The organism is Sporomusa acidovorans (assembly GCF_900101845.1).
In the GTDB taxonomy this organism is placed as follows: Bacteria; Bacillota; Negativicutes; order Sporomusales; family Sporomusaceae; genus Sporomusa; species Sporomusa acidovorans.
In genome coordinates this window covers 288357-346027 of sequence record NZ_FNAM01000001.1, presented here as the reverse complement: position 1 = coordinate 346027, position 57671 = coordinate 288357, and the positions used below count along the sequence as shown (strand labels likewise).

The 57671-nt window shown below is 40.8% G+C and carries 64 protein-coding genes and 1 riboswitch (2 of these 65 cut by a window edge); of the genes, 58 read left to right on the top strand and 6 right to left on the bottom strand.

The window, feature by feature from the left end; translation table 11 throughout:
• From rnc to BLR65_RS01765, 19 genes are all read left to right on the top strand, one after another.
• Positions 1–217, top strand: partial view of a ribonuclease III gene (gene rnc / locus BLR65_RS01855; RefSeq protein WP_093791852.1) — the 3' portion only. The gene continues 518 nt to the left of window position 1, outside the view; only the last 217 of its 735 coding nucleotides appear in the window; the start codon falls outside the window, past its left edge; it ends in the stop codon at positions 215–217.
• Between the two features lie 47 nt (positions 218–264).
• Entirely contained in the window at positions 265–1323 is a 1059-nt protein-coding gene (locus BLR65_RS01850; protein ID WP_093791850.1) for an elongator complex protein 3, read from the top strand.
• An 85-nt stretch (positions 1324–1408) separates the two neighbouring features.
• Positions 1409–1669: a stage V sporulation protein S gene (locus BLR65_RS01845; protein WP_093791848.1), complete on the top strand. Its 261-nt coding sequence runs from the start codon at positions 1409–1411 to the stop codon at positions 1667–1669.
• A gap of 140 nt (positions 1670–1809) precedes the next feature.
• On the top strand, positions 1810–5367 hold the full coding sequence (gene smc / locus BLR65_RS01840; RefSeq protein ID WP_093791846.1) for a chromosome segregation protein SMC: 3558 nt from the start codon (positions 1810–1812) through the stop codon (positions 5365–5367).
• 29 nt (positions 5368–5396) lie between these two features.
• Positions 5397–6314, top strand: a complete 918-nt coding sequence (gene ftsY / locus BLR65_RS01835; protein WP_093791844.1) for a signal recognition particle-docking protein FtsY — start codon at positions 5397–5399, stop codon at positions 6312–6314.
• Between the two features lie 80 nt (positions 6315–6394).
• Complete coding sequence (gene ylxM, locus BLR65_RS01830; protein ID WP_245692297.1) at positions 6395–6763, top strand: YlxM family DNA-binding protein; 369 nt, start codon at positions 6395–6397, stop codon at positions 6761–6763.
• Between the two features lie 7 nt (positions 6764–6770).
• Positions 6771–8111, top strand: a complete 1341-nt coding sequence (gene ffh / locus BLR65_RS01825) for a signal recognition particle protein (RefSeq protein WP_093791842.1) — start codon at positions 6771–6773, stop codon at positions 8109–8111.
• Positions 8112–8162: 51 nt separating this feature from the next.
• Complete coding sequence (rpsP, locus tag BLR65_RS01820) at positions 8163–8444, top strand: 30S ribosomal protein S16 (protein WP_093791840.1); 282 nt, start codon at positions 8163–8165, stop codon at positions 8442–8444.
• 20 nt (positions 8445–8464) lie between these two features.
• Positions 8465–8692 (top strand): KH domain-containing protein, encoded by a 228-nt coding sequence (locus BLR65_RS01815; protein WP_093791838.1) that lies wholly within the window; start codon positions 8465–8467, stop codon positions 8690–8692.
• Positions 8693–8728: 36 nt separating this feature from the next.
• Positions 8729–9145, top strand: coding sequence for a YlqD family protein (locus tag BLR65_RS01810; RefSeq protein ID WP_245692295.1), 417 nt, complete (start codon positions 8729–8731; stop codon positions 9143–9145).
• A 1-nt stretch (position 9146) separates the two neighbouring features.
• Entirely contained in the window at positions 9147–9650 is a 504-nt protein-coding gene (gene rimM / locus BLR65_RS01805; protein ID WP_093792043.1) for a ribosome maturation factor RimM, read from the top strand.
• A gap of 13 nt (positions 9651–9663) precedes the next feature.
• Complete coding sequence (gene trmD / locus BLR65_RS01800) at positions 9664–10410, top strand: tRNA (guanosine(37)-N1)-methyltransferase TrmD (protein ID WP_093791836.1); 747 nt, start codon at positions 9664–9666, stop codon at positions 10408–10410.
• 2 nt (positions 10411–10412) lie between these two features.
• Positions 10413–10994 carry an RNA methyltransferase gene (locus tag BLR65_RS01795; RefSeq protein WP_093791834.1) on the top strand — a complete coding sequence of 194 codons (582 nt, stop codon included), beginning with the start codon at positions 10413–10415 and terminating at the stop codon, positions 10992–10994.
• A 111-nt stretch (positions 10995–11105) separates the two neighbouring features.
• Positions 11106–11447: a 50S ribosomal protein L19 gene (gene rplS / locus BLR65_RS01790; RefSeq protein WP_093791832.1), complete on the top strand. Its 342-nt coding sequence runs from the start codon at positions 11106–11108 to the stop codon at positions 11445–11447.
• Between the two features lie 91 nt (positions 11448–11538).
• Positions 11539–12066: a signal peptidase I gene (gene lepB, locus BLR65_RS01785; RefSeq protein WP_093791830.1), complete on the top strand. Its 528-nt coding sequence runs from the start codon at positions 11539–11541 to the stop codon at positions 12064–12066.
• 48 nt (positions 12067–12114) lie between these two features.
• Complete coding sequence (gene ylqF / locus BLR65_RS01780; RefSeq protein WP_093791828.1) at positions 12115–12969, top strand: ribosome biogenesis GTPase YlqF; 855 nt, start codon at positions 12115–12117, stop codon at positions 12967–12969.
• Between the two features lie 157 nt (positions 12970–13126).
• Positions 13127–13939, top strand: a complete 813-nt coding sequence (locus BLR65_RS01775; protein WP_093791826.1) for a ribonuclease HII — start codon at positions 13127–13129, stop codon at positions 13937–13939.
• 4 nt (positions 13940–13943) lie between these two features.
• Entirely contained in the window at positions 13944–14228 is a 285-nt protein-coding gene (locus BLR65_RS01770) for an EscU/YscU/HrcU family type III secretion system export apparatus switch protein (RefSeq protein WP_093791824.1), read from the top strand.
• A gap of 20 nt (positions 14229–14248) precedes the next feature.
• Entirely contained in the window at positions 14249–14605 is a 357-nt protein-coding gene (locus BLR65_RS01765) for a YraN family protein (RefSeq protein WP_093791822.1), read from the top strand.
• 4 nt (positions 14606–14609) lie between these two features.
• Here BLR65_RS01765 and BLR65_RS01760 read toward each other — a convergent pair whose 3' ends face one another.
• Together BLR65_RS01760 and BLR65_RS01755 are read right to left on the bottom strand one after the other, a co-directional pair.
• Positions 14610–15149: a hypothetical protein gene (locus BLR65_RS01760; RefSeq protein ID WP_093791820.1), complete on the bottom strand. Its 540-nt coding sequence runs from the start codon at positions 15147–15149 to the stop codon at positions 14610–14612.
• Positions 15150–15984: 835 nt separating this feature from the next.
• Positions 15985–16743, bottom strand: a complete 759-nt coding sequence (locus BLR65_RS01755) for an IclR family transcriptional regulator (protein ID WP_093791818.1) — start codon at positions 16741–16743, stop codon at positions 15985–15987.
• Between the two features lie 519 nt (positions 16744–17262).
• On the opposite strand from BLR65_RS01755, the gene BLR65_RS01750 reads away from it, so the two are divergent.
• The 4 genes from BLR65_RS01750 to BLR65_RS01735 all read left to right on the top strand — a co-directional run bounded on the left by BLR65_RS01750 (position 17263) and on the right by BLR65_RS01735 (position 19932).
• Positions 17263–17604 carry a hypothetical protein gene (locus BLR65_RS01750; protein WP_093791816.1) on the top strand — a complete coding sequence of 114 codons (342 nt, stop codon included), beginning with the start codon at positions 17263–17265 and terminating at the stop codon, positions 17602–17604.
• 265 nt (positions 17605–17869) lie between these two features.
• Positions 17870–18277 (top strand): molybdenum cofactor biosynthesis protein MoaE, encoded by a 408-nt coding sequence (locus BLR65_RS01745; RefSeq protein ID WP_093791814.1) that lies wholly within the window; start codon positions 17870–17872, stop codon positions 18275–18277.
• Positions 18278–18483: 206 nt separating this feature from the next.
• The gene (locus BLR65_RS01740; protein WP_093791812.1) at positions 18484–19425 is read left to right on the top strand and encodes an AEC family transporter; all 942 of its coding nucleotides are present in this window, start codon (positions 18484–18486) and stop codon (positions 19423–19425) included.
• A 156-nt stretch (positions 19426–19581) separates the two neighbouring features.
• On the top strand, positions 19582–19932 hold the full coding sequence (locus BLR65_RS01735) for a hypothetical protein (protein ID WP_093791810.1): 351 nt from the start codon (positions 19582–19584) through the stop codon (positions 19930–19932).
• A gap of 140 nt (positions 19933–20072) precedes the next feature.
• Here BLR65_RS01735 and BLR65_RS01730 read toward each other — a convergent pair whose 3' ends face one another.
• Complete coding sequence (locus BLR65_RS01730) at positions 20073–21008, bottom strand: LCP family protein (RefSeq protein ID WP_169716857.1); 936 nt, start codon at positions 21006–21008, stop codon at positions 20073–20075.
• Between the two features lie 340 nt (positions 21009–21348).
• Positions 21349–21433: riboswitch (cyclic di-GMP riboswitch) on the top strand.
• Positions 21434–21611: 178 nt separating this feature from the next.
• Here BLR65_RS01730 and BLR65_RS01725 point away from each other — a divergent pair.
• The 3 genes from BLR65_RS01725 (at position 21612) to BLR65_RS31670 (ending at position 23396) form a co-directional block, all read left to right on the top strand.
• Positions 21612–22610, top strand: coding sequence for an HD-GYP domain-containing protein (locus BLR65_RS01725; RefSeq protein ID WP_093791806.1), 999 nt, complete (start codon positions 21612–21614; stop codon positions 22608–22610).
• A gap of 91 nt (positions 22611–22701) precedes the next feature.
• The gene (locus tag BLR65_RS01720; protein ID WP_093791804.1) at positions 22702–22971 is read left to right on the top strand and encodes a hypothetical protein; all 270 of its coding nucleotides are present in this window, start codon (positions 22702–22704) and stop codon (positions 22969–22971) included.
• Positions 22972–23054: 83 nt separating this feature from the next.
• Complete coding sequence (locus BLR65_RS31670) at positions 23055–23396, top strand: ArsR/SmtB family transcription factor (RefSeq protein WP_425441007.1); 342 nt, start codon at positions 23055–23057, stop codon at positions 23394–23396.
• A 193-nt stretch (positions 23397–23589) separates the two neighbouring features.
• On the opposite strand, the gene BLR65_RS01710 is transcribed toward BLR65_RS31670, so the two are convergent.
• The 3 genes from BLR65_RS01710 to BLR65_RS01700 form a co-directional block, all read right to left on the bottom strand.
• On the bottom strand, positions 23590–25332 hold the full coding sequence (locus BLR65_RS01710) for a B12-binding domain-containing radical SAM protein (protein WP_093791802.1): 1743 nt from the start codon (positions 25330–25332) through the stop codon (positions 23590–23592).
• Positions 25313–26488: a GNAT family N-acyltransferase gene (locus BLR65_RS01705; protein ID WP_093791800.1), complete on the bottom strand. Its 1176-nt coding sequence runs from the start codon at positions 26486–26488 to the stop codon at positions 25313–25315. The genes BLR65_RS01710 and BLR65_RS01705 overlap by 20 nt, the downstream gene beginning before the upstream one ends.
• Before the next feature lie 256 nt (positions 26489–26744).
• Positions 26745–27911: a PAS domain-containing sensor histidine kinase gene (locus tag BLR65_RS01700; RefSeq protein WP_245692292.1), complete on the bottom strand. Its 1167-nt coding sequence runs from the start codon at positions 27909–27911 to the stop codon at positions 26745–26747.
• Between the two features lie 1300 nt (positions 27912–29211).
• On the opposite strand from BLR65_RS01700, the gene BLR65_RS01695 reads away from it, so the two are divergent.
• The 32 genes from BLR65_RS01695 to BLR65_RS01540 all read left to right on the top strand — a co-directional run.
• Complete coding sequence (locus BLR65_RS01695; protein ID WP_245692290.1) at positions 29212–29691, top strand: hypothetical protein; 480 nt, start codon at positions 29212–29214, stop codon at positions 29689–29691.
• Between the two features lie 354 nt (positions 29692–30045).
• Entirely contained in the window at positions 30046–31572 is a 1527-nt protein-coding gene (locus tag BLR65_RS01690; RefSeq protein WP_093791794.1) for a YifB family Mg chelatase-like AAA ATPase, read from the top strand.
• An 80-nt stretch (positions 31573–31652) separates the two neighbouring features.
• Positions 31653–32207 (top strand): LemA family protein, encoded by a 555-nt coding sequence (locus tag BLR65_RS01685; RefSeq protein ID WP_093791792.1) that lies wholly within the window; start codon positions 31653–31655, stop codon positions 32205–32207.
• Between the two features lie 23 nt (positions 32208–32230).
• Entirely contained in the window at positions 32231–32980 is a 750-nt protein-coding gene (locus BLR65_RS01680) for a TPM domain-containing protein (protein ID WP_093791790.1), read from the top strand.
• Positions 32974–33264, top strand: coding sequence for a hypothetical protein (locus BLR65_RS29375; RefSeq protein WP_176772663.1), 291 nt, complete (start codon positions 32974–32976; stop codon positions 33262–33264). The genes BLR65_RS01680 and BLR65_RS29375 overlap by 7 nt, the downstream gene beginning before the upstream one ends.
• A gap of 334 nt (positions 33265–33598) precedes the next feature.
• Entirely contained in the window at positions 33599–34801 is a 1203-nt protein-coding gene (gene folP / locus BLR65_RS01670; protein WP_093791788.1) for a dihydropteroate synthase, read from the top strand.
• A gap of 14 nt (positions 34802–34815) precedes the next feature.
• On the top strand, positions 34816–35184 hold the full coding sequence (gene folB / locus BLR65_RS01665; RefSeq protein WP_093791786.1) for a dihydroneopterin aldolase: 369 nt from the start codon (positions 34816–34818) through the stop codon (positions 35182–35184).
• The gene (gene folK / locus BLR65_RS01660) at positions 35181–35705 is read left to right on the top strand and encodes a 2-amino-4-hydroxy-6-hydroxymethyldihydropteridine diphosphokinase (RefSeq protein WP_093791785.1); all 525 of its coding nucleotides are present in this window, start codon (positions 35181–35183) and stop codon (positions 35703–35705) included. The genes folB and folK overlap by 4 nt, the downstream gene beginning before the upstream one ends.
• Positions 35698–36822 (top strand): MGDG synthase family glycosyltransferase, encoded by a 1125-nt coding sequence (locus tag BLR65_RS01655; RefSeq protein ID WP_245692288.1) that lies wholly within the window; start codon positions 35698–35700, stop codon positions 36820–36822. Before folK ends, BLR65_RS01655 begins: the two co-directional genes overlap by 8 nt.
• Positions 36823–36981: 159 nt before the next feature.
• Complete coding sequence (gene dprA, locus BLR65_RS01650; protein WP_093791781.1) at positions 36982–38067, top strand: DNA-processing protein DprA; 1086 nt, start codon at positions 36982–36984, stop codon at positions 38065–38067.
• Complete coding sequence (gene topA / locus BLR65_RS01645; RefSeq protein WP_093791779.1) at positions 38064–40256, top strand: type I DNA topoisomerase; 2193 nt, start codon at positions 38064–38066, stop codon at positions 40254–40256. The genes dprA and topA overlap by 4 nt, the downstream gene beginning before the upstream one ends.
• Complete coding sequence (gene trmFO, locus BLR65_RS01640; protein ID WP_093791777.1) at positions 40249–41544, top strand: methylenetetrahydrofolate--tRNA-(uracil(54)-C(5))-methyltransferase (FADH(2)-oxidizing) TrmFO; 1296 nt, start codon at positions 40249–40251, stop codon at positions 41542–41544. Before topA ends, trmFO begins: the two co-directional genes overlap by 8 nt.
• A 95-nt stretch (positions 41545–41639) precedes the next feature.
• A complete protein-coding gene (gene xerC, locus BLR65_RS01635; protein ID WP_245692286.1) occupies positions 41640–42596 on the top strand; it encodes a tyrosine recombinase XerC in 957 nt (318 codons plus the stop codon).
• 21 nt (positions 42597–42617) lie between these two features.
• Positions 42618–43148, top strand: a complete 531-nt coding sequence (gene hslV, locus BLR65_RS01630) for an ATP-dependent protease subunit HslV (protein WP_093791775.1) — start codon at positions 42618–42620, stop codon at positions 43146–43148.
• 18 nt (positions 43149–43166) lie between these two features.
• Positions 43167–44567, top strand: a complete 1401-nt coding sequence (hslU, locus tag BLR65_RS01625; protein WP_093791773.1) for an ATP-dependent protease ATPase subunit HslU — start codon at positions 43167–43169, stop codon at positions 44565–44567.
• Between the two features lie 34 nt (positions 44568–44601).
• Positions 44602–45378 (top strand): GTP-sensing pleiotropic transcriptional regulator CodY, encoded by a 777-nt coding sequence (codY, locus tag BLR65_RS01620; protein WP_093791771.1) that lies wholly within the window; start codon positions 44602–44604, stop codon positions 45376–45378.
• A 182-nt stretch (positions 45379–45560) separates the two neighbouring features.
• Positions 45561–45989, top strand: coding sequence for a flagellar basal body rod protein FlgB (flgB, locus tag BLR65_RS01615; RefSeq protein WP_093791769.1), 429 nt, complete (start codon positions 45561–45563; stop codon positions 45987–45989).
• Positions 45990–45994: 5 nt separating this feature from the next.
• Positions 45995–46429 carry a flagellar basal body rod protein FlgC gene (gene flgC, locus BLR65_RS01610; protein ID WP_093791767.1) on the top strand — a complete coding sequence of 145 codons (435 nt, stop codon included), beginning with the start codon at positions 45995–45997 and terminating at the stop codon, positions 46427–46429.
• A 9-nt stretch (positions 46430–46438) separates the two neighbouring features.
• Positions 46439–46738, top strand: a complete 300-nt coding sequence (gene fliE, locus BLR65_RS01605; RefSeq protein WP_093791765.1) for a flagellar hook-basal body complex protein FliE — start codon at positions 46439–46441, stop codon at positions 46736–46738.
• 87 nt (positions 46739–46825) lie between these two features.
• Entirely contained in the window at positions 46826–48382 is a 1557-nt protein-coding gene (gene fliF, locus BLR65_RS01600) for a flagellar basal-body MS-ring/collar protein FliF (RefSeq protein WP_093791763.1), read from the top strand.
• Between the two features lie 17 nt (positions 48383–48399).
• Positions 48400–49410, top strand: coding sequence for a flagellar motor switch protein FliG (fliG, locus tag BLR65_RS01595; RefSeq protein ID WP_093791761.1), 1011 nt, complete (start codon positions 48400–48402; stop codon positions 49408–49410).
• The gene (locus BLR65_RS01590; protein ID WP_093791759.1) at positions 49403–50170 is read left to right on the top strand and encodes a FliH/SctL family protein; all 768 of its coding nucleotides are present in this window, start codon (positions 49403–49405) and stop codon (positions 50168–50170) included. Before fliG ends, BLR65_RS01590 begins: the two co-directional genes overlap by 8 nt.
• Positions 50167–51483: a flagellar protein export ATPase FliI gene (fliI, locus tag BLR65_RS01585; RefSeq protein ID WP_093791757.1), complete on the top strand. Its 1317-nt coding sequence runs from the start codon at positions 50167–50169 to the stop codon at positions 51481–51483. The genes BLR65_RS01590 and fliI overlap by 4 nt, the downstream gene beginning before the upstream one ends.
• 19 nt (positions 51484–51502) lie before the next feature.
• Positions 51503–51958, top strand: a complete 456-nt coding sequence (gene fliJ, locus BLR65_RS01580) for a flagellar export protein FliJ (protein WP_093791755.1) — start codon at positions 51503–51505, stop codon at positions 51956–51958.
• A gap of 1 nt (position 51959) precedes the next feature.
• Positions 51960–52514, top strand: coding sequence for a lytic transglycosylase domain-containing protein (locus BLR65_RS01575; protein WP_093791753.1), 555 nt, complete (start codon positions 51960–51962; stop codon positions 52512–52514).
• An 18-nt stretch (positions 52515–52532) separates the two neighbouring features.
• The gene (locus BLR65_RS01570; RefSeq protein ID WP_143122466.1) at positions 52533–53189 is read left to right on the top strand and encodes a MotE family protein; all 657 of its coding nucleotides are present in this window, start codon (positions 52533–52535) and stop codon (positions 53187–53189) included.
• 34 nt (positions 53190–53223) lie between these two features.
• Positions 53224–54879 (top strand): flagellar hook-length control protein FliK, encoded by a 1656-nt coding sequence (locus BLR65_RS01565; RefSeq protein WP_093791751.1) that lies wholly within the window; start codon positions 53224–53226, stop codon positions 54877–54879.
• 17 nt (positions 54880–54896) lie between these two features.
• Complete coding sequence (locus BLR65_RS01560) at positions 54897–55337, top strand: flagellar hook capping FlgD N-terminal domain-containing protein (protein ID WP_093791749.1); 441 nt, start codon at positions 54897–54899, stop codon at positions 55335–55337.
• Positions 55330–55734 carry a TIGR02530 family flagellar biosynthesis protein gene (locus BLR65_RS01555; protein ID WP_093791747.1) on the top strand — a complete coding sequence of 135 codons (405 nt, stop codon included), beginning with the start codon at positions 55330–55332 and terminating at the stop codon, positions 55732–55734. The genes BLR65_RS01560 and BLR65_RS01555 overlap by 8 nt, the downstream gene beginning before the upstream one ends.
• Before the next feature lie 97 nt (positions 55735–55831).
• The gene (locus tag BLR65_RS01550) at positions 55832–57109 is read left to right on the top strand and encodes a flagellar hook protein FlgE (RefSeq protein ID WP_093791745.1); all 1278 of its coding nucleotides are present in this window, start codon (positions 55832–55834) and stop codon (positions 57107–57109) included.
• Positions 57110–57184: 75 nt separating this feature from the next.
• Positions 57185–57382: a flagellar FlbD family protein gene (locus BLR65_RS01545; protein ID WP_093792039.1), complete on the top strand. Its 198-nt coding sequence runs from the start codon at positions 57185–57187 to the stop codon at positions 57380–57382.
• 59 nt (positions 57383–57441) lie between these two features.
• A protein-coding gene (locus BLR65_RS01540) for a flagellar basal body-associated FliL family protein (RefSeq protein WP_245692283.1) crosses the window boundary here: on the top strand, positions 57442–57671 show its beginning. 250 nt of this gene lie beyond the right edge of the window; 230 of the gene's 480 nt are visible here — the first part of the coding sequence; its start codon is at positions 57442–57444; its stop codon lies beyond the right edge, outside the window.

Here is a 57671-nt window from a genome sequence, read left to right as displayed (position 1 = left end):
TAAAACATGGCTACAGGAAGTTGTGCAAAAAAATAATGACAGCAAAATTGCTTATGAAGTCATAAGTGAACGTGGCCCTGATCATGATAAGTCTTTTGAAGTTGTTGCGTTAGTTAATGGTGAACGCATGGGTTCCGGTTGGGGAAAAAGTAAAAAAGAAGCTGAACAGCATGCTGCTAAACAAGCCTTAATAAAGCTTGGAACATTAACTCAATAACAAAATTTGGACGGCCAGTTTGGCCGTCCTTTCTGTATAGGAGCGTTATGAAACATTATATTATACCTGTGTTTATTCCGCACCTTGGCTGTTTACATGAGTGCATCTTTTGTAATCAAAGGAAAATAACCGGCCGCCAGACACCGGTTACAGCTAAGCAAGTAAGTACAATCATTGCTGAGCGATTAAACGACATTAATGAAACACGCTGGGTTGAAGTGGCCTTTTATGGTGGCAGTTTTACCGCTTTGCCGCAGAATATACAAAATGAACTACTAGCCCCGGCAAGCCGGGCTTTACGCCAAGGTTATATTCATGCGATTCGTCTTTCCACCAGACCCGATTGTATCAATCGAGATATCATTACAAATTTGATTCAGCAGGGAGTAACCATTGTGGAATTAGGCGTTCAATCACTGGATAATCAGGTGCTTAGTAAAGCAGGGCGAGGACATGACTGTCAAGCTGTAATTGATGCTGTAAGACAGGTAAAAGAGGCGGGATTACAATGTGGCTTACAACTGATGCCTGGCTTACCGGGTGAGGACTGGGAAAGCTTAATTAAGACGGTTCGTCAAGTGATTCATTTACACCCTGATTTTGTCCGTATTTATCCAACCATAGTAATCGCCGATACCGCCCTCGCTAAACTTTATCAGCAGGAAGATTACCGGCCGCTGTCTCTTAAACAGGCGGTGGCCCGTGCGGCGTATATGAAGCTGCTATTCGAACGACAAGGTATTACTGTTATTCGTACCGGCTTACAGGCATCCGAAGAATTGAACAATGAAGCAAATATTATTGCGGGTCCTTATCATGCCGCTTTTGGTGAAATAGTGGATTCCTATCTTTTCTATATAATGATGGCTGGTTTTTTAGAACAAAACCTTGTACCAGCAGAAAGAGAATTACTTATTCGTCATCACCCTCAGGATTGTTCTAAAGTAAGGGGGCAACGTAATAGTAATATTAATAGGCTTAAGCAGTCTTATAATCTCGTTAGAATCATTCTTAGTCCCGATTCTTCTGTAAAAAAAGGCTGCCTTGTGCTTGAAAATCAGGGGCAAACCGTTTTCTATAATAAAAATATGATAAATTATATTTAAAAATCATGTAAAAGAAGGAATTTTTAGGAAATACGAAGAATATCTTTACAATATAGGCCCTGAGTTCAAAGGAGGAGAGCGAAAAATGGAAGTGCTGAAAGTATCTGCACAATCAAATCCCAAATCCGTAGCAGGCGCTCTGGCAGCAGTTTTGCGGGAAAAAGGAACCGCAGAAGTGCAGGCAGTAGGTGCAGGGGCGGTTAATCAAGCTATCAAGGCTATTGCGATTTCTCGTGGTTTTGTCGCTCCCAATGGCATTGATTTGGTTACCATACCGGCTTTTGCGGAGATTTCGATTGATGGGGAAGAACGTACGGCTATCAGGTTTATAGTTGAACCCCGGTAATAAACCACAATTTAATGTGAAGAAGCCTGTTGGCATGATGCGACAGGCTTTTTTATATTACTTATATTGTTTACTTGTATTACCTTACCATGCGTGGTAAAATTTTGATTGATCTAAATAACAGGTAAGGGTGATTTATTGTGCTTTTGCGACGCTTAGAGGCATATGGGTTTAAATCGTTTGCTGAAAAAATTGAATTGGAATTTGGTCAGGGAGTTACTGCGATTGTAGGGCCAAACGGTAGCGGTAAAAGCAATATTTCCGATGCCATTCGTTGGGCACTAGGGGAACAAAGTCTTCGTAATTTGCGCGGTACCAAGATGGAAGATGTTATATTTGCAGGCAGTACTAAGCGGAGACCTCTGGGCGTAGCCGAGGTATCGTTAGTTTTTGATAATAGTGATGGTAAGCTGCCCTTAGACTTTAATGAAGTTACTATTACCAGGCGCGTATTTAGATCAGGGGATAGCGAATATTATATTAATAAAACGGCGTGCCGCCTGAGGGATATTCATGATATGCTTGCTGATACGGGGCTAGGCCGGGAATCAATGACTGTTATTGGTCAAAATAAAGTTGATGAGATATTGAGCAGCAAGCCCGAGGAACGGCGGTTGTTATTTGAAGAAGCTGCCGGTATTACGAAATACAAGCATCGAAAACGTGATGCATTGCGCAAACTGGAAGATACCGAACAAAACCTTATTCGGGTTCAGGATATTACTACCGAATTGGAAAGCCAGCTTGAACCTTTAAAAGAAAGTGCAGCCCGCACGATAACTTTTAATAAATTAAATGCCGAGTTGACAGCCTGTCAGGCAACGCTGCTGCTGGAACGTCTGGAAAAGGCGGATGGGTTGGTCGGTAGTGCCAAACTTGAGCAGGAGCAACTGACTGACCGAAATATTGCCGCTACTACCCGGTTAACTTTAGCTGAAAATGAAAAAGAAACTTTGACAACGAGGATTGCTCAATCGGAGGGAAAAATAGTACTTACCGAAAAGGCAATTAACGAAAATACAACTGAGAGTGAACGTATCGAAAGTCGAAACGGAGTATTGCATGAACGGATGGAACAGGCATTTAAAGCGGAAGCAAGACTTAATGAGGAGATTTTCAGGATAACAGCCGACCGGACCGCTACAGATTCTAAGCTTATTGAGTTACAAAGTACAATAGATGGCAAGCAGCAGCAACTTCATGTAATCCAGGAAGAGGTGGATGAGAAAAATACCGGTAACGAACAATTGCTTGCCGATATTAGGAAAATTGAAAGGCAGCTTGATGATGGACAAGAGCAGTCTTTTACTCACTTGCAGCAAGTCGTTGATGAGCGTAATGCTTTGCGAATGCTTGAACGAGATGCAGCTTCTTTGCTAGCAAAACAGGATAACCTGAATAAGGAATATAATGATTATTTAAATCAGCAACAAGAACTTAGCAATAAAGGAAACCAACTGCACAATGAGCGTGGCTGCCTGGAATCACAGCGCAAGGAATTCCAGACACAGACAGAGATTTTACTGCGAAATAAAACTCAGTTGGAAAACCAGTTTAATAATTTGCTAAAACAGGAACAGCAACTTGCCGGCAGTATTCAGGAAAAATCATCTAAACTGAAGGTTTTGACAAGCATGCAGCACGATTTAGAGGGATTTGGCCGGGCTATTAAGAGCATATTAAAGAGCCAAAGTTCCTGGCGCAACGGCATATGTGGGGCTGTTGCCCAATTGTTTACGGTTCCCGGCAAATTTGTTACTGCGATTGAGGTTGCATTAGGCGGTGCGCAGCAATATATTGTTACTGATTCTGACCAGACTGCCAAGCAGGCTATTACCATGTTAAAAACGCAAAATTTGGGACGGGCCACGTTTTTACCGTTAAATACAATCAGAGTAACAAGACCTAGAGAAGCGGAACGATTGGCTGCCAGCCAAACAGGTGCTTTGGGGTTTGCTGCTGATGTAGTTCATGTTGCTGAACGCTATCGGCCGGTAGTTGAACATCTGTTAGGACGGGTAATAATTACAGAAACAATTGATATTGCGTTAGCGATTGCCCGCAACAGTGGCTTTTCCGTGAGAATTGTAACTTTGGATGGGCAGTTGGTCAATCCCGGAGGGTCTCTGACTGGTGGAAGTACCGGCAGGAGAGAAGCAAGCTTTTTTGCCAGAAATAACGAAATTGATGTACTGAAACTTAGTTTAGAAAAGCTAAAGGCTGAAAGATTAGGGACTGAGCAAGAAAAACAAGGTCTTATTATCAAGAGGGATGAAGTAAATTCTCAGTTTGCAGCTCTGGAAACGAAATGTAAGGAGATTGAACTTCGTCAGGCAGAAATGGCTATTCATATTGAAAGAAATAAAACTGATGCGCAACAGTGCCAGTTGGCATTGAACACAATACGTGGTGAAATTGCTGAGTGTCAGCAAGAGATAACTGAGTATCAGCGTAAAATTACGGAACGAAAATCTTCTCTGATTGTTTTAGAAAATGAAGAAAGCAGTCATAAAAACCAGATTGCCGAATGGCAAAACCAAGTAAAAGTAATGAGGGGAAAACAGCAGGCACTGAACGAAGAACTCACCGATGCAAAAATTAAGCTAAGTGCATTTACTCAGGAAATAGCCGTTATTCACTCAAGCCGCGAGCAATATAAAGAAACACTTTCGTCATTTGCTAGGCAATTGTCGCGGATAGAGAATGAAAGACAGCTTATTCAGGCTGAAGTCGGACAAGCTCAAACAGAACTTGGCTCATTAGCAGAACGTAAAGAGAAGCTGCAAGCGGAAAAATTACAGTTAACCGAGACGCGCCAGGTTTGTTATGCTGAGAAGTTACAGCTATTATCGGCTATGCAGACTTTAGATAAAGAAATTAAAGAATTGCGGCGGCAAAGTAACGAAGTACAAGCAAGGCTGCACGAAATAGAATTACTTATTGCAAAATATGGTTTTGAAGCAACTAATTGCCGCGACCAATTGACCGGAAAGCATGGGTTGACCATAGAGCAGGCTCAAGCCATGCGACGATCGGATAGTATTGAACAACTATTGAAATCAATTGCTTTGCTTGAAAATCAAATTGCGGCACTCGGGCTTGTCAATCCTGCAGCTATTGATGAATATAATAAGGTGCAGGAACGTTATACATTTCTACAGGAGCAAACCGATGATTTATTGCGGGCCAAAGATTATTTGACATCTATAATCAAAGATATAGACACTACTATGTCCCGGCAGTTTAATATGGCATTTAAGGCGATTAATCAATTCTTCATGGATGTATTTGTTCGCTTATTTGGTGGTGGACGGGCAGAACTTGTTCTGCTTGATCCAAGTGATGTTCTTACTTCGGGTATCGATATTATTGTGCAGCCGCCAGGCAAGAAATTGCAAAATCTTACGCTTTTATCCGGTGGTGAGCGAGCCCTTACGGTAATAGCTCTCCTGTTTGCAATTTTAACCTATCGCCCGGCTCCTTTTTGTGTAGTGGATGAAATTGACGCTGCACTTGATGAGGTTAATGTGCAGCGTTTCAGTGAATTTTTACATGATTATGCCCAAAATACACAATTTATAGTAGTTACTCATCGGAAAGGTACTATGGAAGCTGCCGGCGTTTTGCACGGTGTCACCATGGAAGAATCCGGAATATCACGGCTGGTTTCCGTGAAATTTATGGATAAAGCAGGTTAAATCTATACTAAGTTTGGGGGAATAACAAAATGGGCTTTTTTGATAAATTAAAAGCTGGCTTAGAAAAGACGAGAAAAAGTTTTACTGACAAAATTGAGCAGCTGGTTGTCGGCTATGCTACCATTGATGATGAGTTTTTGGATGATCTGGAAGCGGTACTGCTTTCTGCCGATGTTGGCGTGACGACTACTACCAAACTAATGACGGAAATACGTAATGGCATCAAAAATAAACAGATTAATTCACCTGACGATTTAAAACCTTTTCTAAAAGATAAAATTAGTACGATGTTAGTAACTAAACAGCAAGGGGAAACTGTTCCGCATCAGCCTCCGCACGTTATCTTGGTCGTTGGTGTGAACGGGGTCGGTAAAACAACGACTATTGGTAAACTGGCAAGTTATTATCACGAAGCCGGGAAAAAGGTACTTGTCGCCGCTGCAGATACGTTTAGAGCGGCGGCGATTGATCAGCTTGAGGTTTGGGGACAACGGACAAGTACTGAAGTGATTAAGCATGCGGAAGGATCAGATCCGGCGGCGGTGGCTTTTGATGCCGTACAGGCTGCTAAAGCCCGTAAAGCGGATATTGTTATTATTGATACAGCCGGACGTTTGCATACTAAATCCAACTTAATGGAAGAATTAAAGAAAATTAACAGAGTTATTGCCAAAGAGATAGCGGCGGCACCACATGAAACTTTATTAGTGCTGGATGCAACTACCGGTCAAAACGCAATTAATCAAGCAAAGTTGTTTGGTGATGCAGTTGCTCTTACCGGCGTAGTCCTAACTAAGCTGGATGGTACGGCAAAAGGCGGTGTAGTTATTGCCATTAATAATGAACTTGACCTACCTGTCAAATGGGTAGGAGTGGGGGAAGGCGTTAATGACCTCCGGCCATTCGCTGCCGATGATTTTGCGGCTGCCTTATTTGCCGACAAGTAATTTTACTTGACATAGTCGGCTGTTTTCGCTATAATCATAGCTGTAAAGGATTTTTACTTGCCAGGTAAGCAGGTGAATGTATGGATCACATGCTAAATAAAGTTTTAAGAGTTGGGCAGTTGTACGACTTTTATAACGCTCTCTTAACGGAAAAACAGCGTGAATGCCTGAATATGCATTATCTGCAGGATCTATCACTGGCAGAAATCGCGGGAGAATTCGGTGTGTCCAGGCAAGCTGTTCATGATATTTTGCGACGAGCTGAGCAAACTCTGGAAGAATATGAGGAAAAGCTTAAGCTCGCGGCGCGATATAATTATGAGCGCAAAGTGCTGGCTGAAGTTGTTGAACAGTTGCGGCACCTGCCGATGGGCGTAAAACAACTGCCTGAGTTAGAGCAAATTATCATTACGTTAAGTTCTTTGCTAGAAGACACCCGGGAGGTGTAGCATATATATGGTCTTTGAAAGTTTGGCCGATAAGCTCCAGCAGACATTTAAGAAACTTCGCGGCAGGGGTAAACTATCAGAAAGTGATGTTGCCGATGCCCTGAAAGAGGTGCGAATGGCCCTCTTGGAGGCTGACGTAAACTTTAAAGTTGTCAAAGATTTAGTTGCTAAAATTAAAGAACGGGCAATTGGGCAGGAAGTTTTGGAAAGCTTAACTCCTGCTCAACATGTAATAAAAATTGTCAATGAAGAATTGACCAACCTTATGGGAGGAACTCAAAGCCGAATTGCTATTGCTTCCCGGCCACCGACCGTCATTATGCTGGTCGGCCTGCAAGGCGCAGGTAAGACGACAACAGCCGGAAAATTGGCGCACCTTCTAAAACGGCAAGGGAAAAGGCCGCTTATGGTTGCCGCCGACGTTTATCGGCCGGCGGCTATTAAGCAGTTGGAAGTGTTGGGAGAGCAGCTTGAGATTCCGGTTTTTACCATGGGACAGGACAATCCTGTTAATATTGCCAAGAAAGCTGTTGATCAGGCTTTAATGATGGCGCGTGATATCGTTATCATTGATACCGCCGGTCGTTTGCATATTAACGAAGAACTTATGAATGAACTCAAATCTATAAAACAGACTGTCAAGCCACATGAAATATTATTGGTTGTTGATGCCATGACTGGTCAGGATGCCGTTAATGTTGCCGAATCATTCAATAATGATCTTGGGCTTGATGGTATTATTCTGACTAAACTGGATGGCGACGCCCGTGGCGGGGCGGCACTTTCGATTAAAGCCGTTACCGGTCAGCCTATTAAATTTGCTGGTATGGGCGAAAAACTGGATGCACTTGAACCCTTTCATCCTGATCGAATGGCTTCAAGAATTTTGGGGATGGGTGATGTTCTTAGCCTTATTGAAAAGGCGGAATCAACTATTAATTTGGAAAAAGCTCAGGAAATGCAGAGGAAACTTCGTAAAGAAGAGTTTACCTTAGATGATTTTTTAGATCAAATTGAACAAGTGCGTAAATTAGGGCCGCTTGATCAAATATTAGGTATGATACCTGGTATGGGTAAACTAAAGCAACTGCAGGGACTGGATTTTGATGATAAAGAAGTGAAGCATATCATTGCCATTATTCGGTCTATGACAGCCAAGGAACGTCGTGATCCCTCAATTATTAATGGCAGTCGGCGTAAACGGATTGCTGTTGGGAGTGGCACAAGAGTCCAGGATGTCAATCGATTATTAAAGCAATTTGTTGAAGCCAAAAAGATGATGAAACGTTTGCAAGACATGCAAAAAGGCGGAAAAAAACCAAGTTTTAAACTACCTTTTATGCGTTAATCCATAGTATATATAGTATATTAGGATATTTTGTGAAGGAGGTGACTTATTATGGCAGTTAAAATTCGCTTAAAACGTATGGGCGCCAAAAAACGTCCTTTTTATCGTGTAGTAGTGTCTGATTCCCGCTCACCACGGGATGGTCGGTTTATTGAAACTTTGGGTCATTACGACTCGACTACCGAACCGGCAGTTATCAAGATTGATGAAGAAAAAGCTATCGATTGGCTGCAAAAGGGTGCTCAACCTACTGATACTGTTAAAAATCTGTTTAGCCAAACCGGCATCCTGAAAAAATGGGATGAAGTAAAGCGCTCTAAGAAAGAAGCGTAGAAACGAGGCGTGATAACTACATGAAAGAACTAGTCGAAGTTATCGCCAAGGCATTAGTGAAAAACCCGGAACAAGTCAATGTTACTGAGACAAATGATAGTGTGGGCACAATCTATGAACTGCATGTGGCTCCCGAAGATATGGGAAAAGTAATTGGTAAGCAGGGACGGATTGCCAAGGCTGTTCGCACTGTAGTCAAAGCTGCCGCCACCCGGGAAAACAAACGGGTAATGGTGGAAATCGTATAGTTAAGCTATTAATTTGACGACCAAAGGGGTGGACCAATGGCTAGCATTGAGAACTTGACAATTAAGTGTCCGGTGACCATTAAAGCAAAAGTAACTGAAGATCTTAAAGCGCATTTGGCAGCTGAAATTCAAGAAGCTATTAAAAAAGCAGACTTAGAACTCCAGCAGATTGATTTTCATGCCAAACGCATGATGAGTGAACAGGCAAAGCAAGATGCTCAGGGTCTTGTAGGCCTTCGTCAGCAAATTGATGCTGAACGGCAAAAACGCCTTGAGTTCAAAAACCATATGTTGGACAAATTGAAAGAAACAGCCCAATTGGAAATCGGTGCGGAAATCGTTCAAGGGACTATGGATAGAATCGTAACAGTAAATGTTGGCGATGATCTTCATAAATTGATGGCAACGGAAATTTTGCTGGAAGACGGCAAGATTGTTGCTTTTCGCTGCTAATATGCCCCAAAATGATTTAATTACCATCGGTAAAATTGTTGCCCCGCACGGTGTGCGGGGTGACGTTCGTATATTGCCGCTTACGGATTTTCCTGACCGATTTTTGAGTTTGAAAGCTGCTTTTATTGATGATTTAGGCCAACTTGAACTTGAGTCTGCCAAACAACATAAAAAATTTGTTTTACTAAAATTTGCCGGATTTAATTCAATGAATGATGCCGAGCGTTTGCGTGGCAAACTAATTAAGATTGAACGCAAAGATGTAGTTAAACTGCCTGAGGGAAAGTATTACATTTTTGATATAATTGGGCTTAACGTGTTTACTGAAGACGGTGAACTGCTGGGCATCATTACCGATGTATTGCAGCCAGGCAGTAACGATGTATATGTGGTTAAACTACAGGACAAAAAAGAACTGCTAATCCCGGCGATTAAAGAAGTTGTTAAGAAAGTTGATATTGCTAATAAGCAAATGATTGTAAAACTGCAAGAAGAAATGGATTAAACAGAGGGCATTTATGCGTATTGATATTATTTCGTTGTTCCCTGAGATGTTTGCCGGTCCGCTAGGTCATAGCATGTTGAAACGAGCGCAGGATAGCGGACTTATTTCTGTACAGGTAACAAATCCCCGGAATTTTACATATGACAAACATCATATTGTTGATGATTCTCCCTTTGGCGGCGGGAATGGCATGGTTATGAAGCCTGAGCCGATTTTCCGGGCGGTTAAGAATGTAGTAAATGCGAATATCTCTTTACGAAAACGGATCGTTTTAATGTGTCCTGGCGGGAGTGCTTTTGATCAGGCAAAGGCCCGGGAACTTGCCGGCTATGAACAACTCATATTTATCTGTGGTCACTATGAAGGCATTGATGCCAGGATACGCGAGCATGTGATTGATGAGGCAATCTCAATCGGCGATTATGTAGTAACTGGTGGGGAATTGCCTGCTATGGTTGTTATTGATGCAGTTGCCCGCATGATTCCAGGTGTTCTTGGCGCCGCGGAAGGTGCCAAGCTTGATTCTTTTTATAACGGTTTGCTGGAGTATCCGCAATATACCCGGCCACGAGAATTTAACGGCTGGGTGGTTCCGGATGTGCTGCTTTCAGGAGACCATGCGAAGATTGAAAGATGGCGGCGCAAGGAATCACTTAGAGCAACTCTTGAACGCCGTCCAGATTTACTGGATAATATGGAAATAACTCCTCTTGATAATCAGCTCTTGCAGGAAATTAAATTAGAGCAGGCTGGAGGCTGACAATGGCATTGCCTGTATATTTGGGTTTGGTACATTATCCTATCTATAATAAAAATAATGAGATCGTTACGACTGCTATTACTAATTTTGACATCCATGATATTGCCCGTACGGCTCGAACCTATAACCTGTTGAAGTATTTTATTATTCATCCGCTTGACGCCCAAAAAGCGTTAGCCGGGGAAATTATTAGTTATTGGCAGGAAGGATATGGTGGACAGTATAATCCTGACCGCAAGGAAGCATTAAATATTGTTGAAGTTCTTCCAGACATTGCTGCGACTGTTGATTATATTACTGTTAAAGAAGGAGCGGCGCCGCTGATCGTTACTACGGATGCTCGCAAGTATGAAAATACTGTTTCCTATGCGAGCCTTCGTCAACAGATACACGAATCAGGCAGACCCTTTTTACTATTATTCGGTACTGGCTGGGGCATAGAAAATTCGGTGATGAAGCAGTTTGACTATATATTAGAGCCTGTTTATGGGCCGGGAGATTATAATCACCTGCCTGTTCGAGCGGCGGTAGCGATTATCCTTGATCGTCTGCTGGGTGAATATTGGTGGGAAAAAAATAGGTAAATATCATGATTTTAATTTGAGTTGCCGATTAAACTATGATATAATACATTTTGTGTAATACGGACGGTCCTCTGCGTATGGTACGAACGTCTGATATAAGGAGGAAATCAAGTGAATATTATTCAAATTTTGGAACAAGAACAATTGCGCCAGGATATCCCATCCTTCAAGCCAGGCGACACCGTGCGTGTGCATGTAAAAGTTGTTGAAGGCAGCCGTGAACGTATTCAGGTTTTTGAAGGTGTCGTTATTAATCGTCAAGGCACGGGAGTGCGCGAAACCTTTACCGTAAGACGTATTTCTTACAATGTTGGTGTTGAACGTACCTTCCCGGTTCATTCCCCGCGTATTGAAAAAATAGAAGTAATGCGTCGCGGTATTGTTCGCAGAGCTAAGTTATACTATCTGCGCAATCTCACTGGTAAGGCAGCACGTATTAAAGAAAAACGCTAAACCGAAGTATTCAGGGACTGAGATCAGTCCCTTTTCTTCATTTCCCTAAACCTTAATAAGATACAATTCCTATTCCTGAAGGAGGAAGGCCGTGAGTACTACTAAACTGGGTGAAGAGATAAAAGACTGGGTAATATCTATTCTCATAGCCATTATTTTGGCATTCTTTATCCGGTATTTTATTGTAGAATTATATATGGTCGAGGGACCGTCCATGCGGCCGACGCTGGTAAATGGCGAACGCCTTGTGGTAAATAAATTTATTTACCGGTTTAAGGCACCAGAGAGGGGCGAGGTATTGGTATTTCGTTATCCCCGTGATCCCAGCCGTGATTTTATCAAACGAGTAATAGCCATTGCCGGGGATACTATTGAAATAAAAGATAGCAGGGTTTTTCTAAATGGGCAACTTTTAAATGAACCTTACATATTAGAGCGTACCCGTGGGTCCTATCCGGCGGTAACTGTGCCCGAAGGGCATATCTATGTAATGGGCGATAACCGTAACAATTCCGAAGACAGTCGCTTCCAAGATGTTGGTTTCGTACCGCTGGAACTAATAAAAGGTAAAGCGGTAACTGTTTTTTGGCCACTTGACCATATAAAAACATTGCCATAACTATAAACTATAATAGTATTTTTGCTTCGAGGTAAGGGGTGTGACGTAATGCACATTCATTGGTTTCCCGGCCATATGGCCAAAGCTCAGCGCATGATTCGTGAACAACTGACTTTGATTGACGTAGTTATTGAGCTTTTAGATGCACGGATTCCTCAAAGTAGTGCCAATCCCATTATTGCTGAACTTGTTGGCAGTAAATCGAAAGTGGTGGCACTCAATAAAGCCGATCTTGCTGAACCGGTACATACAACCGAATGGGTGAACTATTTTCGCGATATGGGTTTTGCGACTGTCACGTTGGATGCTGCCAGTGGTAAAGGGACAAAAGAATTAGTAATTAAGGTTGAGCAAGAAGCCCGTGAAAAAATTGCCAAGCTGACAGCTAAGGGAATAAAAGGGCGAGCAGTGCGGGCAATGATTTTGGGAATACCTAATGTAGGCAAATCTTCACTTATTAATCGCCTGTTAGGTACAGCAACAGCCAAGACAGGGGATAAGCCTGGTGTAACACGCGGGCAGCAGTGGCTAAAAGTTGGTAAGAACCTCGAATTATTAGATACCCCTGGCGTGTTGTGGCCGCGAATGGATGACCAGGAAGTGGCCTTCAAATTGGCTGTAACTGGTGCAATTAAAGATGATATATATGATATGGAAAAGGTCATTCTGCATCTTCTGGAAATACTCAATCATTATTATTCCGATCGTCTATGCGAACGATATAAATTAACTCAGAAACAATTGCCGGCAGATACAAATGAACTGTTATCGCTAATCGGTTCTAAACGGGGTTGTTTAAGGAGTGGCGGCGTAGTGGATTTTGAAAAAGTCAGGCGGATTATCCTGACTGATTTCCGTTCGGGAAAGCTTGGTCCAATAACCCTTGACAGGCTTAAGAATTAAAATTGCCGATCTTACAAACGTGCAAATGAAATATATTTTTCCTAGTAAAAAGTAAAACAGCAGGCTTTAGCTGTTTTACTTTTGTTTTGTTTCGGCAGGATTTGTTAGTATTGATCAAGAATAACATAATGCAACTGAATTTGGAGGGATTATATTCTTGAATACAGCACAAATGACAGTCGCGCAAATTACTGCACTGTTATCGCATCATGAACTATCATTACATACAATTAACATGCTTAAAGCGGATGCGCGCATTTCGGTAAAGCGCCTTGTAGACCGTTGGGAAGCACGGCGTCAGCAGAATCTGCGAGAACGTGAGCGGATAGCATCATTATATGAATATGAACGTCAATTAGCTTCTGAAGGCTATCGTTTGGTCGCTGGTGTTGATGAGGCCGGGAGGGGACCTTTAGCTGGTCCCGTAATGGTGGCTGCTGTTATTTTACCGCTGGATTGCTATTTGCCAGGCTTAAACGATTCTAAAAAGCTGACATCAGCGCAGCGTGAAAAACTGTACCATGAAATAAAGAATGTTGCTGTTGCCGTGAGCCGGAGTATTATTACTGTTGAAACAATTGATCGGGTAAATATTTATCAAGCAACCATAAAGGGTATGTATTGTGCTATTAGTGAGTTAGCACCGGCTCCGCAGGCTGTGCTTATTGATGCAGTACCATTACCTAATTTGTTTATACCATCTAAATCAATCGTTGGTGGCGATCAAGTCAGCGCATCTATTGCAGCGGCCTCAATTGTTGCCAAAGTGGAGCGGGACCACTTAATGGATGAACTTGATGGTCAATATCCGATGTATGGGTTTAAACATCATAAAGGCTACGGGACCCAAGAGCATATGGAAGCTCTTGCAAAATACGGCCCATGTCCGCATCATCGGCAGAGCTTTGCTCCGGTTAAGGCTGTTAACGTAGGTGGCTGTCTAGAAGAACGGTTTACCACCAAGGAGTGATAGGGTGTCTGATATAGAACGCGACAAATTACCTAAAGCTGTTGCAATAAAATATAATGAACACGACGGTCACGCACCGAAAGTTGTGGCAAAAGGTGCAGGTGCCGTAGCTGGCAGGATATTGCATTCTGCAAATGAGCATGGGATTCCTATCTATCAAAATAAAACGCTTACAGGTATGCTGATGGCGGTTGAACTGGACCAAGAAATACCTCCAGAACTATACCAAGCAGTGGCTGAGGTATTAGCTTATATCTACCGGTTGGATCAGCGTTTGGGTAAAAGATAGACAGAATGTGCGGAGGAGATATGAATCATATTAGAACCGGCACTGAAGGGGAACACTCTGCCGTGAAATATCTACGTAAGCGCGGGTATACAATCATTACAACTAACTATCGGGCTAAAACTGGTGAAATCGATATTATAGCCCAAGATAAAGATTACGTGGTGTTTATCGAAGTTAAGACAAGACGTTCGAGTAATTATGGGTTGCCGGCAGAAGCTGTCAATTATAAAAAACAGCAGAAAATAATAAATACGGCGTTGTGTTTTATGCATAGCCGCAAACTTACTAATTCGGCCTGTAGATTCGATATACTTGAAATATATTTAAAAAACGATACTGTTCAATATAATCATATTATCAACGCGTTTGGTAGTTAGTTAATCATTTCTGAAACAAGGGGATGCCACTAAAGTATTCTAAAAAGCCATCATCAGTATTTTTTTGATTGTAATCTGTTTTTCTGTTTTTATACTGCTTTTTAAGTTTTTTGTCATTGGTTTGGGCGTATTTTAGTACAGATGAGTACCATTTTTCAGGATCAGTTTCCGGTACAATTTGCGTCCATGAGTTTGGATCATAGGTAGTAGAGACTTTGCGTATTATTGTTCCGGACGAGTTAACATGAATTTGGTCTAAAAGCATAAATTCGCGGTTTTTTTGGCGAAATAAATAATGGTAAAGATTGTAATCACTTCTGTTTGTATCTATAGTTTTAATCCAAACGCTAAGTAATAGTTCATCGCTATAACAATCTTTTTCATACTGAAGTGTTTCTGTGTCGAATTGATCGACTGACATACCGTCGTTACGTATTTCTATAAATCTTGGTGCATTAGAAATTGGTGCTTGTGTTGCTGCATAAGCAATTCCCAAACCTAATAAAAAAATGGTTGCTAGACTTAATAGAATTTTTTTTAGCATAATATTCGTCCTCCCTGGGATTAATAATATAATTAATAAAGCATTCCGGAATAAAGAAATAACAGAGATTGTTTTTTAGTGAATTTCCAAAATGATGATTTGGAAAGCACATTCATTAGTCATAATAGCATTCATAATAAGTATAACTCTTTATAATTAATTAGTGCAACATAAACCTAGTGGTGGTAGGTTTACGTTGCACTAATTAACGTTTACGACTTTTCAAAGGCAGTGTTTAGTTTATTGGTGTATTAAACTTAAAAACTATGCTGCATTAATGAATTAACTAATAATGTTTAATCATGATATAAATTTTTGCGCCATGCCCGACATTCGAATGAACTGAGAATTTGTTAGCATAATTATCAATTGTAGATAGTCCCAAACCTGAGCCAAAACCGAGTGAACGGATATAATCGGTGGCGGTAGAATAACCTGGTTGCATTCTGAATGTTTACGGAATATTTCTCTGCATGTATGTAATAATTATTGTGTTTATTATGCAGATTAAATAATTCCTAGCATATTCTCAATTACAATAGAAACTTATTAATATCAATACCATAATATAAGACTGTGTATTATATTATGGTATTGATATTTTACCATTATCATTGTACATTTTCAATAAAGATTAAATACCTTTTTCCTTTTTTATTTACTAAGAGAAATAATACGAATTGTGGCAAAAAAATCTAAATTAGGTGCTTTACCTATCCCGCAAAAAAGAAGACAGCAAATCGACATAAGAATCGATTTTACTGTCTTCTTTTTGTTGAGCATTTAAGGGTTTCAATAGGAATTAAAGGCAACGTACATGTTTGTTGTTAGTGCCTTACATTGCTTCATAGCCAAATTTATTGGAAAGGTCTTTAGTGACCTTAATTAATTCTTCGGCAATTTGTTCACGAAATGGTTTAACCATTCTTGTTGTTGGCCCTGAGACACTGATCGCTGCTATCGCTTTTCCAGTATGATCAAATATAGGGGCAGCAACACAAGTTAAGCCAATTTCGAATTCTTCAACGTCCTCAGCATATTTAGCAAGACGGACGTTTGTTAAATAATGCGTAAGCTCGTTTTTATCACAGATGGTTTTCTTTGTAAATCTGACGAAAGATAGTTCAGCAAGGGATTGAGTAAGCTCATCATCAGGTAACCCGGAGAGAATAGCCTTGCCGACAGCTGTGGCATTAATAGGAAGACGGCCTCCGACCATTGTACTTATACGCATAGAGTGAGGGCTTTCAATCTTTTCAATATAAATTACATAATTGCCATCTCTTACGACTAAATTTACTGTTTCTTTAAATTGCGAAGCCAACCTTTCTAAATAAGGCCGGGCAATTTTTCGCATACTTATATTAACTTTAGTTCCTAGTCTAAATAATTCAGTGCCTAAGCGATATTTGCCAGAATTCAAATTTTTTTCAAGAAAATTACATCTCTCCAGAGTGGTAATGATGTTGAAGGTTGTACTTTTATGAAGGCCAACCTTGTTGCTGATTTCTGTTACTCCTAGTTCTTCCGAGTCTTCAAAACATTTCAAAATATCAATAGATCTAACTATCGACTGGATTATTGTACTATTCATTGTTTACTCCTTGCCTTGTACCATTCATGTCTTTTTTTTCACTTATATACTATCAAGTAAAATGTAAATTTGCAACTCATATACAAATATAATGAAGCAGAAAATTATAAAAGGCTATTTTTTGTTTTTTTGGGAAAAAACTATAAGAGAGATAAAATTAGTATAAGTCTAACATTAAGCGAAAAATAGCAAAAGTCAGCATTTAATGGGTAAAATATTTTTTTTAGTGTTTTGGAATATTTATTGCAATGGCTACAGAGGAATGATACAATGTTGATGTGCCATATTGAGATATATGGTATCAAATTATGATACATATTTATTGCGGTTTTTATTTTTCTCATTCCGTACTGTTTTATTCCAGATACTGTCTAGCTATTTATAATAAGGATAATAAGGAATTCCTATTGGGGTATTATGGAAGATTAATGTTGGATTATATGGCATATTCTTAATAAATTGTTAATTTGGAAGAAGGTATTTATATGAGTCTAAAAAAATTAAAAAGCAGGTGCTTGAATGAATAAGCGATTTGAAGGAGTATATTTTGGCCTTCAAAATATATTAGCAAATACACTTGGGCGCCAGGTAAAAATTTTCGATAATGATCAGGAAAATGAAAGAATTCTTGAGCAGTTTGAAATTAATAAAAATGATAATGACCGGTCACTACAGATAGCGCTTAGTTTTAACGATGCTTCCAGCCTTATTCTTAGCAGAGTTGTGGCAGCCACTATAGACTGGGGTTATGTGCAAAAACGTACTAAACCTTTGGTATGGTTGTATGAAGATAAAAAGGATTCTATTTATAAATTTCTCTTTGATGTGAAGAATACGAAAATAAGTCCTATTAGCAATTGATGTAAAAGATTACTTATGAAAATGTTTTTTCAATTTTTTGTACCGTTAAGTGATTGCCATTGTATTTGCTGTCACTTGGCGGTACTATATATTTATGGAAAAGATGTCTTTCGAGTTAAAGATAACCGTGCCATTGGCAGTAATGAAAAAAGTAGAACTTCTGTCAAATTTTTTTTATTTGGCAGGGATTCCTCTTGCTGCTAGGGAAAAATATACAAATTATTAGGCAACAAAATATATACTAATAGATGGGAGCGTGCTAGCTATGATAAATGAGAAAATAAAGAAGGTATCACCATCCATTGATGATTGGCTGAGAGAAGCTAAAGCTGATCCAGCCGCTTTACAAGAAGGCATGTTTTTGATTCATAATGGCGTTGTTCGCCAGACCCCTAAACTCCAGGTTCGCCAGGGGATTGATGACGGTTCGCTGGTAAAGGGAATGGAATTCACATATGATGCAGCAAAAGTGGATGCAGCAATTGCTGAAACCTATAAAATGAAGGGCATTTTCTATGTAAAGGTTTGGCTGAATGAAGGCCAGCTTACCCTAGGCGATGATATAATGTATGTTTTGATTGGCGGCGATATCAGGCCGAATGTTATTGATGCCTTACAATTTTTGGTTGGTAAGATCAAAAATGAATGTGTTACGGAAATCGAACAAAAATAGTAATTTAACTGTAAGTTATCTCAATACTGTCAGCCTTCATTAGCAATTGGTAAATTTGCGTATTCAGTGTCACACTATAAAGTCTTATGCCATAATAGCCCAATTACCGGGAACTTGAAATTTTGGAGGCATGGTTTTAGGCTAATCGCTCCAACAATAAGGACTGATGGACAGTTAATTTAGCATTTTTTATAAAGGAGCGGTTTATGGATTACTTTTATCTTGTACTTACACAATTGGAAATTTTCACGATAATAATTTTGCTGGGGATTTTTGCAATAAAAACAAAGGCCTTAAATGAATTTTATCTGGGTGATTTATCAAAGCTGATTATGCGGTTAATTCTTCCAGTTATGATTTTTCATAAATCAGTTAATGGAGCGACCCGTGCCGATATGCTTTTTTGTTTTTCAGAGGTTGTTTTGTCTACAGTTTTTATGTATGGAGTGCTTTTGGCTGCAGGTTTTATACTTAAGCGAGCATTTTCTTTAACTGGAAATTACGCACGGGTTTTTCATGCTTCAACAATGTTTGGTAATGTAGGCTTTATCGGGATTCCATTGATTCTAGGCATTCTGCCGGAACGTGGAATGCTTTATATGGCGATTTTTACCGTTATTGATCAGATAATGCTTTGGTCTATCGGTTTCTATCTGACTGTGCCGGAGAAAAAACTGGAACACGGCTCTTTAACGGCTAATCTTAAGAATATAGTAAACCCTGCAATGCTGAGTATTCTTTTGGCCATTCTGTTTATTTTAATGGAATGGAAATTACCTGTTACATTAAATAAAGCCCTTGGATTTGTTGGCGATACGACAACCCCATTATCGTTGATTTACATCGGCGGTACCTTTTGTTTTTGTAATCCCAGAAGATTTTTAACAAAAACAGAATATTATGCAATTGTTGTTGTAAAAATGGTAGCTATTCCGCTGTTTATATTTTCAACACTGCGATTTTTTCATGTCCAACCAGAAATTATTACGTTTATTACAACACTTGCAGGAATGCCAAGTATGGCAGCAATTGCAATGTTTGCTCGGACGAATGATTCGGACGAAGACTGTGCGGTTGGCGCTATCATGATTACAACAGTTCTTTGCTTAGTTACATTGCCATTGGTTGCTTATCTTACGAGCTGTTAGCTTGGAAAGAATTATTTGTGACTGAGCACTTTCTTCTACTAAGGACAAATAACGATTCTGCTGCAATTTAAATCGTCATAATTGATTAATATTGAGGCTACGGCGTTCTTCAGACTGAAGATAAGATAGAACCTATTTGGTAAAGGAGTTTTTTTTATGCAAATGAAAGTAAAAAATTACATGAAGTATCTTATTTTTATTTTTGCTGCATTATTAGGGAGTAGTTTAGGTTCTTTATCTAGGTATATTGAAACAATTAATAATGTAATTGGTATTTACGGTCTAGCAAGTATTATTGTAATTTTAGGTTTTTTTGCATATGTGATAAGGTGCAGGTTTCGTTTAAGTTATGGAATTCTTGAAACTACGTTTGGTTTAGCTTTTGTTGGGGACACACTTTCTTTATGGGAAACAAGAAGTTTTGAATTCTATGATACATTTTCTATGGTGGTTGGATTATTCATAATAGCTTGTGGCCTTGATAATATGGGCAAGGGACTCGCCTAAAAGTAATGCAGATGTGCATTAGCTTGCCAATAAGCTTTAGAGCCGTTACTGTATTTGTTTTTAGAAATCTCAGTATAGTGTCGGTTATCACTTAAAAAGACTAAGCACAAAACAAAACGTGCTTAGTCTTTTTATATCAGTTATTGATTTGTAAATTTACTATTTACGATTTTTTGTAATTCTGCCATATCCGGAAGCCAATAACTGAGTTCGTCAATAGTTGCAAAATCTCCTGGTACCATTTGACAGTAAAGAAAATCAGCCTTCATATCCTTGAGTAAATTAGCAATCTTAGCCATCGTATACATGTTCATGTCTGTTTGTATATATTGACCGATGGTTGTTATTAATGCAGGCAGTTTTAGGATTGTACCTGCTTGTAGCATTTGGCTTGAAAGGGCCTTTAGAAAGTTTTCTTGGCGTTGAACGCGGCCGATATCACCGAGTTCATCATGGCGATATCGTACATATTCGCCGCTTTGCTTTCCGTTTAGATGCTGATAACCCTTATTAAGGTGAATACTCAGATTTTCATAAGGATCGTCGTAGTTCATATCATTCTCAACGTTAAGATTTACGCCTCCTAATATGTCAACAACTCTAATAAAAGCCTTCCAGTCAATTGTGATATAATAATTAATCGGAATATGAAAATTTTCTTCTACCGTACGTACCGCAAGACTAGGACCACCGTAAAAAAATGCATGTGTTATTTTGTCAAAACCAGGCCGTCCAGGAATATTAACTTTCGAATCTCGCGGAATTGACAAAATATTAACGGTTTTATCAGCGGGATTAAGGCTTGCTACCATCATAGTATCAGAACGCCTTGGACTCCCTGGATTATCCGGATCACCATCATCCAAACCGAATAGCAAGATGTTAATGCGGTTTTTTTCTGCGGGCTCATTTATGGTTACGAGAGGAACAGGTAAAGAAGGCTGCTTGCTTTCTGTAGCCGGGACCTGGACTTTGCTAACGAAGGCATAAGCTGCGATACCGCCTACGGTGATAATAACGGTAGTTAAACTAATTATAATAAACAGTATTTTTTTCCACATGATTTTAGAAATCATACGCATTTCCTCCTTGCGCGGTAATAAAAAAGAGCCTGTTTGATCTTTGATAACAGGACTCTTCGAATTATGCTATCCGTAAGCAATATACCAAATCATTTTAACAAAGTTTATAAAAATATTCAACAAACTAAATTTGGAACTAGATTTGGAAGATTTAGATATACCGGTTCCCACAAAGAAGGAGACTTTAATTTAATTACAACACCAATGATAGGGAACAACAGAGAATAGTTAGGCTTTTAGGACATTAAGCATCAAAGTGTAGTACTTTGGTCCTATTTTGTTAAGACAAAAGTCTTGACTATTGATGTAAATCATTGTAATATAAGGAAAAAGTTAATATTTTTGGCAAACTTATCGAAAGATAAGGACGCAAAGCCATGGGTCTAAAGATTTTTTTCTATGATTGCCAGGTTGCTGATATATGGACAAAAAAACCAGGCAACCTGCCTGGTTTTTTTGTTATCAAAATAAGCGGATTAAATTATTTAAATAGTTATCATTGCAGTCTGGATAAAATAAAGGTGGTACGGTGTTGAGAAAAGAGCTTTTTTCATTATTACTGAGTCATCAGTCAGTTGCACTGGTGGATTTTTATTTATGAACGTTGAAATTACGGCATTTATTGCTGATGTAATTAATAATCGGCAAAATTATGGCTGGATTGTAATTGATGCTGATTTTATCATACACTATGTAAATAATGCTTTTTGCCGTTGGGTTGAAAATCAGAAATATAATATACTCGGACATTCCCTTTCTGATGCCTTTTATCAAGGAAAGAAACCTTTTTATCGAGGAAAAGACCTTTCTTATCAAGGAAAACATAATTTTCCGCTGATAGAAACTTTAGAAGTCAATAAAGAATTAGCCAGAGTAGAATGTTATATACCAATATTCGTTAAAGATAATTGGTGTTTAGTTAATACCTATCTAAAACGGGATCAATCAGGGAAGCCGCAATATGTGGCGGCGTGTTATACGCCAATTAACCACTATAAGGCATTTGAAGAAGCACTCGAACATATAGGTGTCGATATTATTAGATCATTTGCCAAGGCTATAGACGCTAGAGATACGTATACCGGAAAGCATAGTGAGCATGTGGCGAATTTAATGATGGAGTTTGCGGAATTTCTAGGATTACCTCGAACACAAGTAAATTTAGCATATTTATCGGGGGTTGTTCATGATATCGGTAAAATTGGAGTACCAGAGGATGTTTTAAACAAACCAGCCAAGTTATCGAAAGAAGAGTTTACCTTTATTAGGCGCCATCCTGATATTGGTGCCAATATTCTTGCTGAAATAAGTGGATTTGAAAAGATTGCCGAAGCAGTTCGCTATCATCACGAAAGATATGATGGTATGGGCTATCCGGAAGGAGTAAGGGGTGAGGATATACCAAAATTTAGCCGAATGTTAGCATTATGCGATTCCTATGATGCGATGACTTCGGTACGGTGCTATCGAAAACCATTTACTATAAATCAAGCGTTAGAGGAGATTAAGAGAGGTGCAGGGCTACAGTTTGATCCTGTGCTTAGTAAAAAATTTATTGACTTATTTCAAAAAGATCTATTCGGAGTAAATAAGTAATCATCCTACTACAAGGAAGACCATATCCGTATTAGAATTCATTATATGAATACAATAGATAACCGAACTAACTACCAAGGAGGAAGCTTTTTTGTCACCAATAAAAAAAGTAGCAATATTTCTTGTAATGATTGGCAAACTAAGAGCACAGGGAATTATTATGTTAATGGATAATGACGAAATCAGAGTTGTTGTTGCAGAAATTCGAAAGCTTAAAGAGATTTCTCATGAAATACAAAATAGTATCTGGACCGAATTTAAAGAACTAGGCTACGAAGACCAGATGAAGTCGTCGGAAATACTAACTATTATTCGATTCTTATTTGATGGCAGAAAAATTAGTGAAACGGGGAGATATTGAAAATAGAATGTTCTTTTGAGAATTAAATTTATTCTCCTTTATATTTTGCAGCATTAATGCACGCCAAAAAACAATGAATTTAGATTTGCGCTAAGGATTGCATTTTCACTAGGCAATCATATAATGATAGTAATCATATTCCAATATGGGAATATAAGAATGTAATAGGTATTCGGGTAGGTGTCTATGAATTACGTCAGGTTTTAAAAGCGCTTGCAGATTCTAATCGCATAGCGATTATGTGCTGTCTTCAAAGCGGCAAGAAATGTGTCTGCGAAATTGAGCAGATTTTATCTGTTTCACAGTCTGCCACATCAAAACACTTAAACAGGTTGAGAATGGTGGGACTGATTGAGGCGGAAAAAACAGCACAGTGGGTCTACTATAGTATCCAGATAGCGTATACAAGGATTATCCATTCCTAGAAAAACTGATTGCAGGCGCTGGTAACTCTATTATTGGTAATGGCGAAAAAAATCCTCACCTCTTGTCAAATCAAGGGGTGAGGATTTATCCTTTTTGATGTTCTTAGAGGCAAACTATGAAGGCAGCCTTAATTGGCCAACTGGTTTATAATCTTGTGCTACATGAGAAGTTTATGTGTATGATGATAAATCGTTAGATTATATGGAGTTTACTATTTGCCATGCGACGGCCTTGAGCATTGATTTTTTCTATTACTTCTCTCATGTAGCGATTACTCCCGGACATGATGTCTTGTAAGGATTCGTTTTTGAATTGCAGCAAATCAGCTTTGGTGGTGTAGCCGGTGGCTTCTGTCATCATCAGACATTCATCGGAAATATCTGTTGGAATGCCCATAGCCGTAATCGCGCTTCTTAACCTACCTGTTTCTTTAATGAGTTCCGGCGTGGTTTTACCCTGCAAGGCAAAACCCAGGTTACCCCATAACTCAACCGGCTTATAAGTTGAATACTCGTATTGCATCAGATTGTAGACAAAATCCGGAGCAATAGAAAAGCCGAATGCAACCGCGTTATTCATCCAGTTGGTTTCAGGAAAGACTGCCGGTGGATTGACAATTACCGTGTCCGGCACTGTCGCTTGAATTAGACGTATATTTTCTTCAAACACGTCCTGTAAAGTAACACCGTCAACCACAGGAGTGGGGTAAATTAAGGACAACCCAATCCGGCAGCTTTTGCCTACGGCTGTGGCGGCAAGCCTTATGCAGTTGATGGTGTCCACAAGCTCTTTCTGATGAATACCTTTATTCATGACCTTTTCATTGATTAGGTCATGACCCGTTTCCCCCCCCATAAATACGGCTCGCAGTCCGGATTGTATCAGCAGGCAATAAGCATCGTAAACTTCAGGGGTCACTTTAACCCCCCGGACAAACATTGAGTAATTAACCGTAAGTCCTTTTTCGAGAATCGCTTGGGCAATATTCCTGCCATGTTCGACAGGCGTCTCTGAACTGCTGAAGCGAAAAAAGCCAATACCCTGCCGGCTCATTAATTCGAATTCTTTCACTATTTCCTGTACAGGGCGTGGTTGGTAGAAGGCCTGCCTGGTATGAGAACAAAAGTTGCATTTATTCCAGGTGCAGCCAACACCGTCGACTAAGGTATGAAATAGCAGCTTGTCCGCTAAATCTACTGTTCTATAGCGGGGGATAATATGCTGATACCGCTGTTCCTGCTGTGTGGCTGCGGCCTCCCCGCACTGGAAAATTCCTGATTTAACCAAGCGTGATTGACTAATTTCCGCATGAAACCTGTGGAGAAATTCGCTTTTGCTGTTGACCTGCCGGTCTAAAACAATCATTTCTTCCAGTATTTCTTCACCAGGACCCATGATCGCCACATCAAAATCAGTATCATGCAAGACGTGTTCCCCGTATACTTTTATCTGTGGTCCGCCGGCGATGATAATCACTTCGGGGCAGGCGGACTTAACTTTGGCGGCAAGCAGTTTGCTCCATTTAAAGGCATCGCCGTACCAAACCTTGATTCCTAATAGATGGATATTGTTATCACGCACGGTTTGGCTGATGTCGTCAATCTTGCCGTTCAAATACTGGTTTCTGTAATGCATGGACAGAGCCTGGATGGGCCAGCCAATCAACATGAGGATAAGCCAGAAAAACCTCACCTTCAGGCGATAGGCTTTCATTTGCAGCCGGACGATAAGCTGCAAAAGTTTCAAGCACCACTGGGGCACACCTGCTTCTGTAGCAGAAATCCTTTGCTCGTCAATAATTTCTGCCCGGAAATCCTTGTCTTCCAAGTAGGTGCGCAGAGTCGCCAGGCTATTTTCCAACGCCGCATCTGAGGCGATGCGTTGACGCGGCGCCATACTGTTAACCAGCAATATATCAAGCTTGCTTTGCATCATTAGCCCTCCCTGTATTTGTTATATGCGGCAGATTGTTTAGTACCTGATGGGCAATAGCCGGATAGCGGCGCTGGAACTTGGGAAAACAAATACGCGACAACACCAGTATGTCTGTCATCGTAGTCGCCATAATATCCTGGGTGTGGATGGTGTGGTCGACCAGACCGACAGCGCCGAAATGCTGGCCAGGATGAATTCTATTGGCAGATGGCCCGGCATTGGTTATTTGCAGCTCGCCTGAAAGCAAAATGTTAAGCTCGTTGCTGGGGTCGCCGCTGGTTGTAATACGGTCGCCAGCATAGCACTGGGCAACCAGGCCGCATTCGTGCAAGAATCTCATTGCTTCAGTCTCAGACAGTCCTTGGAGTATCGGCATAACTTTTTCCGGCGAGTTTCCTAAACGCGCAGACAGGACTTTCCACAATTCTTCTTCTGTGATTAATCGACTGTTTATTACATTGATGGCTTCAGGGAATTCCTTAAAAAACCAGTCGACAACTTGTTTATTTAATCCTTGTCTTTTGCGTGCTAGACGGTAAAATGGGGAGTGCAGTTTTTTCATATACTCGATATCATCAACAAGCCAAACGATCGGCGTAATTAATCCGTATCCTGGGTCTGCAAAACTCCTGCCAAAACGCCGGACTCCTACCTCTTCATATAAACGGAGCAAATACATGTTGCAGCCACCAAAGCTAAATTGCACCCGATGTTCACAATATAGTTCATATCCTTTCGCTATAAGTAGGTATAAAACTTGGGAATTACGGTAATTTGGCGCCACCGCAACCTTTGTGCTAAGCGCAAATTTACGATCTTTCTTTCCTTCATAGAACTTCTGAAACCGATCTAAAGAGAGTAGGTGGATTAAGTCTGGCGGGAATTCTTCTATCTCTCCAATGCTAACCCTGCCAGCGCCAACGATCTGCGATCCGGCTTTGACGTAGACTAGATAGCTCCAATCATCCATTTCATCATAGAGCAATCCCCCTTGTTTTTCCGTTGATTTCAACTTTCGTGACATTTCTTCCACATAGACCTGGTAGCGAAAAGCATAGATTTCTTGCTTTTCTGCAGCCGTTTTGGCTAGCCCCACGATAAAATTTTTTTCCAACTCTTCTTTGTAAGTTTCCGTTGCCTGTAAGCCTTTAATCATTGTTTCTTCACTCCTTTGATTTCTTTGATAGCGGCAGTACACAAACTAGGTCTTCATACTACGCACCTCCCTCTGACGAAAGATACGTGAAATTGACACATGATTCCTACAAAAAATGTAGAATTTGGTAATATTACGGATTTTGGGGAGTGAATGGCAAAAAAAATTCCCCCTTTTCTTAAAAATAAAGAAAAGGGGGAGGCAATACGGATTAATTATTTAGCTGTATAGGATTAGGGCTGTTTGCTGCTTTTAATCAAGCAATACTGAAGCGAATGAAAAACGTTGTGCCCTGATTGCTTGTTTTGACTTGAATATCAGCCTGATGCCGCTGGGCGATTCTATAACACATCGGTAATCCTAAGCCGGTGCCGGTGTCTTTGGTTGTTAAAAAGGGTTTACCCAAATTGTTCAATATGTAATCAGGGATGCCATGACCTTTATCATTAACTGCTAAAATGACCTTGTCTTTTTCCATGAACGTACATATATTCAGGCTGCCGCCTGTCGGCATTGCTTCTAAACCGTTACGGACCAAATTTAGCAGTAATTGGCGGATTTCATTTTCATCTAATTGTAGTTCAGGTATTTCCGCAAGATCATGAGTTACGTCTGCCGCTGATGCAATGGCCTCAGCCTGAATCAGCGGCAGCAAGGATTTAATGATACGATTCAGACTGCATTTTTTGAGGTCAGACCGCTTTTCCTTTGCCATGCAAAGATATTCCCGGATAATTGAATTTGTTCTGTCAAGCTCCTGGATCATCAGCTCAAACCGGTCCCGATAGAGAGAAAACTCCCTTTTGTTCAGTAATAACTGCAAGTAGCCGCGTACCGTTGTCATTGGGTTTCGTATCTCATGAGCGACGCTGGCAGCCATCTCGCCTACCGTATTTAATCGATCAGCCCGTAGGGCAATTTGTTCTAGGCTTTTTCGTGAGGTGATGTCGCGGATAATACCTTCTAAAGCCAGAAGTTTACCGTCATTGTCATAAATAGGAACGCAGGTCTGTTCAACCCATATCGTATTTTTGTCTTTGCGGGTTAAACGAAATGATTGAGGGAGGTGGTCCAAGCGGGCCGGATTATTGATGAACTGGCAAAATATCGTGAAATCTTCGGGATAGGTCAATTTAAACAAAAGATTTGCATCAGCATAGAATTCTTCAGGGGTATAACCCGTACACGCATAAATGGACGGGCTTACGTATTCAAATTTAGGTATTGGCAAAAGGCGGTAACGATAAATGCTATCGACAGCATTTTCTGCTAATAGCCGATAAAGCGCTTCTTTATCAATCAGAGCTAATCTTGTTTTTTCAAAATATACCAACAAAGTGGCAATGGCAACAAAAAGCCTTAAAAAACTTTCAATTAAATATCCCCATGGCAAAAACCATGTTTCGTCAATTAAAAAGGGCATATCCAGAGAATGGACTCCCCAGAATATAAAACCATATCCGAGTAGAAGTCTACTTATAGTGTTTAACTGCGCATATCGTATAAAGGATATGCCGAGCCATATGCCCGCAATTCCGCCAAAAATAGTGCAAGGTAAGAAACGATACACTAAAGGTAAGTGCATTATTGTAAACATGCAACCCAGCAGAAAGAGGCCTGCTGCAGCATAAAGCCATCGTCTATTTAACGGTTTGCCGGCGAATAGATAGGTACCCTTTATAAATATCAAGAGAAAAGCAAATGTTATGACTTGAAAACAGCTAAACCATCCTATCGATTGCGTCCAATCAAATATACCGGAATCAAAAAGAATATTTCGTAGGAAAAGGAGTAAGCAGCTTACAATCCAAAAACCAAAATAGCGTTCACGATAAACGACATATAGGTAGGTATAAATCAGCAGCATTAACGCTGCTCCTATGATCGAACTAAATATAGATATAATAAAATAATTCATATGATCATCCTTTACGAAATGTTCGTTTTAGCAATCTAACAAGACTGGTATAAATCGGAAAATATCAATAGTATTTTTTTCTTACCAATTGTTAAAATATCCTCCTACTTTATGGAAATATTTTAATATTATTTTAAATTACCACTGGTAACGGCGAAAAATGAAGAGGACTCTTGTCAGATCTATGTGGATTTGACAGGAGTCCCTGTTACTGCAGTTTTATAGAGTAATAAATAAGTGTCTACAGTTCCAGTAGGTTGTAGGCTTTTGTTGTTTATAAAGGATTTCGCTAGATAAAAAAAGAAATTACATATAGTACTATTTTAGTAGAAGTAGGGTAAAATCATTTTGGATATTAGTGTGTGTACAAAGAATTAGTGCAATTAAAGAGAAAGAGGGAGAAAAACCGCGAAATGCAATAAAGAGGCAATTGCTACATACCAAGCGGTCCTAAAATATGCTGACCCGCGCGATACGGAAATGATTGAAAAAGTGAAAAAGCATATTACTATATATTCCGCATTAAAGAAGTTTGCAGGCGCAGGCGGATGGTGTATGAAGAGCGCTCCACCACTAGCGTTTGACTTCCGCTTTTGCCAACACACCCCCCGACTGCAAAAATCTTTAGCACGTTGTATATAGAAAAAAAGCTGAGTAATAATGAATAGGTTAAGATAGAATTCAAATTTATTACGGAGGCTAAGATAGACGAGATAAAATCTATAAGGAGTGTGAGTCCGTGTATAAATTGGGTCATTACGTAAATCACAAACTGCAAGAGTATCGTTACGCCGACATATTTGATGTGGAGGAAGAAGATAGTTATAAAAGAATCGTTATTGGTTGTGCAGAAAATCATGTTTCTACGATTCTTGAACTAATTGCTTTACTAAACGGATCTTTCTATATTCTGTATGTTTTACATACTCCGCGTGCAAGGATTGAGTCAGGCAGATACCAGAGTGAGAAGTTATCTTATAATGAAGCAAGTACTATTCTTAATCAGTTCCATAAATTTTTTGAAAATGACGCTCGCCATGATATATGGATTTATTCACCTGAAACGAGCACAACCATTGTGTATGACCGACACAATCTAATCTACATATATGGCTATACCACTGAGCAAGTACAGTTCATTGAGAAGAAAGGTTTAAAAAGGAAACATGTTGAAATTCCCGTGCCTCACGTTCATAGCTATAACAAAGAGTGCGATACGTTTGAATCAAAGTTAATTGATCAATATACATGGAGCAGAACGCCGCTGCTTGATGAGGATAGGTAATAGCCTATTACTAGGAAATGGTGCCGTATCTAAGATAATTTATTTTTTGAGCAAATAGAGCATTGGAAATAAAAGAGATAGGTGTCTGCCTGGTAGGCAGTTTCACTTACCTGCGAAGATAGAATAAGCCACTAAAACCAATAACAGAACCACACAGGCAGCAATGATGATAAGTTTCTGCGAAAGTGGTTCTTTTTGTTTCTGTATTGTTTTGATTAGGCAGGATTTGTTAGTGCTTATCAAGAATTATTAAATAAATTATTTTAATAGATAAAAGATAATGGTAAGCTGGAAGTAGTCTAATGATTATAATTAAATGCGTTTTCGGCTAACGACTAGCTACGGGGGTAGCTTATGTTTGCACAAATTATGGGTTCAACTACAATGGGTCTAAACGGGATTTTAATAACTGTTGAAGTGGATATTGCTAATGGTATTCCTTGTCTTGATATTGTCGGCTTACCTGATACTGCTGTGCGTGAGTCCAGGGAACGTGTTCGAGCTGCTATTAAAAATAGTGGATTTGAATTTCCTACTCGCCGCATTACCGTAAATTTAGCTCCTGCCGATATTAAGAAAGAAAGTTCAGGGCTCGACTTGCCTATCGCGGTGGGAATATTGGCGGCAAGTGGTCAAATTCTTGTTAATTACCAAAGCCAGGTCTTTGCGGGGGAACTATCTTTAGAGGGACGATTGCGGGCCGTATCAGGGATATTATCGATGGCAGCTAATTGCCAGGACAATGCCATATCTGAAATGTTTGTAGCTCCGGAAAATGCCCAGGAGGCATTATTAGCTGGCAGCCTAAAGGTGTATGCACCGGAAACACTGGCTGAGATCGTTAAGCATCTTAATGCTCAGAGATTATTATCGCCAGTCGTTTCTAAAATGCCGGAAAGACAAACTATCGATTCTACATTAGACTTTGCCGATGTACAGGGTCAGGTTGTTGCCAAACGTGCCCTTGAAATTGCTGCCGCAGGCTTTCATAATGTTATGATGGTTGGACCGCCCGGCTCAGGAAAGACAATGCTGGCAAAGCGGATCCCATCAATATTACCTGCTATGACATCACAAGAGGCTCTGGAAGTTACAAAGATTTATAGTGTTGCCGGCATGTTAAAAAATAATATTGGTTTAGTGACTGAAAGACCGTTTCGCAGTCCTCATCATACGGTTTCCATGGCTGGAATGATCGGGGGAGGCAGTATGCCGAGACCGGGAGAGGTTACCTTGAGTCATAACGGGGTATTATTTTTGGATGAACTGCCGGAATTTCCAAGGACAGTACTGGAGGTGTTAAGGCAACCGCTTGAGGACGGAGAGGTAACAATTTCCCGAGTTAATGCTACTTTATCTTACCCCGCCAAGCTAATGCTTATTGCGGCTTTGAACCCTTGTCCGTGTGGATTTAGTTCTGATCCGTCACGGGAATGTACTTGTACTCCTAATGATATTCGACGCTACCAAAAAAAGATATCAGGACCTTTGTTGGATCGGTTAGATATAACCATTCATGTTCCGCGTTTGGAATATAATGACTTAGTAAAAAATGTCCCCCAAGAGTCATCAAGTGTTATTCGCAGCAGAGTAGAAAACGCAAGATTAATTCAAGAAGAACGCCTACTGAAATTTGGATTTCATGCCAATGCACAAATGGAGCACAAGCATATAAAAAAATTATGTAAATTAACACCTGATGCAATTGATCTTCTGCGGCAGGCTTTTAGCCGGATGAATCTTAGCGCACGGGGCTATGACAGAATTATAAAAGTAGCGCAAACGATTGCTGATTTGAGTGGCAAACTGCAAATTGAAGTAGAACATATTGCAGAAGCTATTCAGTTCCGTAATGATTTTCAAATAATTTCCAGGAAATAATCTCCTGCATTTTGAAGATAATTTTCATCGTTAGAGATAATAATAGGAGTTCCTTTTAGGACAAAAAAGGAGGTAATTTGATGAAAAAGACGGCATGGATTGTTATCGCTATAGTTGGAGCGATATTAGTAAGCGCAATGATGAGTTACAATACGTTGGTAAGTATGAATGAAAGCGTTAACGGCAAGTGGAGTCAGATTGAAAATCAATTACAGCGGCGAGCTGATTTGATTCCTAATTTAGTTAATACCGTAAAAGGTTATGCGGCACACGAACAACAGGCTATTCAGGCTGTTGCCGATGCTCGCGCCAAGCTGGCCGGTGCACAGGGGCCGGCGTTAAAAGCACAGGCGAATGCTGAATTAAATTCAGCGTTGAGTAGGTTACTGGTAATCGCCGAAAATTATCCTAATCTTAAAGCCGACCAGAATTTCCGGGCACTAATGGATGAACTCAGCGGTACAGAAAATCGGATCGCTGTGGCGAGAAAGGATTATAATGACGCTGTACAAGGTTATAATGTAAAAATACGTTCATTACCGACAAGCTTGTTTGCCGGAATGATGGGTTTTGGGCCGAAAGAGTATTTTAAAGCGGAAGAAAGTGCAAAACAAGTTCCCCAGGTTAAATTCTAATTTTCCAAGCGAGGGGATAACTTATGAAGAAAAGGTTATCTTGGCTGGTTTTAGCGGCTTATCTACTGCTCGGAACTGTAGCCTGGGCTCAACCTCAAATTCCGCCGGTACCGACCCGCAGTATTTATGTTCAGGATCAGGCTGGTGTACTTGATGCCGAAACCAAGAATAAAATCAACAACCTAGGCGGCAAACTGGCAGATAAGACCAAAGCTCAAATTGTAGTACTGACAGTCAAATCTCTTGATGGAGAAAGTGTGGAAAACTATGCATTAGAGGTACTGAGACGCTGGGGCATTGGTGATAAACAGTTAAATAATGGGGTATTAGTGCTAGTTGCTGTGAATGACCGGCAGTCGCGGATCGAGGTAGGTTACGGTTTGGAAGGTGCGCTTAATGACGCTAAGACCGGTGCTATTCAAGATAATTATATGCTACCTTACTTTTCAGCCAATGATTTTAATAAAGGAATTTGGAATGGCTATCAGGCGTTAGTTAGTATAGCGGCTAAAGAGTATAATGTAGATATAAATACCGATGCTAAGCCTGTTAAAAACCATGCGTCTGCCAACCAGTCTTTGCTGGATACTTTGCCATGGTGGGCGCAAATTGGCTTAGCCGCAGGCGCTTTAGCATTATTTATATTTGATTGGCTCTTTTTAGGCGGAAGCATTACGTATCTTATTCTTTCGCTATTGCGTTTTCGCGGCGGAGGCGGTGGCGGCTATGGCGGAGGATCTGGCGGCGGCGGCGGCTCTAGTCGAAAATGGTAGTCAACGAGGCATTAATAAAAAAAGAAGAAGCAAGCAACCAAGATTTATCAGGTGCTTGCTTCTTCCTCTTTATTTTACCAAATCAAGCCGGGGATTTGGACGGTAACTGCGGCCAATTTTACTGCAAGGGTTTTCCCCATCTCTTTGGCGACGGCCAAAGCGGTATTTACACAATCATTAGAAAAATCCACAAGGGCAACTCTCTTAATTTGCGGATCCATATAGGTATCAAAAGCCTTGGAAGCGCGATGGTATTGCCGCCATATGCGGCAATTAAAGCATGAGGAATAGTGCCGAGTGCTTCCGCACCCCACAGTGAACCGTTAGCAGGGGTCGATACGCCAAAAACACCGCCGACAGGGGCTGCATAACCATCTGCTTCCTGGACAGCATAATGATCAAAGCGTGAAGGAAAAAATAACTGTCGCTGTAATAACCGCTTTTTATTTGTTCCACAGGGAGCTTAAAATGGTCTAAGATAGGCGCTGTTTCATAATTGGCCTCCTAAGAGATTGCAAATCTAAATGATAAATTTCTAAAATTTGCATAATAATCTTTATTCTACATAATTTTATGATACAATAAAATTATATTTTGTCGCGATAGGGGAGGAAAATAATGCAATATAATATGCGGGTAATCGAAATAAAAGATCAAGAGCAGGCCCGGCAAGAAATAGCAAATGTAAATTGCGATGCTGCGGGTATTGCTATTATGGCAAATAAGGTTATATTTAAAACAATAAAAGTGGAAAATGTATTAAGTAAAGCTGCAAATCTTTTAAAACAGGCTTTTCTTTCTAAAGGCGGTGAAGCCGCAATCTCTAGAGGTTCCGCTGATTTAAGGGAAGAATATACGGATGTGCTGTTGAGTGGCAGTTTAAAACAATTTAGACAATGTATCCCTAAACTTAAAGCTCAGCCGTGGGGTTTGAAAAAACTGGCTGAGGAGTTAGAAGCCGTGATTGAGGCAGAAGAAAATTTTCCGCGGCGTAATTATAAGCTGGGATCACACGCTGTCTCAATTTCTCCGGATAAAACCTTGATCATGGGGATTTTAAATTTTACACCCGACTCTTTTTCTGACGGCGGAAAGTTTAATAATTTAGATGCAGCGCTAAAACATACTGAACAAATGATTAAAGATGGTGCGGATATCATTGACATTGGGGCCGAATCGACCAGACCGTATGGGTCGCATAAGATTTCGGCCGTAGAAGAGCTGGAAAGATTAATGCCGGTATTGGAAAAAGTTTTAGGCAACTTTAATATCCCGGTTTCGATCGATACTTATAAAGCCGCTGTCGCTCGGGAAGCTTTAAAAGCGGGTGCTCATATTGTTAATGATATTTGGGGGCTGCAATTTGATGCTGAAATGGCTAACGTAGTAGCTGAATATAACGCTCCGGTAGTTATTATGTATAATCAAGGTGATGCCGACTATCAAAAGGATGTTATGTCTCATATACTTGAGTTTTTGCGCCACAGCATACAGATTGGAAAATCTGCCGGCATAAATCCGGATAACTTTATTGTGGACCCGGGGGTTGGCTTTGTAAAAAAAATGTCAGATAATCTAATCATTATGTCACGCTTGAGTGAGCTTAAGTCGCTTGGGTGTCCGATACTTTTAGGGACTTCGCGCAAACGGTTTATCGGTCATATTCTGGATGATGCCCCCGCTGATGATCGGGTGGAAGGAACCGGCGCGACTGTGGCAATAGGAATCGCTAAAGGCGCCAATATTGTTAGAGTACATGATGTAAAAACCATGGCGCGCATTGCTCGTATGACTGATGCAATGCTCAATGCAAAATTTTAGTAGGGGGAATCAAAATGAGTCATCGCGTATCTTTGAGAAACATGGTATTTTACGGCTTTCATGGGGTCTATGAATTTGAACGCGAACTGGGTCAACGCTTTTATGTTGATGTTGATTTGAAGGCCGATCTACGGCGCGCAGGAGAAAGCGATGACCTTCAAGAGACAGTAGACTATGTGTCTGTCTATAATCAAACCAAAGATATAGTGGAAAACCAGCGGTTTCAGCTTTTGGAAGCATTGTCCTACCATATTGCGGGCGAAATCCTGCGTTTACATCCCCTTGTAGAGGAAGCGACAGTGCGGGTGCGCAAACCATCAGTGCCGATTGCGGCAGCGCTTGACTTTGTGGAGGTTGAGGCGGTTCGGAGACGTGAATCATGATTATACTGGGATTAGGTTCTAATATTAGCAATAATACCTATACGCGGGAAGAAAATATTGCCACTGCAGTAAGACTTCTAAGTAGTCATCCACAGATTACTATCGGGAAAATATCCCATTTATATGAAACAGAACCAGTTGGTTTAAAGGAGCAGCCTAATTTTCTTAATGCGGTGATCGAGATTCGCACTGATCTATCACCCTTAGAATTGCTTACGGTATGCTTAGCAACTGAGAGACAAATGGGAAGGATACGGGAAGTTCACTGGGGTCCACGGAATATCGATATTGACCTTTTGGTTTATCATGATGTAGAGATGACGACTAGTGAACTGGAATTACCACATCCCCGCACGCCTGAGAGAAAATTTGTTTTAATTCCTTTGGCTGAGATTACCGATAATGCCAAAATATATAGAGGCAAGAATGCACAAGAATTATTGATTTCAACACCAGATGATACTCAAGTGAAGGTATATGGCGAGATTGTATTTGACGAGCAGGCGATATCTATTGGTTAATCGGCGAGTTTTATTTATTAGTGCCCCAATTGGTGCCGGCCATATTAGGGCGGCACAGGCGGTCAGTCAAATTCTTAGGGCCGACTATGGTTGTCAGACTCAGTTATGCAACATATTTGATTTTTTCCCTGCTTTTATTGGGCAAACAGTTTTAAAAATTTACTTAAAAATACTTGCTTTGTTTCCTGCAGTGTACGGATCTGCATACAAATGGGGAAATCACAGTCGCTTGGCGCTCTTTGGCCGGGAGTTGGTCAGTCGAATCCTTGCCAGGCGTATGGTAAATTATATCAGTGATTTTAAGCCGGCGGTTATAATCTGTACACATGCAACTCCCGCAGGAATAGTAGCCTGGCTAAAGAATAATCGTCTGATTACCGCACCGGCTGCAGCTATTATTACGGATTTTGTTGTTCACCGTTTATGGGTGTATCCGGAATTTAATTGTTATTTTGTAGCTCACCCAGCTATGAGGGATTATTTATGTCAGCACGGTGTTGCCTCCCGGGATATTGAAGTTACGGGAATACCTGTTAGTCCTAGTTTTAGTCTGCCAGTCAACAAAGATGAATTATATGCGAAGCTAAAGCTTTTTCCGGATTATAAGACGATTATGATTATGGGCGGCGGAGCTGGAATTTTACCAATAACTGAAATACTCGAATTATGTAGCCAAATTGATGGAGCGCTACAATTTATTGCTATTGCTGGAAAAAACCAAGCGTTATATCGTGATCTTCTTCGTCTTGAATCTGTTAGTAAGCATCCTGTCAGGGTTTTCGGTTATGTAGAAAACATACATGAACTAATGAGTATTGCCGATTTACTAATATCCAAGCCAGGGGGAATGAGCGCGGCTGAAGCTCTGGCGAAAGGAGTACCACTCGTTATATTCCGCCCAATCCCAGGACAGGAAATAGCGAATACTCGTTATTTACTGGATAACGCTGCGGCGTTTAGAGCAGACTCTCTCTCAGAACTAAAAAGCATGATAAGTAGAATGCTAGTTGAAGATAATACAAGTTTGATTGAATTACGTAAGAATGCGGTTTCACTTGGACAGCCCGACGCGGCCCGAAATATAGCTGGTATTATCGCCAAAAACTATTTAAATTGAATAAAAAATTAATTTTAACAGAAAAAATTTAAAAATTAGGACCCCAGGCTCTTGACCTTTGGATTTTATTCCAGTTATAATTGCTAGTATTATGATTTACCAAGTATTTACTATGTGTTATTAACTTATTCAATGCTAGTAAATATGGAGGAAGTGAATATGGAACATTTTTACTTGGCTGCTCTCCAGATGGTGCCAGGTATCGGCAGTTCACGCATTAAGGCCTTGGTTGATTATTTTGGTAGCGCCCGGCAGGCATGGTTGGCTGACCGAGGCGATTTATTTTTATCAAAGTGTCTTGATAGCACGGCTTATAATAATTTACTGGCACAGCGGGATAAGATAGATATACATAAACTCGCAGAATCAATAGTAAAAAAGGGTATTTCCCTATGCAGTTTATTAGATGATGATTATCCGGTGTTGTTGCGTAATACTTTCAATCCGCCTTATGTTTTCTATTATCGGGGAACTTTGCCGACTAACGATAAGCTAATAGCGATTGTTGGTTCCCGTAAGGCTACTGCTTATGGAAAAAACGCAGCAACTATGCTGGCTGCGGCGCTGGCTTCTATCGAGGTCGGTATTGTCAGCGGCGCTGCCAGAGGAATTGATACAGCTGCGCATCTTGGCGCTTTAGAACAAGGATATACAGTGGCTGTGCTTGGATCTGGCGTAGATATTTTTTATCCTCCGGAGAATAAAAAAATGTTGAATACTATCGCCGAAAGAGGAGTAATATTATCCGAATACGCTCCGGGAGTTATGCCACATCCGGGTCATTTTCCGGCACGTAACCGCATTATTAATGGACTAGTGCGCGGGGTGGTTGTTGTCGAAGCTGCAGAAAAAAGTGGAGCCTTGATAACAGCTGATTTTGCCTTAGAAGAAGGCCGGGACGTTTTTGCTGTGCCGGGAAGTATTTTTGCAGGTAATAGCAAAGGTACTAATAAGCTTATAAAGCAGGGAGCAAAGCTGGTAGACAATGTTGACGATATAGTTGAGGAGTACGGCTGGCAAAAAAAACAAGATACGCAAGCAGGTTCTGAACTATCTCAGGCAGAACGTAGTGTGTATAATTTGCTGAATTATGAAGAGCCTATAGGAATTGAAGAAATTGTGACGAAATTGAATGTACTGCCCGCAACGGCTGCATATATATTATTGCAACTTTCATTACGGGGTTTGACGGTCGAACATAGCGGTCAGCGCTATACATGCACCGCCAGGGAGGGAATTAAGTGAGCAAAGCTCTAGTTGTAGTAGAATCCCCGGCTAAAGCCAAAACAATAGAAAAGTTTCTGGGAAAAAATTTTACAGTTAAAGCTTCTATGGGGCATTTACGTGATTTGCCAAAGAGTCAATTTGGTGTTGATCTTGAACATGATTTTGAACCGAAGTATATTAATATCAGAGGTAAAGGGGAACTTATCAAAAGCCTAAAAGATGCTGCGAAAAATGCTGATATTGTTTATCTCGCAACTGACCCGGATCGTGAAGGTGAAGCCATTGCCTGGCATTTGGCACACATTCTTAACATTTCGGAGCAATCTACGTGCCGGATTGAGTTTAATGAGATTACCAAGCCGGCTATTCAGCAAGCGGTCAAAAAACCGCGTCCTATTAACCTGCCACGTGTTTATGCCCAGCAGGCCAGGCGAATTCTTGATCGGATAGTAGGTTATAAGTTAAGTCCTTTATTATGGCGGAAAGTTCGTAAAGGATTGAGTGCTGGACGGGTACAGTCGGTTGCCGTTCGCCTGATTTGTGACAGAGAGAAAGAAATCCAAGCATTTATTCCCGAGGAATATTGGACAATAACGGCAAAACTAAAAGAAAAGCCTAATACAAAAGTTTTTGATGCTGAAGTAGTGGCTGTTGATGAGAGAAAACTTTCTATTCAGAATGAAACTCAAGCTGAAAATGTTGTAAATGAGTTAAGTCATGCAAAATATATAGTTTCCGGTGTTAAAAAACGAGAAAGAAAACGTAATCCGTCTCCTCCTTTTACTACTAGTAGTTTGCAGCAGGAAGCTGCTCGTAAATTGGGATTTACGTCCCGTAAGACGATGATTATTGCTCAACAATTATATGAAGGGCTTGATATTGGCCGTGTCGGTCAAGTTGGCCTTATTACTTATATGCGTACCGATTCTACTAGAGTGGCTGAGCTTGCTCAGCAGGAGGCCAGAAGTTATATAGAAAATAAATTTGGCTTAAGTTATCTGCCGGCAAAATCGCCGATTTACGCCAATAAAAAGTCACAAGATGCCCATGAAGCAGTCAGACCCACTACGCTTGATTTACCGCCTGGCTCAATCAGTACCAAATTAAGCAAGGATCAGTTAAAACTTTATACCCTTATCTGGGAGCGATTTATTGCCAGCCAGATGACACCGGCGGTTTATGACACGCTTACTGTTGAGATTACCGCTGATCGATACAAATTGAAGGCTATCGGTTCACAACTCAAATTTTCAGGATTTCTTGCCGCTTTCAGTGGGACAATTGGTAAAAGCAAAGAGTCGGAACAAAATCCTGATAGTGAGCTGGATAAAGAGACGCCGCTGCCTGAGCTTACGGTCGGGCAGGTGCTAAAACTCAGTAAATTAGATCCTAAACAACATTTTACCGAGCCACCTCCTCGCTATACCGAAGCTTCATTGGTTAAAGTTATGGAAGAAAAGGGAATAGGGCGGCCAAGCACTTACGCGCCAACAATTGAAACCATTGTTGAGCGGGGTTATGTTGAAAGAACCGACAAAAAGTTTTATCCAACCGAGCTTGGTTTTGTCGTACTTGATCTTCTGAAGCAATACTTCCAAAAGATTGTTGATGTTGAATTTACCGCCGATATGGAAGATCAATTAGATGATATTGCTGATGGTGACATTTCCTGGTTAAGGGTTTTAGAACAATTTTATGACCCGTTTGCTCAAGATCTAAGTGTTGCGGAAGAAGCTATCGGCCATGTCGAATTGCCTGTTGAGGTTTCAGACGTTGCTTGTGAAAACTGTGGGCGGATGATGGTTGTCAAACAGGGGCGCTATGGCAATTTTTTGGCTTGTCCCGGCTTTCCCGCCTGCCGCAATACAAAGCCGATCTTAAAAGATACGGGTGTTAAATGCCCGAAATGTGGCGGTGCGATTGTAGAACGCAAGACCAAGCGCCGGAGAGTCTTTTATGGATGTGAAAAATATCCCGAATGTGATTTTAATACCTGGGATATGCCATTAAAAGAAAATTGCCCAGCCTGTGGGGCATTTATGGTTCGTCATAAATTTAAAAATGGCGGTTTTTCTACTATTTGCAGTAATGAAAATTGTTTATCACGACAGGAAATTGACAGCAAAAATGTAAAGGATAAAGCAGAAGACAAGAAAGTACAGGCAAATGTGAAAAAGCCTGCAGCGCGGAGGAAAAAGAATGGGTAAAGTTACTGTATTGGGAGCTGGCTTGGCGGGCAGCGAGGCTGTCTGGCAATTGGCCGAAGCGGGAATTGATGTAGAGTTATACGAAATGCGCCCTAAGGCCATGACGCCAGCCCATCATACGAATCTTTTTGCTGAGTTGGTATGCAGCAACTCACTTAGAGGGGCCGCCGTCGAGAATGCAGTAGGCTTGTTGAAAGAGGAAATGAGAAGATTAAATTCATTAATCATGAGAGCCGCTGATACTCACCGTGTGCCTGCTGGCGGAGCACTAGCTGTTGATCGTCACAATTTTAGCCAGATGATTACCAATATTATCGGTAACCATCCACGAATTTCTGTCTACAATACCGAAGTTACCGAAATACCTGTTGACCGGCCTTTGATTATCGCAACCGGCCCGCTTACTTCGCCTGGCTTATCGAAAGCAATTGCCTGTCTTACCGGTAATGAGTATTTTTATTTTTACGATGCGGCAGCACCTATTGTAACGGCTGATTCGCTTGATATGAATATAATTTACCGCGCCTCCCGCTACGGTAAAGGGGATGACGACTATCTGAACTGTCCTATGACTAAGGAGCAGTATGAGCTATTTTGGCGGGAAATTACCCAGGCTGAAACTGCGCCGGTTAAGGATTTTGAAAAAATAGTGGTTTTTGAAGGCTGTATGCCGATAGAGACGATGGCGGCAAGAGGAATTGATACCATGCGCTTTGGCCCAATGAAACCTGTTGGACTAAGGCACCCGGCGACAGGCGAAATGCCATATGCAGTCGTTCAGTTACGTCAGGATAACTCTTCAGCAACACTTTATAATATTGTTGGTTTTCAGACTCATTTAAAATGGTCTGAACAACAACGGGTTTTCAGACTTATACCAGGTTTAGCCAATGCCGAATTTGTCCGCTACGGTGTAATGCACCGGAATACATTTATAAACTCACCGGCAATACTACTTCCCACGTTACAAATGAAAGCGCAGCCACAGATTTTCTTTGCAGGTCAAATTACCGGCGTCGAGGGATATGTTGAGTCGGCGGCAAGCGGTTTGATCGCTGGCATTAATGCCGCTAGGATGCTGCAAGGCCTTGAGCCTAGGGTATTTCCTGAACAAACCGCTCACGGAGCGTTGTGTCGTTATATTACGCAAGCGGATGCAGCTCATTTTCAACCTATGAATATAAATTTTGGCCTATTGCCGCCATTAGGGCATAAGATTAAAGATAAGAAGCTGAAAAATAAGGCTATCGCCGATAGAGCGTTGGTGGCATTACAAGAATTTATTTGAATAATATGACAATAATGTTGCGGAATTATTTTAAGTATGATAGTATAATAGTAATTTCCGCCAGAACAGAACTATGTTAATTTTTGTCGGAAAGAATGATGAAAATGTTTCCTGAGAATAAAAAAGAGGATAGCGTTGACCAGCTTCTAGATCAATTTATTTTGTATCTAAAAATTGAGAAAAATGCCTCGCAACATACTATTCATAACTATCAACGCGATATTCTGCAATTTATGGAGTTTATCTGCAGTCAGGATGCCGGCGCGGCGTTGCTGGCTGACGTCACGCCTCTTATGATTCGCAGTTACTTGGCTTTTTTAAAATCAGAGCAGTATGCCAAAGCGACCATTATGCGACGAATTGCGGCGCTCAGGTCGTTTTTCAGATTTTTATGCCGGGAAAATATTTTAAAGGAAAATCCATGTAAGGCGGTTAGCACGCCAAAACTAGATAAGAGATTGCCCATTTTCCTTGACACCGGTGAAATTGGCGAATTAATTTCTCTGCCAGATGACAGTTTTCTGGGCATACGGGATAAAGCTGTATTGGAAATGCTATATGCGACAGGGATACGAGTCAGTGAACTTGTTGGCATTACTCTGCCGGATATCGAATTTTCCAGTCGCACGATTATTGTGACAGGTAAAGGTGCTAAACAGAGAATCGTATTAATGGGCCGAACAGCTGTTGAAGTTGTGAAAACTTATTTATCCAGGGTACGTCCCTGCCTGTGCAGTAAGCCGGGGAAATATGGGAGACAACCAGAAAAACTGCATAAATATTTATATGTAAATAATCGGGGAGGGCCGCTCACAGACAGAAGTGTACGTAGAATTGTTGATAAATACGTAGAGATCATGGCATTAAAGAAGAACGTAAGTCCGCACACTATTCGTCACACTTTTGCAACCCATCTGCTTGACAATGGGGCTGACCTAAGGTCAGTACAGGAACTTTTGGGTCATGTCAATTTATCAACAACCCAGCTCTACACGCATATAACTACGGAAAGACTTAAAGCCAGTTACAAGAAATCTCATCCACGTGCTTGAATTTTCCTTGGAGGTGATATCATGTTTCATGCCACAACGATTGTTGCTGTTCGCCATCAGGGTAAGACAGCTATTGCTGGTGACGGACAGGTTACTTTTGGTCAAAATACAGTGATGAAACATAATGCCAAAAAAGTCAGACGTTTATATCATGGCAAAGTGCTGGCCGGATTTGCCGGCTCGGTTGCCGATGCGTTTACCCTATTTGCTAAATTTGAAGGCAAATTGGAAGAGTTTAATGGCAATATGATGAGGGCTGCTGTCGAGCTTGCAAAGGAATGGCGTCTTGACAGAGTGTTAAGAAGGTTGGAGGCACTTCTTATTGTCATTGACAATGAGCATCTACTTATTATATCCGGCAATGGCGAGGTAATAGAGCCAGATGACGGTGTTACTGCGATTGGTTCCGGAGGACCATATGCACTTGCCGCTGCCAGAGCTTTGGTCCAGCATTCGTCTTTGAGTGCTGCTGACATTGCCCGCAACGCTTTAGAGATTGCTTCTGGCATTTGTGTGTATACAAATGATCATATCACAGTTGAAGAGTTATAATAAAAAGGGGGGGTAGTTTTGCTAGAGCTTACACCAAGAGAAATAGTTAATGAGTTGAATAAATATATAATTGGTCAACAACAGGCAAAAAAATCAGTAGCTGTGGCTCTTAGAAACCGCTGGCGTAGTAAGCGGTTGCCTGCAGACCTTAAGGAAGAGATTATCCCTAAAAATATCCTAATGATTGGACCTACAGGCGTTGGAAAAACCGAAATTGCTCGCCGTTTAGCTAAGTTAGTTAATGCACCTTTTGCTAAAGTTGAAGCAACCAAATTTACCGAGATTGGCTATGTAGGACGTGATGTTGAATCAATGGTACGCGATTTAGTAGAAACGTCCATCCGCATGGTTAAGCAACAAAAAATACTTGAAGTTAATGATAAAGCTAAGGAGTTAGCCGAGGAAAGAATTCTTGATCATTTTGTTCCTACTAATAAAAAAGAATCCACTCGTAATCCATTTGAAATGTTGTTTTCCGGGGCAGGCTCTATGACAGACAATCAAGATAAAACGCCAGAATCAGATGCGCCACAGGCAACAAATACTGGTCGTGAGTGGTGGCGCAAACGACTGATAAATGGTGAACTTGAAGATGAACTTTTAGAAATTACAGTAGAAGATAGCGGTCAGCCGGTAATGGGGATGTTTGCCGGCACTGGAATTGAAGAAATGGGTATGAATATCCAAGATATGCTGGGAAATTTATTGCCCAAAAAACAGAAAAAACGTAAAGTAACAGTTGCTAATGCTCGCAAGATCTTTACTCAAGAAGAAGCTCAAAAGTTGATTGATATGGATGAAGTTATTACCCAGGCTGTCAGTTTAACCGAAAATTATGGTATTATTTTTCTGGATGAAATTGATAAGATTGCCGGTAGAGGTCATAATTCAGGTCCTGATGTTTCCCGTGAGGGTGTGCAGCGGGATATTCTACCTATCGTTGAAGGGTCTACGGTTGTAACCAAATATGGCCCGGTTAAAACAGACCATATTTTATTTATAGCTGCAGGTGCCTTTCATGTTTCTAAGCCATCTGATTTAATACCAGAACTTCAAGGGCGTTTCCCAATCAGGGTTGAACTTACTAACTTATCGAAAGATGATTTCCGGCAAATACTTACAGAACCGGCTAATGCGCTTATTAAACAATATATTAGCTTGTTGGAAACTGAAGGTATAAAAGTAAAATTTACTGATGACGCTATTGATGAGTTAGCCGATATTGCCTGTAAGGTAAATATTCAAACTGAAAACATCGGCGCCCGGCGATTGCATACAATTTTGGAAAAATTGCTGGAGGATCTGGCGTTTGATGCACCAGATGTTACAGACCGGCAGGTTACCATTGATCGCGAATATGTAAAATCCAAATTAGATCATATAGTTGTCAATCAAGATTTGAGTCATTACATTTTATAAATTTTTTGCTTTAAATTAGAAAGGTGGGAATATTATGTCATCATTGTTAGAACGCACTCGTGCGATTAACAAACTTCTCCAGAAATCAGAAAAAGTCGAATACAGCGAAGTCTCAAATGTGCTCAGTACTGTCATGGCTGCTAATGTATATATTGTTAGCAAAGATGGCAGCATATTGGGATATGCGTTGCTTGATGATTTTGAGTGTGACCTTATGAGAGATAAAGTAATTAAATTGGGACATTTCCCTGAAAGGTATGTGTCCTGGTTGAGCAAAGTTGACCAGACATCTCCCAATCTGCGATTGGAAGGCGGATTATGTAGCTTTAGTTCAGATACTACTTGTTTATTTAATGACAAATTTACTACGATTGTCCCTATCCATGGCGTAGGCGAGCGGATAGGAACATTAATTGTAGCTAAGTTTAGTACAGAATTTGTTGATGATGATTTAGTTTTGGCCGAATATGGAGCAACGGTTGTTGGCATGGAAATGCTCAGAGACCGCAGTGAAAAAATTGAAGAAGAAGCGAGAAAAAAGGCTACTGTACAGGTCGCCTTGGGAACTTTATCTTATTCGGAATTGGAAGCCGTTATGCACATACTAAGTGAACTAGAAGGTAATGAAGGATTGTTGGTTGCCAGTAAAATTGCAGATCGAGTTGGTATTACCCGCTCTGTAATCGTTAATGCATTGCGTAAATTTGAGAGTGCCGGTGTAATTGAATCTAAATCACTTGGCATGAAAGGAACCTACATAAAAGTACTTAATGAAAGATTATTGGATGAATTGAAAAAACTAAAGAAGTAATTGGCGTAAATCCGGCTGCAGATGGCAGCCGGATTTTTTTTATTTACAGGAACTTAATCGATTTATAAGGAATTTTAAAAGGATTTTCATATATTATGTAGAAATATGGATAGGGTCAGATTAAAGAGATAATACAGCTATTATGGGTTGTATTTTATTAATTTTAAAGGAGGGTCAGCGAAATGCTTAATTCGCTCTTACAGTCAACACAGGTTTCGATACTGGAAAAAGCGTTGAGCGCCGCCTCGCTTCGACATAAAGTAATTAGTAATAATATTGCCAATGTAAATACACCTAAGTTTAAAAAAAGCGAAGTAAGTTTTGAGAATCAGTTAGCTGCGGCTATGGATGCACAAAATTCATCCAAAGCCACATTACTGGCTAGAACTAATGAACGTCATTTGCCAATACCAAACCAGACCTCCGGTTTACATATTGAACCTGAAGTTAATACAATTACCACTACTTCTTTTCGCAGTGATGATAACAATGTAGATATTGATAGTGAAATGGCAGGAATGGCAAAAAACTCAATCTACTATAATGCGGTTGCCGATCAGATTAGTAAGTATTATTCCAATCTTAAATCGGTAATTAATGGAGGTAAATAACGATTATGGGATTATTTCAGGCCATTGATGCTTCCGCTTCCGGTATGACGGCCGAAAGACTGAGAATGGATGTCATATCTAATAATATTGCAAATGCAAATACTACCCGTACTGCCGAAGGTGGTCCTTATCGTCGTCAAATGGTGGTATTTGAGCCGCGGTCCGGACAGGCTTCTTTTGCGCAAATGCTGTCTCAGCAAATAGATACGGGAGCGGGGGTTCGGGTAACCGGTATTACTAAGGATAATGCACCACCAAAATTAATGTATGATCCTAATCATCCGGATGCAAATAGAGATGGTTATGTAGAAATGCCGAATATCAGTATTGTTAGTGAGATGGTTGATATGATTACTGCATCTAGAGCTTATGAGGCCAACGTAACTGCTGCGAATGCAGCCAAGAGTATGGCCATGAAAGCCTTAGAAATAGGGAAATAGGAGGAATAAATGCGGATTGAAGCTTTAAAGCTTGCACCTATTACAGGTGACAAACTGATTGAAACATCTAATATCATTAAACAACCGGAAAAAACTTTTGGCGAGTTTTTAAGTGAAGCATTAAGCAATGTAAATCAATTACAAAATGATGCAAAGCAGGCGTCACTAAACTTAGCGGCAGGTAGAATTCAAGATATTTCTGAGGTTACGATAGCAGCCGAAAAAGCAACAGTGGCTTTACAACTTACAATGCAAGTTCGTAATAAGGTTGTCGATGCATATCAGGAAGTTATGAGAATGCAGGTTTAATGTTTGTTTGAAATATGATTAGGTAATAGAAATAATATAATGGTAAGTTACTAGATGTTACTTTTCCTTAATTGAAAGGGTGGAGACATGGCTGACTTGAAAGAACAGTGTCTGCGCCTTTGGCAAAAGTTAAACAATAAACAAAGGTACGCTATTTTTGGTACGGCCGCAGTTTTATTTATTGCTATTTTAGCGTGGAGTTATTGGTGGGGCAGCCGCCCCGACAATGTACCCTTGTTTACTACTCTTGAAGCCGAAGATGCAGGCAAAGTTACTGCAAAATTAAAAGAAATGAAGGTACCCTATGAAGTTCAAACCGGCAGTAACGGTACTGTCATTTTAGTTCCATCCAAAGATGTCCATAAGCTTAGGCTGGAATTAGCTAGTCAGGGATTGCCAAGAGGAAATAAAGGGTTTGAAATATTTGAACAGAATAAATTCGGCACAACAGAATTTCAAAATAAAGTGCAACTTTTACAAGCTGTTCAAGGAGAACTGACGCGAACAATTGAACAAATGGGAGAAGTAGAAAAGGCTAGAGTTCATATTGTTATGTCCGAGGATAGTCTCTATAAAAAGACAGAGAAGCCGGCTACGGCTTCTATTATGCTTAAACTCAAACCCCAGGCAGAGTTGACTCAGCAGCAGGTTAAAGGCATTGTTAATTTAGTTGCCCACAGTGTTCAAGGGTTAAAGCCTGAAAATATTACTGTTGTCGATAATTTTGCGCGGGTATTAAATGATCAATCCGAAACACCCCCTATGGCCGGTACTGTAGCGTTAACTCAGTTTGAAATGACAAAAAAAGTACAGGAAGATCTGCAGAAAAACATACAATCACTGCTTGATCAAACTCTAGGTTTGGGCAAGGCTGCTGCCAGGGTTAACGTTGAACTTAATTTCGATCAGCGTACTCTTGATCGTCAAACATTTGAACCTGTTGTTGATGATAAAGGAATTATTCGCAGTTCACAGGAAATCAACGAAACTTATCAGGGAAATTCTGCCGCCGCTCCTGGTGGCGTTCCAGGAACAACGTCGAACATTCCAGGTTATGTTACTAATAATAATTCGCAGTCTAATTATGAGAAAAAAGAGGCAACCCGTAATTATGAAATTAATGAAACAAAAGAAAAGGTTATAAGTACTCCTGGATCCATAAGACGATTAACGGTAGCGGTGCTTGTTGATGCGGCCATACCCAGAGCGCAGCAAGATAGTTTAACAAGGACAGTGGCGTCGGCCATCGGGTTTAATCAGACTCGTGGCGACACAATTGCCGTCGAACCAATACAATTCAGCACAGAACAGGCTGATAGGCAACGCCAGGAAGAAGAAGCATATGCTAAGCAGCAACAACAGGCATTTATGCTGAAAGTTGGACTTGCTGTCCTTCTCATTGGCGCAATCTTATATTATCTGTATAGACGGTATGCCCGCCGTCGTGAAGAAGAGGAAGCGGCATTAATGGAAGCTCTTTCGCTTGAGGCGCAACCTGTGGCTGAGGTAGCAGCCGCTGTTCAGGAAGAGGTGGACGCTCAAGAAAAAGAACGGATCGAACAAAGAGATTTAGTCGAAAAATTTGCCAAATCACGCCCTGAAGATGTGGCCCAGATTCTGAAGGTTTGGTTAGCAGAAGAATGACGGGAGGCACCTAGGCTATGTACCAGTCGAATGAAGTGACAGGCAAGCAAAAAGCAGCCATCTTATTAATTGCTTTAGGGCCTGACATATCAGCTCAAGTATTAAAACACATGCGGGAAGACGAAATAGAAAAGTTGACACTGGAGATTGCTAATCAACGTAAATTGACGCAAGAACAGAAAGATAAAGTATTAAATGAATTTCACCAGATGTGTTTAGCAAAAGAATATATTTCTAGTGGTGGCTTGGATTATGCCCGCGAAGTGTTAGAAAAAGCCTTAGGTTCTGATAAGGCTGTCTCGATAATTAATCGTTTAACTACTAGTTTGCAAATTCGTCCATTTGACTTTGCCAGGAAGACGGATCCAAGTCAATTGTTGAACTTTATCCAAAATGAACATCCTCAAACGATTGCTTTGATTATGGCCTATCTTCAACCTGAGCAATCAGCGGCCATTGTTTCGGCGTTACCACCGGAGCGTCAGGTAGATGTTGCACGGCGAATTGCTACAATGGACCGAACTTCGCCAGATGTAATTCGTGATGTAGAGAGAATACTTGAGCGCAAATTATCGTCACTAGTAACGCAAGATTTTACGGCTGCTGGTGGTGTAGATTCCATTGTTGAAATTCTTAACCGTGTTGACCGAACTACCGAAAGAACGATTATTGAAAATATGGAAGTGCAAAATCCGGAGCTCGCGGAAGAAATTAAAAAGAAAATGTTTGTTTTCGAGGATATTGTCCTCTTGGACGACAGATCGCTACAACTTGTGCTTAGGGAAATCGATAACAAAGATTTGGCGTTGGCACTCAAAGCAACATCAAGTGAAGTTGCCAATAAGGTCTATAAGAATGTTTCCAAACGTGCTGCCGAAATGCTGCGCGAAGAAATCGAATACATGGGACCTGTACGTATAAGAGATGTTGAAGAGGCCCAGCAAAAAATTGTAAATAATATTCGTCGTCTCGAAGAATCAGGCGAAATTGTTGTTTCGCGTGGTAAAGGAGACGAAATAATTGTCTAGTATTATAAAAAGTGTGCTTTTTGAAAAAAATTCACCGTTTATTATTAAACACCGGCCATTATCTGTGCCTGAACCTGAACAGGAACAAGCCAAAGCGCCTGCCATGCCAGATATAGATTTAGAAGCTATCCGTAGCGAGGCTAAGGCTATTATGGCTAAAGCTGAGACAACGGCGGCACAATGTGTGACTGACGCTGAAAACAAAGTCAAAGAAATTACGCAGCACGCCTATGAAGAAGCCCATTTCCAAGGCTTGCATGAGGGCCATGAACAAGGTTATCAGGAAGGATATAATCAAGGAAAAGATGCTGCGCAGGCTGAAATGCAGCAGGCTGTGCAATCCTCAATTGAAAAGGCGCAGCAGCTAGTTAAAACTGCCGACCAAGAGATTGCTCAAATGTTCGTTGACGCTGAGCGTCAGATTGTTGAGATTGCGCTTACTGTAGCAAGTAAGATATTGGCAAGGGAAGTAGAAGATAACCCAACTACCATACTACCAATTGTTAAGGAAGCTTTGAGCAAAGTAACCGATCAAAATCAGATAACGATCAGAGTGAATTCTGAAGACTATGAAATGGTATTAATGGCCAAACGTGATTTACAACTAATGGTTGGACGGGAAAATGCAATCAGTGTGACCGCTGATCATACTGTTTCTACAGGCGGTTGTGTGATAGAAACTGCGCTAGGTACTGTAGATGCTAGATTAGATACTAAACTAGAGTTAGTTTATAAGGCAATTCAGGAAGTGTTGCCATGAGTAAGTTTTTTGATGCTTCTCCTTATTTATCAGCAATAGCTAATTGTGACAACATGAAAATTAATGGAAAAATCACGCAAATAATTGGATTGGTCATGGAGTCACAAGGTCCCAATGTTAATTTGGGAGAGCTATGCTATGTTTATCCGCATAGAAAAGGTGAACCTATTCCCGCTGAAGTTGTAGGATTTAGAGAAAATCGTATTTTACTCATGCCTGTTGGTGATCTTCAGGGTATTGGCCCGGGTTGTGAAGTCGTGTCAGCACATCGGATGCTACGAGTAAATGTGGGACGTCAATTACTGGGACGCATTTTAGATGGGCTTGGCAATCCCATTGATGATAAAGGCCCATTGATAACTGATATTCAATATCCGTTAAATTCTACGCCGCCACCACCTTTAACTCGCCGCCGCATTGAAGACAAGCTGGGGGTAGGTGTGCGAGCTATTGACAGCCTGTTAACAATGGGACGGGGACAGCGGGTAGGTATTATGGCTGGCAGCGGCGTTGGCAAAAGTACGCTGTTAGGCATGATAGCTCGTAATACGGAGGCCGATATTAGCGTCATTGCGCTTATTGGCGAGCGCGGCCGGGAAGTGCGGGAGTTTATTGAACGTGATTTGGGAGAAGAGGGACTTAAGCGTTCGGTAGTCGTTGTAGCAACTTCTGACCAGCCTGCCCTTGTAAGAATTAAGGGAGCGATGACGGCTACTGCGATTGCTGAATATTTTCGCGATCAGGGTCTGGATGTTATGTTAATGATGGATTCCGTAACCCGGTTTGCCATGGCTCAGCGAGAAGTAGGGTTAACAGTGGGTGAACCGCCTGCTACCAGAGGGTATACCCCATCCGTATTTGCTATGTTGCCTAAATTATTGGAACGTTCAGGTACTGGCGATCGCGGTTCTATTACAGGGATCTATACCGTGCTTGTTGATGGCGATGATATGAATGAGCCAATCGCCGATGCGGTACGCAGTATTTTGGATGGTCATATTGTGTTATCACGGAATTTGGCAGCTTTAAATCATTATCCAGCCATTGATGTTCTGAACAGTGTTAGCAGAGTTATGACAGAGATTATTGATAAGGAGCATCGACAATGCGCGCAGCAACTTCGTGCTTTGCTTGCAACATATCATGAAGCGGAAGATTTAATCAATATTGGAGCATATGCTCAGGGAAGTAATGCTAATATTGATCGTGCTGTTGCTGCTATTGATCAGATAAAAAGTTTCTTGCAGCAAGACGTAAACGAAAACACACCGATAACTGAAACGATTGAGCGACTTAAAGTGCTTGTGGCCTGAAATAAGAGGAAAGTAGAAAATGAAGAAATTCCGGTTTCGCCTAGAGACACTACTAAAGTTCCGAAAGATGGAAGAAGAGCAAGCGCAGATTAAGATGGCGGAAGCCAATATTCGCTTATATAAGGAAAAGGAATTATTAACTCAATTTCAAAATAAGTTAATTTCCAGTTTGCATTTGCTTAGTAAAGAACAGAATGACGGTTCTCCAACCATTGAAATTCTTAAGACTTTTCATTATTATATCGATAAACTTAAGGGAGATATTACTAAGCAGCATGAGCAGGTAGCTAAAGCGGAAACTTATCGGCAAGAGTGCCTGAATGTGTTGGAAGCAGCTGTTAAGCAGCGAAAACTTGTCGATAATTTACGTAAAAAACGCTTAGAGCAGTACAATATTGAATTATTGCAAGAGGAACAAAAAATTCTAGATGAGCTTGGAACGCAGGCTTTTATGCGTAACAAGGAGAGTGAATAACATGTTATCCAGTATCAATCAGGTGGTTCAACGAATTGCCGAAATCGAGCAACGCTTTACGCCAACAGTCCCGCAAACCCAATCCGCCAATAATTTTGCTGCCGCGCTTTCTCAGGCGAATAATCAACAATCAACAATGGTAAATAACATAACAACCAGTAATAATTCTATTAGTACCAACGGTGGGGATATTACCAAGATGATCCATGTCGCTGCCGCTAAATATGGTGTAGATCCCAAATTGGCAATGGCTATAGCGGAAACGGAATCTGGGCTGTCTCAGGACGCCGTCTCACCCGTAGGGGCAGTGGGGGTTATGCAACTAATGCCAGAGACTGCCCGCTCCCTTGGAGTACATAATATTAACGATCCGCGTGAGAATATTGATGGCGGTGTTCATTATTTGAAACAGATGCTGACTACTTTCGGCGGCGATGTTGCTAAAGCGGTTGCTGCTTATAACGCCGGGCCTCAAGCAGTAAAAAACTATAATGGTGTTCCGCCATATAGTGAAACACGTGACTATGTAGCCAAAGTTTTGTCTTTGGCTAAGTAGAGGAGTCTATAGTTAATTATGGCTGAAAAAACCAAAACTACTGCCAACAAACCAACAAAACCGGCTGCGGTAGCTCCACAGACTACGCAAGAACCGGAAGCACCCAAATCAAAGTTTAATAGGATTTTTAAAATATTATCAGTGATAGTCGCTTTGTGTATTTTAATAGTGATTGGCTTTGCTGCCGGAATATATTTGAAAATGATTAATGTGGAGCAACTGACACACGGTGTTAATTTGGCTCAATACCCGGTAGTTAACCGATTTTTTCCGAAAACAAACTTTGAACCAGTAGAATTAGATGAGGATACCACTAACGGTCAGGCTAATATGCCTAATAGTTCCACTATGGCCCAGCAGCCAGCAGGCAGCCTTCAGTCGAATCCTTTGCCGTCAACTCCTAATGTTATTACAAAAGAAGAATTGGAGCAACAGACTAAAATTAAGCAAAAAGAAGAAGCCAAACGTATTTCTAAATTAGCGCGATTGTATGGCGGGATGAAACCGGAAGAGGCTGTAACAATTATGGGCGACTTGGATGATCCAACAGTTATTTCGATACTAGGAAAAATGGAAGAAGAGCAAGTATCAAAAATTTTAGCTAAGTTTGACTCTGCACGGGCAGCGCGGATCACGCAGGAAATGATGAGAGAGCCACAAGCTCCCAAAATATAGTTTAGATAAAATTGCCTTGAAAGGAGGTGAAAAAATGAACGTAGGGATTAATCTATTGCAAAGTAGTGCTTCATCACAAGCAACAGTCAGCAAAAGCTCAAGTAGTGGATCATCCTCAGGCGAACCGCAAAATAGCTTTAATGATACATTGAACAAGGCTGTTACGGAAACGAATGAGACGACTGTAAAAGATCCTCCAGAACAGGCTGTCGCTGAGAAGTTAACAAACGCTGCTAAGCCCCAAAATATAAGTAAAAAAGATGAGACTGATTCCAAGGGAAAAAACGTAAGTTTGGCCGATGAATCGACAAAAACAAACTCAAATGAGTCTGACAAAGACGTAATATCGCCGCAGGATGTTTTACCAAGTGTGGCTAATCCTGCCTTGGTTACAGCCTTGCTTATAGGAGTTCCTGTTATTAATACCTCGACCGCTAGTACTCCGACGGTAGTAAAGCCAGAGCAAGCGACAGCGGCAATAGTGGCTGGGCAAGCTGCAGTTGCTAATCAACCCCAAATGGCAACAAATACGGTCCAATTTGCTACGCTTGTACAACAGGGATTAGCTTCTGTTTCTGAGAACAATCTTAAGCCCAATAATCAGAACGGCGTACTGAAATTTGGGCAGGAAAAACCTGAGATACTTGCTAAATTATCAGGCAATATTAGCAATGCAGTCTCAGGCAATACGGTAACGCAAGAAAATTTGCCACAAAATCAGGCCGTGACGGTCGAAACTACCTTGAGTCCTAACGGAGCAGTTTTAGCTCAAACAGCAGAAAGTGTTCAAAATGGTCGCCTAAAAGCGGGCAATTCTAGTCAAGCAACTGTATCACAAGCAACTGGTGAAAAACAAAACCAAGCAGCGCAAGCAAAACCTGCGGCAAATTCCAGCGGCTTTATATTACCGCAAACGGCGGCAGGTCTGCAAAACGCAAGCTCAATGCAAAAACCTGCTCAAAATCCTAATGATCAAGCTGCAGAGCAAAATCAAGCGCCTGTTGAACAAACAGTTATACCGACAGTTGGTAGTAACCAACAGGGGCGAATGCTAAGTTCGGATCTTACTGGCGAAGGACAAAAAAATTTAACAGATTCTAAGATGCTTAATGGCGAACAAGATTTGTCAATAGATACTAAAGTAATAAGTTCTTCGGTATTTTCTCAGAACTTAGATGCTGCATTATTATCTACTAATGCCATAGCGTCTTTCGTCAATACAGCGGATTCGCAGGCAGCAACAACACCTTCGGCTGATGTGCAACAAGTTCTTGATCAGATCGTGGAGCAAACAAAAATTATTACTAAACCGCAAAACACTGAAATGGTTATGAAACTTAAGCCAGAACATCTTGGTGAGTTGACTCTGAAAGTAGCAATTGAAAATGGCGTCGTCAATGCCAGCTTCCATTCTAATAACCCGGAAGTTCGCAGTCTGATTGAGACTTCGCTGCCACAGTTAAAACAGGAGTTGGTTAATAGCGGCTTAAAAGTGGATAATGTCAGTGTTTATGCTGGACTTAGTCAATTTCAACCTAATCAGGGACAAAGCCAAAACTCACGGCAACAATTAACGAAGGCTGCGAATAAAAAATCCGCGGAGAATTTTATTGAGGCAATTGATGGTGAACTGGCAACCGGGGGCATTTCCGGTATAGGTTCTCAAGCTGGTGTCGATTACCGTATTTAAAAAAAGGAGGTGTTAACATGGCTAATACAACTGCTGTGAGCGGCACTAGCCAAAGTACAGCAAACTCTGACAGCACTACAACGACCAGAAAAGCAAATGACAGCCTTGGTAAAGATGAGTTTTTAAAATTATTAATCACTCAATATCAGAATCAGGATCCGACAAATCCTGTGGATGATAAAGAAACGATCGCACAATTGGCGCAATTCTCAAGCTTGGAACAAATGCAGAATATGAACTCAACGATGCAAATGGCTCATGCCATGAGCTTAATCGGTATGAAAGTCACATGGAAAGATGACAGCAGTGCTGATGAACAGTCAGGTGTAGTTAAATCGGTACGGTTAGTCAATAATGAGCCTAAACTGGTAATTGGTTCTACATCCATTGAATTAAGTAAAGTAACCGGAGTTGAGTATTTTTCTAGTACAACTACAGGGAATACAACAAATGGCTGATAATCGTATTTATCATGCTTACCAAACCGCCGCTCCAATTATTTCGCCTATCAGCCCTTCGTCGGCCAAGCCAAATACTTCTGCAATAAAACAAGCAACTACCGGACTTAGTTTCGATCAATTATTAGGGCAAGAAATCACTGGGGTTAAGTTTTCCCAACATGCCTTACAACGATTAGAGAGCCGTAAAATTAAGCTTGACAGCACGCATTTGAATAAGTTGAGCCAAGCGGTAGAGCAAGCGGCACAAAAAGGCGCCCAAGAATCACTTATATTGATGAATGACAGTTTGGCCTTTGTTGTCAGTATTAAAAATAAAACGGTCATCACTGCTTTGGACGGCGCCAGTATCAAAGAAAATGTGTTTACCAACATTGATAGTGCGGTAATTGTTTAGGGCCGGACCTCTTGAGGAAGCCCACACGACTGCTGAATGACAGAAGCAGCATTAAAAAATTAGATCAATAAAAAAAGAGTGGGAGGTCACTTTTCCTATGATGCGTTCATTATATTCCGCTGTGTCGGGTCTAAAAAATCATCAGACCCGGCAAGACGTTATCGGCAATAATATCGCTAACGTCAATACTACCGGCTTTAAAGCGAGCCGAGTTAATTTCCAGGATATTCTAAGTCAAACTTTGCAGGGCGCTTCCGCGCCAAATGGCAATACTGCCGGCTCCAACCCGATGCAGGTTGGTCTGGGAATGGGGATAGCCAGTATTGAAACACTGTTTACCGACGGCAATGTCCAATCCACCGGTAAGCAAACCGACCTGGCAATTCAGGGAGATGGCTTTTTTATCGTTTCCGATAACGGTGGTACCAATCAATATTATACCAGAGCGGGAAATTTTGATTTTGATGCTGCCGGTAATTATTATTTGCCAGGCACTAGCCTGCAAGTAATGGGCTATGGCGTTGATGCAACCGGTAAAATTGATACCGGTAAGCTTGTTCCGCTGGTAATTGATGATTCTAAGAAGACTATGGCACCTAAGGCTACTACCGGTTTTACGTTTACTAAAAATTTAACTGCTGATGCCGTAACTGATGATCCGTCTACTACTAGTATTGTGGATCCCACCACAGCTTCTGGGACAGTTACAATTTATGATAGTATGGGTAAAGGCACTAACCTTAACGCTGTTTTTACCTTTACCGGTTCGAACACTTGGAAACTTGATTTTTATGATCCGGCGTCAGCAACTCCAACTACACCACTTGCAACTGTTTCTTCAATTACATTTGCTTCTGTTACTAATCCTGCTGCTGTTCCTCCTACAACTGCCGGTAAGATTACTACTCCTCCTACTTCTGTTACTATATCAGGTAAATCATTTACTCTTGACTTAACCGGTTTAACAATGTATGGTGGTGAATCAACGCTTAAATCTGATTATGACGGTTATGCCCAGGGGTCGCTGACGAAAAAAACAATTTCCGCTTCCGGTATAATTACCGGCACCTATGATAACGGGCAAAGTCAAACATTAGGCCAGGTGGCCTTAGCGGGCTTTACCAACCCAGGCGGCCTTGATAAGGTAGGGGAGACGATGTTCGTGAAGTCCAGCAATTCAGGTAATCCAGCGATTGGTATTCCCGGCACTGGCGGACTTGGCAAAACCAGCTCCGGCAGTTTGGAAATGTCGAATGTAAACTTATCTGATGAGATGACCAATATGATTATTACCCAGCGTGGTTTCCAATCCAACTCCAAAATTATTACAACAGATGATGAGATGTTGGAAATATTAGCCAATCTGAAACGGTAATTTTTTTGTCAGGTAGCGGGGGGAATGCCTCTCTTCCGCTACCTATTTTTTAAATAGCGAGAAGGAGGGATTATGGTGATAAAGGTTACAAAACTTAAATCTCAAGATTGTGATTTTGTGGTGAATGCCGAATTAATTGAAACCATTGAAGAGACACCTGATACGGTCATTACCTTAACCAGCGGCAAGAAGCTTATTGTGGAAGAATCTATGGATGAGATTGTACGTAAGGTCATGGATTATCGCCGGGCATTATATAGAAACATGCGATAACGATACCATTGTTAAGGCAGCGGTTAATAAATCAATATACTAAAAATGGAGGTGCACCAGTGGCTGAAGAAGAAAAACCTAAAAAGATGTCCATGATGGTTATGATCATCTTAATTGTTGTGGGCTTAATTTTAGCCGGTGGTATTTCATATTTGATTGCTACCAGGGTTGTGTCAGACAAAACAGTTGAGAAAAAGGTCTCCCTGCATGAGCCCGGACAATTTATAAAGTTAGGTGACGCAAAAGATGGACTGATTCTCAATATTGGCGGTGTCAATAGCGGGCGCTA

Excerpts from the sequence above, each read along its gene's own strand:
- BLR65_RS01810 (WP_245692295.1), top strand. The coding sequence starts at position 8,729 with ATGGCTAGCATTGAGAACTTGACAATTAAGTGTCCGGTGACCATTAAA.
- BLR65_RS01735 (WP_093791810.1), top strand. The coding sequence starts at position 19,582 with ATGCAAATGAAAGTAAAAAATTACATGAAGTATCTTATTTTTATTTTT.
- rimM (WP_093792043.1), top strand. The coding sequence starts at position 9,147 with ATGCCCCAAAATGATTTAATTACCATCGGTAAAATTGTTGCCCCGCAC.
- BLR65_RS01685 (WP_093791792.1), top strand. The coding sequence starts at position 31,653 with ATGAAAAAGACGGCATGGATTGTTATCGCTATAGTTGGAGCGATATTA.
- fliJ (WP_093791755.1), top strand. The coding sequence starts at position 51,503 with ATGAAGAAATTCCGGTTTCGCCTAGAGACACTACTAAAGTTCCGAAAG.
- BLR65_RS01705 (WP_093791800.1), bottom strand. The coding sequence starts at position 26,488 with ATGATTAAAGGCTTACAGGCAACGGAAACTTACAAAGAAGAGTTGGAA.
- hslV (WP_093791775.1), top strand. The coding sequence starts at position 42,618 with ATGTTTCATGCCACAACGATTGTTGCTGTTCGCCATCAGGGTAAGACA.
- BLR65_RS01845 (WP_093791848.1), top strand. The coding sequence starts at position 1,409 with ATGGAAGTGCTGAAAGTATCTGCACAATCAAATCCCAAATCCGTAGCA.
- BLR65_RS01725 (WP_093791806.1), top strand. The coding sequence starts at position 21,612 with ATGAACGTTGAAATTACGGCATTTATTGCTGATGTAATTAATAATCGG.
- BLR65_RS29375 (WP_176772663.1), top strand. The coding sequence starts at position 32,974 with ATGGTAGTCAACGAGGCATTAATAAAAAAAGAAGAAGCAAGCAACCAA.
- BLR65_RS01765 (WP_093791822.1), top strand. The coding sequence starts at position 14,249 with ATGAATCATATTAGAACCGGCACTGAAGGGGAACACTCTGCCGTGAAA.
- BLR65_RS01700 (WP_245692292.1), bottom strand. The coding sequence starts at position 27,911 with ATGCCCTTTTTAATTGACGAAACATGGTTTTTGCCATGGGGATATTTA.
- ylxM (WP_245692297.1), top strand. The coding sequence starts at position 6,395 with ATGGATCACATGCTAAATAAAGTTTTAAGAGTTGGGCAGTTGTACGAC.
- BLR65_RS01795 (WP_093791834.1), top strand. The coding sequence starts at position 10,413 with ATGGCATTGCCTGTATATTTGGGTTTGGTACATTATCCTATCTATAAT.
- BLR65_RS01575 (WP_093791753.1), top strand. The coding sequence starts at position 51,960 with ATGTTATCCAGTATCAATCAGGTGGTTCAACGAATTGCCGAAATCGAG.
- BLR65_RS01565 (WP_093791751.1), top strand. The coding sequence starts at position 53,224 with ATGAACGTAGGGATTAATCTATTGCAAAGTAGTGCTTCATCACAAGCA.
- BLR65_RS01550 (WP_093791745.1), top strand. The coding sequence starts at position 55,832 with ATGATGCGTTCATTATATTCCGCTGTGTCGGGTCTAAAAAATCATCAG.
- ftsY (WP_093791844.1), top strand. The coding sequence starts at position 5,397 with ATGGGCTTTTTTGATAAATTAAAAGCTGGCTTAGAAAAGACGAGAAAA.
- flgC (WP_093791767.1), top strand. The coding sequence starts at position 45,995 with ATGGGATTATTTCAGGCCATTGATGCTTCCGCTTCCGGTATGACGGCC.
- BLR65_RS01760 (WP_093791820.1), bottom strand. The coding sequence starts at position 15,149 with ATGCTAAAAAAAATTCTATTAAGTCTAGCAACCATTTTTTTATTAGGT.
- flgB (WP_093791769.1), top strand. The coding sequence starts at position 45,561 with ATGCTTAATTCGCTCTTACAGTCAACACAGGTTTCGATACTGGAAAAA.
- fliI (WP_093791757.1), top strand. The coding sequence starts at position 50,167 with ATGAGTAAGTTTTTTGATGCTTCTCCTTATTTATCAGCAATAGCTAAT.
- folB (WP_093791786.1), top strand. The coding sequence starts at position 34,816 with ATGAGTCATCGCGTATCTTTGAGAAACATGGTATTTTACGGCTTTCAT.
- BLR65_RS01560 (WP_093791749.1), top strand. The coding sequence starts at position 54,897 with ATGGCTAATACAACTGCTGTGAGCGGCACTAGCCAAAGTACAGCAAAC.
- BLR65_RS01815 (WP_093791838.1), top strand. The coding sequence starts at position 8,465 with ATGAAAGAACTAGTCGAAGTTATCGCCAAGGCATTAGTGAAAAACCCG.
- fliE (WP_093791765.1), top strand. The coding sequence starts at position 46,439 with ATGCGGATTGAAGCTTTAAAGCTTGCACCTATTACAGGTGACAAACTG.
- ylqF (WP_093791828.1), top strand. The coding sequence starts at position 12,115 with ATGCACATTCATTGGTTTCCCGGCCATATGGCCAAAGCTCAGCGCATG.
- xerC (WP_245692286.1), top strand. The coding sequence starts at position 41,640 with ATGATGAAAATGTTTCCTGAGAATAAAAAAGAGGATAGCGTTGACCAG.
- trmFO (WP_093791777.1), top strand. The coding sequence starts at position 40,249 with ATGGGTAAAGTTACTGTATTGGGAGCTGGCTTGGCGGGCAGCGAGGCT.
- BLR65_RS01745 (WP_093791814.1), top strand. The coding sequence starts at position 17,870 with ATGATAAATGAGAAAATAAAGAAGGTATCACCATCCATTGATGATTGG.
- dprA (WP_093791781.1), top strand. The coding sequence starts at position 36,982 with ATGGAACATTTTTACTTGGCTGCTCTCCAGATGGTGCCAGGTATCGGC.
- codY (WP_093791771.1), top strand. The coding sequence starts at position 44,602 with ATGTCATCATTGTTAGAACGCACTCGTGCGATTAACAAACTTCTCCAG.
- folP (WP_093791788.1), top strand. The coding sequence starts at position 33,599 with ATGCAATATAATATGCGGGTAATCGAAATAAAAGATCAAGAGCAGGCC.
- BLR65_RS01730 (WP_169716857.1), bottom strand. The coding sequence starts at position 21,008 with ATGATTTCTAAAATCATGTGGAAAAAAATACTGTTTATTATAATTAGT.
- BLR65_RS01750 (WP_093791816.1), top strand. The coding sequence starts at position 17,263 with ATGAATAAGCGATTTGAAGGAGTATATTTTGGCCTTCAAAATATATTA.
- ffh (WP_093791842.1), top strand. The coding sequence starts at position 6,771 with ATGGTCTTTGAAAGTTTGGCCGATAAGCTCCAGCAGACATTTAAGAAA.
- BLR65_RS01740 (WP_093791812.1), top strand. The coding sequence starts at position 18,484 with ATGGATTACTTTTATCTTGTACTTACACAATTGGAAATTTTCACGATA.
- BLR65_RS01755 (WP_093791818.1), bottom strand. The coding sequence starts at position 16,743 with ATGAATAGTACAATAATCCAGTCGATAGTTAGATCTATTGATATTTTG.
- fliF (WP_093791763.1), top strand. The coding sequence starts at position 46,826 with ATGGCTGACTTGAAAGAACAGTGTCTGCGCCTTTGGCAAAAGTTAAAC.
- rpsP (WP_093791840.1), top strand. The coding sequence starts at position 8,163 with ATGGCAGTTAAAATTCGCTTAAAACGTATGGGCGCCAAAAAACGTCCT.
- BLR65_RS01690 (WP_093791794.1), top strand. The coding sequence starts at position 30,046 with ATGTTTGCACAAATTATGGGTTCAACTACAATGGGTCTAAACGGGATT.
- BLR65_RS01680 (WP_093791790.1), top strand. The coding sequence starts at position 32,231 with ATGAAGAAAAGGTTATCTTGGCTGGTTTTAGCGGCTTATCTACTGCTC.
- fliG (WP_093791761.1), top strand. The coding sequence starts at position 48,400 with ATGTACCAGTCGAATGAAGTGACAGGCAAGCAAAAAGCAGCCATCTTA.
- BLR65_RS01570 (WP_143122466.1), top strand. The coding sequence starts at position 52,533 with ATGGCTGAAAAAACCAAAACTACTGCCAACAAACCAACAAAACCGGCT.
- trmD (WP_093791836.1), top strand. The coding sequence starts at position 9,664 with ATGCGTATTGATATTATTTCGTTGTTCCCTGAGATGTTTGCCGGTCCG.
- folK (WP_093791785.1), top strand. The coding sequence starts at position 35,181 with ATGATTATACTGGGATTAGGTTCTAATATTAGCAATAATACCTATACG.
- BLR65_RS01850 (WP_093791850.1), top strand. The coding sequence starts at position 265 with ATGAAACATTATATTATACCTGTGTTTATTCCGCACCTTGGCTGTTTA.
- BLR65_RS01555 (WP_093791747.1), top strand. The coding sequence starts at position 55,330 with ATGGCTGATAATCGTATTTATCATGCTTACCAAACCGCCGCTCCAATT.
- BLR65_RS01710 (WP_093791802.1), bottom strand. The coding sequence starts at position 25,332 with ATGATGCAAAGCAAGCTTGATATATTGCTGGTTAACAGTATGGCGCCG.